Genomic DNA, 56748 nt, shown 5'->3' on the forward strand with positions numbered 1-56748 from the left:
CCATTGCTGCACGCCTGGATGAGACACGCGATATTTCCCGTTATCTCATAGGCCTGCTCGTGTTTCTTGGTCTGCTTGGTACATTTTGGGGTTTGCTGGAAACCATCGGTTCGATCGGCACAACCATCCAATCGCTTGACCCCCGCGTTGGTGACGCAAACAGTGTTCTGGATTCTTTGAAGGCGGGGCTAGAATCACCGCTTCGCGGCATGGGTACTGCTTTTTCGTCATCCCTGTTCGGACTTTCCGGATCACTGATCCTTGGCTTCCTCGACCTTCAGGCAGGGCGGGCCCAAAACCGTTTTTATACGGAGCTTGAAAACTGGCTCTCCAGCGTTACTGACCTTGGGTCTGATCTTCACGCAATTGACGCTGCCAACAGCGGTACATCTGATGAGTTACGCGTTCTATCCGAGCGTTTGCAGAATATTCAGGAGACAGGCGGTTCAAGCCAACGGACAACAGCAGCCTTGGCCAGCCTTGCCGAGGGCATCCAAGGACTTGTCAAGAATATGCGAGCAGAGCAGCAGATCATGCGTGACTGGGTGGAAAAGCAGGCTGACGAGCAAAAGGCCATTCGCAAGACGCTTGATAAGCTCGGCGATTCTATCGAACGCAACAAGGCAAACTGACCATGGGTCTGGGTCGCAAGCGCCGTCCTATCCGTCATGTCGATTATTGGCCAGGCTTCGTTGATGCGCTGTCGACGCTGCTCCTGTCGATCATGTTCCTTTTGTCGGTGTTTGTACTTGCCCAGTTTCTTCTCAGTCAGGAAATAACCGGCAAGGATGCCGTTCTCAACCGGCTCAACTCGCAGATCAATGAACTTACACAGCTCCTTTCCCTCGAGCAGGGCAATAAGCAGGACCTCGAAGATACCATCGCCAATCTGCAAGCTTCCTTGACCAATGCCCAAAGTGAGCAATCGCGTTTGCAATCATTGCTGTCTCAAGGCGCTGGCGCAGGTGCGGCGGCTGAAGGCAAGATAAGCGAGCTATCCACCGGCCTTGAAAACGAGAAGCAGATTAGTGCCCGGGCCTTGTCCCAGGTGGAATTGCTGAATCAGCAAATTTCTGCTTTGCGCAGGCAGATCGGCGCGCTTGAAGAAGCATTGAATGCCTCTGAGTCGCGGGACAAGGAATCCAATGCCAAGATCGCCGATCTCGGCAAGCGGTTGAACGTAGCCTTGGCACAACGTGTGCAGGAATTGAATCGCTATCGGTCTGACTTCTTCGGACGCCTGCGCGAAATTCTTTCAGACCGCGAGAATATCCGCATCGTTGGCGACCGTTTTGTCTTCCAGTCCGAAGTGCTGTTTCCGTCAGGTGCGGCGGTCTTGAATCCGGCTGGTTCTGAGGAAATGAAGAAGCTGGCGCTGGCGTTGATTGATCTGCAAAAAGAAATCCCGGACGATATCAATTGGGTTTTGCGCGTTGATGGTCACACGGACGATATCGCCTTATCCGGCACAGGCCAGTTCAAGGATAACTGGGAGCTTTCATCAGCGCGTGCAATTTCCGTTGTGAAATTCTTGATCGCAAATGGCGTTCCGGCAAACAGGCTCGTCGCCGCAGGCTTCGGCGAGTTTCAACCCCTGGAACCCGGCGAAACTCCCGAGGTTCGCGCAAGAAATCGCCGCATCGAGTTGAAACTGACCGAACGCTAAATTCCGTAAAGTGTAGCAATCAACGCAAGTAGTGCCGGGAAAGCCTGTACGTAGAGGATTTTCCGGCCGACTGTTGCAGCGCCAAACATCCCTGCCACCAGCACACAGCCGAGGAAGAACACTTTGATGGCGAAACCTCCTTCGCCCAGCCACAGGCCCCAAACCAGACCAGCAACCAGAAAACCGTTGTAAAGGCCCTGGTTCATAGCCAGTGTTTTAGAAGCGGTCGCGAACTCCTGCGTTAGCCGGAATGTTTTCAGGCCTTGGGGTTTGTCCCAAACAACCATTTCCAGATACATGAAATAGACGTGGAGCAGTGCAACCAGCCCCGTCAAAATATTTGCAATCATCCTGATTCCCCCACACGCAATCCAACCAGAACACCTTCAGGCAAAGATGGCAACTATTCAGCAGCGCCTCTGAAGGCATCGGCCCCCGCCTCAAACTGCAGTTTCGCGAGATGAGCGTAAATCCCATTTTTCTTGACAAGCACCTGGTGGGTACCCTCTTCGACAATCCGCCCATTCTCCATGACCAGAATGCGATCCGCTTTCAGAACTGTTGCAAGTCTATGGGCGATAACCAGAGTCGTTCGCCCTTCCATCAAATGATCGAGAGCTTTCTGCACCAGCATCTCGCTTTCGGCATCAAGGGCTGAAGTTGCCTCGTCGAGCAGCAATATTGGCGCATTCCGCAATATAGCGCGAGCAATCGCAACGCGTTGACGCTGCCCACCCGAAAGCGTTACGCCACGCTCGCCAACCTGCGTTTCGTAGCCTTGGTCTAGCGCACTGATGAAATCATGCGCCAATGCGGCCTTGGCTGCAGCTTCGATGTCGGCATTGCTGGCACCAGGACGACCAAACCCGATATTCTCGCTTACCGTTGCAGCAAAAATAGTGGTGTCCTGCGGGACTATTGCAATCCGTGCGCGCAGATCTGCCGGATCAACATTCCGGATATCGATGCCATCAACATTAATGCTGCCTGAGGCCGGATCATAATAGCGCAACAACAAAGAGAAGACAGTACTCTTCCCTGCGCCTGACGGGCCAACTATAGCGACTGTTTCACCGGGATTGACCGTAAAGTTCAGCCCTCGTAATGCCGGTGCATCAGGGCGGGCAGGATAATTGAATTGCACCTGATCAAAATCGACTGACCCGACAGGCGGCTGCGGTAGGGCTACAGGGTTTGCCGGGGCTGCAATAGCCGGTTCCTCGTTGAGAATTTCTGTCAGCCGCTCGGCAGCACCGGATGCTTGCGAGAGTTCGCCCCATACCTCGGAAAGCGCGCCCAATGCACCTGCTGCAAAAACCGAGTAAAGCAGGAACTGTCCCAATGTACCCGGCGTCATGACGCCGGAAAGCACATCGCGCGAACCGAACCAAAGCACGGCGACAACACTGGAAAAAATCATGAAAATCGCAAAGGCTGTAAGAAAAGCCCGGGCTTTCACAGATGCGCGTGCTGCCAGAAATGCATCTTCCACGGCACCGCCAAAGCGCGACGTCGCCAACTTCTCATTGGTAAAGGCCTGTAATGTGCGCACTGAAACGATGGACTCGCTTGCATAGGCAGTTGCATCGGCAAGCGTATCCTGCGCTCTACGAGAGCGCCTGCGTACGGATCGGCCAAAGGCGACCAATGGTATGATGATGACCGGAATTGCCGCAATCACCAGACTGGAAAGTTTCAGGCTTGTAATCACCATCATGAAGATAGCGCCGAGTGCCAGTATCAAATTCCTCAAGGCTATGGATGCCGTTGCCCCAACGGCAGATTTTATCTGTGTCGTATCGGCTGTGAGGCGCGAAACAATTTCACCGGATTGCGTGCCATCAAAGAATGCCGGCGAAAGCTTGGTCAGATGTGCAAATACGTCGCGGCGCAGATCGGATATAATCCGTTCACCCAGTGTAATGACAAAATAGTATCGTCCCGCCGACGCAACAGCCAGCAATGCAGCGAGCAGTACGAGCATTCCGAAGTAATTATCGATGAACGCTCCGTTCGCGCCGGTGAACCCATGGTCGATCATTCGCCTTACCGCCAGCGGCAAAGTCAATGTTGTTACCGCCGCCAATATCAGGGACACAAGCGCACCTGCCAGCATGCCTTTATAGCGGGACATATAGGGGAAGATACGGCTCAGCGGTTTCAGCGAGCGGCGCTTTCTCTCTGTCTCTAGGCGAGATTGAGCCGAATCGGCCATTAATCAATATCCTCACATCGCTTTCGCGACTTTGCAGCCAGACGGCCTTGTTATTGCTTGAAGGCTGATGTATAGGCTCGCCAACAGTTTTGGAAGCCCCAACCGTCTGCAGTCCCTGTGGCGTTTGGCTTCATCTTTAACAATCGGCTTCCGACCGGAACCACCACAACGATAGTGGCTCCAGTTTTACGCCCTCCAGTTTAGGACAATACCGATGAAAGCCAACATTCATCCTGACTACCACAACATCAAAGTCGTCATGACCGATGGTACCGAATATGTCACACGTTCCACATGGGGCAAGGAAGGCGATACGATGAACCTCGATATCGATCCATCCACACATCCAGCATGGACAGGCGGCAATGCGCAGCTTTCCGATCGCGGTGGCCGCGTTACCAAGTTCAAGACACGCTTCGGCAATCTCGGCATATAATTCTATTTGCCACTATGGCATTACGAAACGGCCCTGTTCTACAGGGCCGTTTTTGTTTGTGGATTATTGCGCGGAGTTGAACCATGAGAATTGCCCTACTCCACACCGCAGAGAGTAACGTTGTCGGGTTTGAACAAGCCGGACGAACTTTGGGATTATCTGAAGGAACGCTTGTCCACGAGGTCCGCGCCGACCTTCTCCTTGCAGCTCGGGAGGCAGGAGGACTGACAGCATCGATTGCCAAGGACACTGCCTTGGCCCTGCGCGCGTTAACAAGCCACGCTGACGTCGTCGTATTGACGTGTTCCACCCTCGGCCCGTCGATCGACGAAGTCGGTGCCAAGAGCGTTCCAATCTTGCGTGTTGATGCAGCACTGGCCGAACATGCGGTTCGTGGTGGCGGCTTGGTTGTTGCACTTTGCGCTTTAGATACCACAGTCGAGCCAACGACGCGGCTTTTCGCGCAAACTGCAGCCAAGATTGGTGCACAGGTGGACGTCCGCCTGATTCCGGATATCTGGGATCTGCTTCTGGCGGGAAATCATGCTGCCTATTATGACGCAATCGCCAAGGCAGCAGATGCTGCTTATGACAAGGGAGCGAGCGTTGTAGCTCTGGCACAAGCCTCAATGTCTCCAGCAGCTGATCTGGTCATGAGGGGTCCAAGGCCTTTGGATTCACCAAGCTCGGGGCTGGCAGCAGCCATCGCCATTGCCCGAGCCGCTGTTTGACAAGCTGCTGTTTCGCCAATAGCTTTTCCCTAGCATATCAGCATGCATAGGGAGGGACCATGCAATGACGGACGTGACTTCCGGAGCCGGAAAAGCAACTGGCGCAACGATTGAACCAAGTCTGCATAGGGTAATGGGGCCGTGGCTCCTCCTTCTTTTCATTGTAGGCGATATTCTCGGCACAGGTATTTATGCTCTGACAGGACAGGTCGCGAAACAGGTTGGCGGCGTTGTGTGGCTACCATTCCTGATTGCCTTCGTTGTGGCCGTTGTTACAGCATTCAGCTATCTGGAGCTGGTGACCAAATATCCGAAAGCCGCTGGCGCAGCACTCTATACACACAAGGCCTTCGGCATCCATTTCATTACATTCATCGTTGCCTTCACCGTCATGTGCTCCGGCATAACCTCGGCATCGACAGCCTCCCGTGCATTTGCCGCCAACCTTTCAGGTGCATTCCAGCTCAATCTTGAGTCGGGCATAGGTATCTCCCTTGTAGCACTCGCTTTCATGGCACTTGTTGCCATCGTCAATTTCCGCGGTGTCGGCGAAAGCGTGAAGGCAAATGTCGTGCTTACGGTCGTGGAACTGACAGGCCTGCTCATTATTATCTTCATCGGATTGTGGGCCATCAGTGCCGGTCAGGGTGACGTATCACGCATCACGCAATTTGCGACCTCTCCAGATTCCAGCATTTTCTGGTCGGTCATGGCTGCCACGACGCTGGCATTTTTTGCCATGGTGGGCTTTGAGGATTCCGTGAACATGGCGGAGGAATGCAAAAACCCTTCGAATATCTTTCCGAAGGTGCTTTTGGCAGGTCTGTTCATCACCGGCATCATCTATGTGCTGGTTTCGATTTCCGCCATAACGCTCGTCTCGCCCGCAGACCTTGGTGAAGGCGAAACACCTTTGCTCAAGGTGGTGCAGGCTGGTGCCCCCAATTTCCCGCTATGGATATTCGGCTTCATTACAATGTTTGCGGTCGCCAACAGCGCTTTGATCAACATGCTCATGGCGAGCCGTCTTGTTTATGGCATGAGCCGCGAGCATGTATTGCCGCCCATATTCGGCAAGGTGCACGCGTCGCGTCGTACACCCTATCTTGCTATCGCCTTCACCACCCTGCTGGCTTTCGGCCTGATCATGTTTGTGGGTGAAGTTCCTGCGCTCGGGGGAACAACCGCGCTTTTGTTGCTGTTTGTTTTCACAATCGTCAACATTGCTGTGCTGATCCTGCGCCGTGAAAAGGTCGATCATGACCATTTCCGCACACCGACATTCCTTCCCGTTATCGGTGCTATCTCCTGCGCATTCTTCGCTGGCCCCTGGACTGGCCGCGATCCTGTTCAGTACAAGATCGCGGGGATTTTGATCGCTGTCGGCGTTGCTCTTTGGGTGGTTACCATTCTGGTAAACCGGGCGACCGGCGTTACTGAAAAGTCTGACCTGAGCACTTTGGGTGGCGACGGCCCGGTCAACTAAACGCATTAAAAAACCCTGCCCCGTGTTTACGGCGCAGGGTTTTGCTTTGCTTGCCTGTAAGGTTCAGGCGGCGCTCAATTTGGCCAGAACTTCGTCACTGACTTCAAAGTTTGCATAGACGTTCTGAACATCATCATCATCGTCAAGAGTTGCGATCAAACGCAGGACCGATTGTGCCTTTTCTTCATCGACTGGCGCAGTTGTCGCCGGTTTCCAGATAGGCTTGATGGATTCCGCTTCACCCAAAGCTGCTTCCAAAGCCTTTGAAACATCACCAATGTCTTCGAAGGCGCAAATGATGACATGGCCCTCTTCATCGCTTGCAACATCTTCAGCGCCTGCTTCGATAGCCGCCTCCATAACCTTGTCGGCATTGCCGACTTCAGTCTTGTAGGTGATCTCGCCAACCCGGTTGAACATGAATCCAACAGAACCTGTTTCACCAAGCGCTCCGCCAGCCTTGGTAAAAGCAGCGCGTACATTTGAAGCCGTGCGGTTACGGTTGTCGGTCAGCGCCTCGACGATGACAGCAACACCGCCCGGGCCATAGCCCTCGTAGCGCACTTCTTCATAGTTCTCGGCATCGCCACCAGCGGCCTTCTTGATGGCACGCTCAATATTGTCTTTCGGCATTGACTGCGCACGGGCGTTTTGGACAGCCAGACGCAGGCGCGGGTTCATCAAAGGGTCAGGCAGACCCTGCTTGGCAGCGACCGTGATTTCGCGCCCGAGCTTGGAAAAGATTTTTGACCGCACGGCGTCCTGGCGCCCTTTGCGGTGCATGATGTTCTTGAATTGTGAATGGCCTGCCATGGCACCCCTGCATGCTTGTCTGCGGTTTTGGAATGGTGGCCCTTATAAGTAAAAACGGTCCCGCCGTCCAGCACCACCGGAATTCATTCCGCCACGCGTAATTTCACGCCGGAATAAGCATTTGCCGATACTGCTGTACAAAGTTCAAACCATTCGCAGCCGGAACATGCCGTGCGCGTTATTCCATCAACGAAAGCCTGGCGGAAACTTTCAAGTGTCGGATATCCTATCGTCACCCGGTCACCAATCTGCAGTTTCTGGCCCAGCAGTTGCCCCACATCATGCAGAGCCTGTGCGTCCCGCTCCATAACACTGTCATTATGACAATGCGGGGCATCCGTTTCCAGAAGGGGCTGGCAAATCTCGTCCGGCCCCTCCCCGATCATGATTTCTTCACCCCGTACCAGTCTTTCGATGATCCTGTCATAATTGTCGGTGAAGGCCTGACTGTAGCCTTTACCGACATAAGTCAGCATGCAAAGCAGATGGTGCGGGCGAAGCCTTATCGTCAAAGCAACCGAATGCCCGAACGACGGATACCTTCGATCGTTGCTGCTGCCAGTGCAGATTTGAGCACACCACCAAGAATGAATGGCGCAACGCCGGAAGTCCAAGCGACTTCAGCCCCGAAAAGACCAGCCAGCCACAATCCGCCGACAGCAAGGCAAAGTGCGTTGCCGAGAAGCATGACGATAGTCGAAATGAACGGGTTGCGGGTGAATCCGCGTTCAGCCAGAAAACCAACCACCGCAGCAACAACAGGAAAGGCAAACATATAGCCTGCTGTCGGCCCTGCAAAAGCTAGCTGGCCCGGCATTCCCTCCGCAAGCACCGGCAAGCCGATGAACGACTGGAGCAGCCATGCGACTACAGTAATCCCACCCAGACGCCAGCCATAAAGTGCACCAACCATCGTGACGGCAAAGGTTTGCATCGTTACCGGTACTGGAACCATAGGTACGGATATCCATGAACTCACTGCCAGGAACATTGTACCGATAAGAACTGCCAGGGCCTGAAAGCCAAGAGAACGATCAGCAAGCTTCAAAGGTACGAAGGCTTGGGCAGGATTAGTCTGTGTCATTTCACATTTCCCCGAAAAGGTTGAGTATAGTTAGCGCTTACGGCGGCGCGCAAACATGTTGAGCGCCTCGACCAAAGCAGAAAAGCCCATCGCCGCATAGATATATCCCTTCGGCACATGGAAGCCAAATCCGTCAGCAATCAGTGTCATACCGATCATGAGCAGGAATCCTAGTGCCAGCATGACGATTGTCGGATTGTTGGCAATGAACTTCGACAAAGGCTCGGCAGCGAAAAGCATAACAGTAACAGCGGCGAGAACTGCGATGACCATAATAGCGATCTCATCAGTCATGCCCACTGCCGTGATGATCGAGTCCACAGAGAACACCAGATCAAGCAGCAATATCTGACCGATCGCCGCGCCCATGGTGAGTGTGACTTTCCGGCCGATGACATCATCCTTGGCGTCTTCATGGTCTACCGTATGATGGATTTCCTTGGTTGCTTTCCACACCAGAAACAAACCACCGGCGATGAGAATTATGTCGCGCCATGAGAAACCATGTCCGAAAGCCTCAAAAACTGGCTCGGTGAGCTGGACGATAATGGAAATGGTGAAAAGCAATGCCAAACGCAGAACAAGAGCGGCACCAATACCGAGACGGCGAGCGCGCGCCTGCTGCTCTTTCGGCAATTTGTTGGTGAGGATGGAGATGAAGATCAGATTATCGATCCCGAGCACGACCTCCATTATAACCAGCGTTACAAGCGCTATGAGACCGGCTGGTTGATAGATGAAATCAAAATGAGAAAGAAAGGTTTCCATGGGGTCGTATGTCCCTTGTTAAATGACCGGATGGGCAAACTTCATGTGTGACCTAATGGTCGCATTTAACATTTGCATCCTGTTTCGATCAAGCTGGCAGCAAATGTTAAAACGCATAAGATCACTAGCAAGTATATGTTTCCAGTGGCGTTTTCGAATTTGACATTTCATCAGAGCCAGCGCCCTGGGTGAGTTTCAAATACCAAATTCACTCCACTAGGAGTGTACGGAACCAAACGCCATCTTATTTCCAGAATGCAGGAATTGTTTCTTCAAGCCGCGGACCGATACGCAATGGCGCAATCTTTTCGGCCAGTCCTGTTCTGTCAGAAATCTCCACACCAACGCCGCATATCGTAGCTTTGCCACTCGCAGCCTCAAACCGGCCTTTAGGCACTTTGGAGAGGAACCGGTTGAGGGGTTCTTCCTTGTCCATGCCGAGCGACGAGTCATAGTCTCCGCACATGCCCGCATCGGACATATAGGCAGTACCGCCGTTCAGTATCTGGGCATCCGCTGTTGGTACATGGGTGTGGGTTCCAACCACAAAGCTGGCGCGACCATCGACGAAATGGCCGAAGCACTGCTTTTCACTGGTCGCTTCCGCGTGAAAGTCAAAGACCACCGCATCCGCCTGTTCTCCCAAGGGACAGGCCTTGAGTATCTCTTCAGCAATAGTGAAAGGATCATGCAGATCAGGGTGCATGAAAACGCGGCCCATGATGTTTGAGACGAGCACTCGCGCGCCATTCTTGGCAAGGAATACACCGGAGCCTTTGCCCGCTGTGCCAAGTGGGAAATTGGCCGGACGCAAAAACCCCTGCTCTCTATCGGCGAAAATCAATGCTTCCCGCTGGTCCCAGACATGATTTCCCGTAGTAACAACATCCGCGCCGGCATTGATCGTATCGTGGAATATTTCCTCGGTAATTCCGAAGCCACCGGCGGCATTTTCACCATTGACGATGGTGAAGTCGAGTTTCAGGTCAGAAATCAAACCGGGCAGTTGTTCATAAACTGCTGTCCGGCCGGAACGACCCACCATGTCACCAAGAAAAAGTAATCTCACGCAAGCATCCTGAATTTCGTTAATTGGCTTTATCGATACTGCCAAAGCTGTGCAACCCGCTTTCCGTTAGGATCGCTTCGAGCGGCACATCATGCGGCTCGTCAGGCACAATTTCTACCTTTTGGCAGTCAAAGGCTGTGCCGATCAGCCTCGGGTTGATGTCAAGATTTTGCAATCTCGCTATAGCCCTGTCGTAATAGCCTGCTCCGTAACCAATGCGATGGCCACGTTCGTCGAACGCCGCCAATGGCACCAGCATGAACGTGGGATCGACAACCGGCGCATCTTCGTGCGGACCTGAAGTGCCGAACCCTGTCTCTATCATGGGCATATCCTGCAGCAGCTCCCGGAAAACAATCGTCTGTTTGTCGATGATGACGGGCAGGCACAACCTTGCCCCCCTATCGCGCAATGCAAAAAGGAGCGGGCGCAAATCCACCTCTGAGCGTATCGGCCAGAAACCGGAGATGATTTCTCCCGGCGCAAATGAAATCGCCGAGATACCATGGCCGGCAATCTGCAGGGAAGCATTGCTGCGATAATCCGCGGGCAAAGCATCGCGCCGCGCCAGCGCTTCAAGACGCAGGGCTTTTTTCAGTTCTTTTATGGGGGATTGGGTTTGCAAGGCAATAATTTCATGAGGCGCTGGCAAGAGCCAGCTCGGGATGAAACAGTGGCGTCCACACAACCGATGGAGAAGTCGATCCCGGGAACCTACAAAGTAGGTGGGTGCCGTGTGAAGAAGCCCACGGGCCTCTCCAGGGACAGCTCCCTAAGGGATTATTAAGGCCCCGGGGAATATGTCTCTCCTGTCGTGAGGCGCAGAGCGCCAATCCGAATATAGGACGCCCGCACCAATAGCGCCAGTGGACCAAACACGATTTTCCATTCCTGACACAACATTGTCTGCAGCCATGTTGTTGACTGCGTCCAGTCGCTGTAGTTTCGAGCCTTGAGGGGGAGACTCACTATATGACGATAACAATGTACCAGGCATCCGTTCCGGTTTTCCAGCGCCTGCTTACCAACTGCATAGCTATTCTCAAGAAAGCGGAAGCCCATGCTGTTTCAAGCGGCAGCGACACGAGGCTGATGACAGAGGCAAAACTGGCCTCCGACATGTTCCCTTTGAGAGTGCAGATACAGATTCTCGCTGACGGAGCGCGCGGATGCGTAGCGCGGCTTGCGGGGCATGATTTGCCAGCACCCGATGCGCGGCAATTTGCTGTGTTCAATCGAGGCTATCATCAGGATTTTGCTGAATCACACCAAACCTTTGCATCCCTGATCGCTTATCTTCGTGACGCCATCGATTATCTGGATGCGATAACCCCAGCCAATGTCGATGGGAGTGAAAACACTCCGATTGAGGTGACCTGGCGCGAAAATACCCGTTATTTTCATGGGCTGCCTTTTCTTCGGGATTATGCACTTCCCAATTTCTACTTCCATTTGACAATCAGCTACGCAATCCTGCGTATTGCAGGCGTTCCTTTGGGAAAACAGGATTTCGAGGGTTCTCCCGCTTACTCCACCGGGCCAGCGGCTCCACACCAGACATGGCAGCATTAATATAAGGAATGCGTAGATTATGAGTGTTCATGTTCGCCCTTTGCGAAAATCTGATGAAGCCGAATGGCGGCGTCTATGGACGGGATATCTGGATTTCTATGAGACGAAGGTGTCCGAGGAAGTTTACCAGACTACCTTCGCACGGCTGAATTCGGGTGATACCCATGAATATAGCGGTCTTATAGCTGAGGTTGATGGCAAGCCGGTTGGCCTAACCCATTATCTATTTCACCGGCACAACTGGAGCATCGAGGATGTTTGCTACCTGCAAGACCTCTATGCGGACCCGGAAGTGCGCGGCAAAGGCATTGGCCGGGCTTTGATCGAAGCTGTGCATATCGAAGCAAAGAAGGCAGGTGCTCATTCAGTTTATTGGCTCACCAACCAGAGTAATGACACGGCTCGCCAGCTCTATGACCGGATTGCCAAGGTAACGCCGTTCATCAAATATGTGAAAGCTGTCTAAACTGATCTTTTCCACTTAGCTTTATACCTGATCCCCAAGTGCTTTGCCCCTTGACGCGTTCATGTGACAGGCTTATTAGTCAAGTCATCTGATGACTTGAGGATTTAACTGTGCAACCCGCCACACGAAGCAATCTTGCCGATAACGCTGTCGCCAATATCCGCGCGGAAATTACGGCAAACCGCTGGCAGGTCGGTGAGCGGATCCCGAACGAGGCAACACTGGCCGATATGCTGGGCGTCAGTCGCGGCACAGTTCGCGAGGCAGTACGCGTTCTCGTCGCTCAAGGCTTTCTGGACACACGCCAAGGGTCCGGCACTTATGTTCAGTCAACTACGAGTTCTGAAGACAGCCTGCTTCGCATTCGCCGCACAGGTCTGCGCGATCAGGTGGAAACCCGTTGTGCGCTGGAGGTTGAAGGAGCACGGTTGGCCGCCACTCGCTTCACTCCGGAGATCATAATCAACCTGCGCGACATTCTTGCGGATCGCGGCGAATATAACCCGGCCACCCATGATCGCTATATCGAGCGGGATTTGAAGTTCCACAAAGCTATCGTTGCGGCTTCCGGCAATCGCGCGCTCATTGAAGTTTACGACTTCTTTTCGATTTCCACCGGTGAGATCATCAAGGCGACTGTTACGGGAGAATTGCCCGAACCTGACATGGCGGCTCACGCCGCAATCATCGATGCCATCGAATCCGGCAACGCTGAAAAAGCGGAAGCCACCACGCGCGCTTTCATGGCCCCCATTCTTCTTGAACTTGATCGGCTTCTTGCATCATGAACCAGCATATTCCCAGCCAGAGCACCGCCTCCATTGAACAATTGATAGATGCGGAAATCGACTCCACTCCGACACCGAGGGCTCCGGTTTTTTCAAGCCGTGCCGTTGAAATCATCACCGGCCTTAGTCTTGTGCTCATCGCTTTCAACCTGCGCCCGGTCTTTTCAAGCGCTTCCGCTCTCCTGCCGGAAATCATCGCACAGACAGGGCTTTCATCGCTCGGCGCTGGTGTTCTCACAACTCTTCCTGTCGTGTGTCTGGGCGTGTTTGCCCCGATAGCGCCAAAGCTTGCTCAGCGCATCGGTGCGGAGCGCACATTGCTTGGCGTTCTGCTGTTGCTCGCGCTGGGGACGGCGTTGCGCGGCTTCTCTTCCCTACCCCTGCTTTTCCTTGGAACAGCGCTTGCCGGTGCCTGCATAGCTGTTGGAAATGTGCTGCTCCCCGGGTTGGTAAAGCGTGATTTTGCCAGCCGCACTGGCATGATGACAGGGCTTTACACAATGGCCCTGTGTGCTGGCGCGGCCAGCGCCGCTGGCTTCACGACACCCCTTCAGCATGCATTCGGCGGATCATGGTCACTGGCGCTAGGCGCTTGGGCAGTTCCCGCTCTGATCGTTGCTCTGATCTGGTTTCCCCATGCCTTCTTCCGGAAGGTCAGAACCAAACATGCCGGGTTCCGCGTTGAAGGTCTCTGGCGCGATCGCCTCGCCTGGCAGGTAACGTTCTTTATGGGCTTGCAGTCGTCTTTGGCTTACTGCGTGTTCGGGTGGCTTTCCCCTATCTTACGCGATCGCGGGCTTGACGGTGTTACAGCTGGCGTTGTGGTGTCTGTTTCCGTGATGGCGCAGGTCGTGACCTGTCTGGGTGTGCCTTCTATCGCCGTACGTTGCAAAGACCAGCGGCTGGTAAGTGTCACGCTTGTCGCCTTTGCCATAATCGGCTTGCTGGGAATGCTTTTCGCACCATTGGCTGGCGTTTGGTATTGGGCAATCATTCAAGGCATAGGCCAAGGCGGATTGATTGCCTTGGCGATGACGATCATCGTCCTGCGCTCACCGGATTCGCATGTTGCATCCCACCTGTCCGGCATGGCGCAATGCATTGGATACATGCTTGCCGCTGTCGGTCCGCTGCTTGTTGGTCTCATCCATAATCTGACCGAAAGCTACAGCGCGACAGCGATACTTTTTGTCCTGCTCGGATTGGCAACGGCCTTTTTCGGCTGGGGCGCAGGACGTCCTTTACATGTTGGCGCGCGTACCGTGGATGTTTCCGCCAAACGCCCTCAGTAAAAAAATCGCTTGGAACAAAAGCTTCTTAACGGCATTCTTCCCAATGGCGTGTAGGGAGTTGAGCGTTGGCACCGAGAGCGAACTGGAAAGGCTATTTGAAAGTTGGCGAGCTGACGTGCCCGGTCGCACTCTACACCGCGGCTTCAACGTCTGATCGGATCGCTTTCCACACACTTAATCGCGTAACTGGCAATCGCGTCCACCGTCAGTTTATTGACAGCGACAACGGCAAGCCCGTCGAGCGCGAAGATCAGGTAAAGGGTTACGAAGTCGGCGATAACGACTACATTGTGCTTGAGCAGGAAGAAGTTGCTGCCGCTGTGCCGGATAGCGATAAGACGCTATCCATTGAAGCCTTCGTCGGCGTCGATGACCTTGATGACGTCTATTTCGACAAACCCTATTATCTCGCTCCGAGCGACAAGAACGGCGATGAAGCCTTTGCTCTTATCCGGGAAGGCCTGAAAGCAAATAAAGTAGCGGCGCTCGCTCAGACTGTAATTTTCCGCCGTGCCCGGACACTTCTCATTCGCGCTGAAGATCAGGGGCTGGTCGCGACCACACTTAATTTCGATTACGAAGTGAAATCCGCCAAAGAAGCTTTCAGCGATGTCCCGGAAATGAAAATCAAAGGCGAGATGCTCGATCTCGCCAAGCATATTATCGAGACGAAAAAAGGCTCTTTCGATCCGTCAAAATACGAGGATCGTTATGAGGCTGCCCTTGCGGAATTGGTCAAGGCCAAGCTTGAGGGTAAAAAGATCCCTGCCAGAAAGTCGGTCAAATCCGACAAGGTGGTCGACCTTATGGAAGCCTTGCGCGAAAGCGCCAAGGCTCTGGGTGGCAAGAAACCGGAAACTGGCAAAAAGACCAAAGCCAAAACCAAGGCGGAACCGGCACGACGGAAAGCGAGCTGATCCATGGTGGCGCTTGAAACCTACCGCAAGAAACGCGACTTCAAGACGACATCCGAACCCAAAGGCCGCAAGTCACGCAAAACCGGCAACAGTTTCGTCATACAGAAACATGACGCTACACGGTTGCACTATGATTTCCGGCTCGAAATGGACGGCGTTTTGAAAAGCTGGGCGGTGACACGTGGCCCGAGCCTCGTACCCACGGAAAAGCGGCTTGCAGTGCATGTCGAAGACCACCCGCTCGAATACGGCGATTTCGAAGGCACGATTCCCAAAGGTGAATATGGCGGTGGCACAGTCATCGTCTGGGATCGTGGCACATGGGAACCCGTATACGATCCGGAACGCGGCTATGCCAAAGGCCATATGGAGTTCGAACTGCATGGCGAAAAACTCGGTGGTCGCTGGCATTTGGTACGCATGCATGGAAAACCACGTGAGAAGCGGGAGAACTGGTTGCTCATCAAGGGCGATGATGATCTGGCGCGCACCTCCAAAGACCCCGACATCTTGAAAGAAATGCCGGATTCCGTGAAGACAGGGCGGAATCTTGCGGCGGTAGCCGGCGAGGACCCGGGATGGTCATCCAAGACCGGAAAGATTGATAAGAAAAAGGTCGCAAAAACCAAGCCAACCGCTAAAGCGGAAAAAACCGAGCTTGCTGAAATTGATGTCCCGGACCCTTCCAGCATCAAGGGCACAAAGAAAGCGGCGTTACCGGACTTTGTGGAACCAACTCTTGCGACACTGACCACCAAGCCACCCGAGGGTGATCGTTGGATTCACGAGATAAAGTATGATGGCTACCGCCTTCAGGCGCGTATTGAGGCCGGGCGTGTCAAGCTGCTTACCCGTACTGGGTTGGATTGGACAAAGAAATTTGGCAAAGAAATCGTCAGCGCCTTTCAAGATTTGCCAGTCGGCAAGGCGCTGATTGATGGCGAACTTGTAGTCGAAACATCTGCCGGAGCGTCAGACTTTTCTTCTTTGCAAAATGACCTGAGCGAGAACCGCACCGACCGCTTTATTTTCTACGTGTTCGACCTGCTTCATCTGGACGGATATGATTTGACTGCTCTTCCTCTCGTCGAACGCAAAGCTCTTCTTGAAAAGCTTGTCGGTGACACCGGCGATCCCATCCGCTACAGCGGTCACTTCGAAGAAAGCGGCGCGACGGTACTTAGTCACGCCTGCCGCCTTAGCCTTGAGGGTATCGTTTCCAAGCTGCGTGATGCTGCCTATCGTCCCGGCCGTGGCAAGAGCTGGATGAAGGCAAAATGCTCGTCCCGGCAGGAGTTCGTCATTGCCGGTTATGTGCCATCTTCTACCTCTCGCCGGGCCATCGGCTCGCTCGTTATGGGAGTGTATAACGGCAAAAACCTTGAGCATGTCGGCCGTGTCGGTACGGGCTACAGCACGGCCGTGGCAGAAGATCTGTTCAGGCGACTTGAGCGAATTCGAACATCCGAAAGCCCTTTTGCAGAACGTTTGAACGCAGATGCTGCAAGAAAGGTCCGTTATACAAAGCCGCAGCTTGTCGCCGAGGTGGAATTCCGTGCCTGGACCGGCGATGGTAATCTGCGACACGCCGCCTTTCGTGGTCTGCGTGAAGACAAGGTTCCTACTGACGTGGTCCGCGAAATCCCGAAATCCGTTTCTGCACCCAAATCCCAACCTGCGAGGTATACCGTGAAACTCACGCATCCGGATCGCATTTACTGGCCAGAGGAAGGTGTGACCAAGCAGGGCCTCGCCGACTATTATACCGAGGTGTGGGACTATATCGAGCCATTCATTACCAAGCGGCCATTGGCACTGCTTCGCGGTCCCGAAGGGATCAACGGACAGGCCTTCTTTCAGAAGCATGCGTGGAAAGGGCTGAATCCAAGCATCTCGCTGGTCAAAGATCCCAAGGACAAAGATGGCGAACCTTTGATCAGCATAAAGGATCTCGATGGACTAATTGGTCTTGTTCAATCAGCAGTGCTCGAAATTCACCCTTGGGGTTCTACAGTCACAGACTGGGAACGCCCTGACATGATTATCATGGATCTCGATCCGGGCGATGGCGTGGACTGGGAGACTGTTATCGAGGGTGCACACGAAACACGCGACCGCTTGCAGCGGGCGGGTCTTGCAGCCTTCGTCAAGACATCAGGCGGCAAAGGTTTGCATGTTGTCTCACCGATCAAACCGAAAGCCGCATGGCCTGATGTGAAAGCTTTTACCAAAGCTATTGCAGACAGCATGGCAGCAGACAGCCCTGACAAATATGTCTCGACAATCACCAAGTCCAAACGCAAAGGCAAAATACTGATCGATTATCTGCGCAATCAGCGCGGTATGACTGCCGTTGCGCCTTATTCCACAAGAGCAAGACCCGGCGCCGCTGTCTCAATGCCTTTGGATTGGGATGAGCTGACGCCCGGTATCGGGCCTGCTTATTTCACTGTGCTGAACGCCCCGACCCGAATGGCGTACATCAAACGCGACCCTTGGGAAGATTTCCGCAAAGAAGCAGCGCCCATAGTGCAGGCGAAGACGACCCGCGCCAAGAAGAGCTAACGCTTCTTCTTACCCTCACTGGCGATGCTCTTTCGCAACGCATCCATGATGTTGATGACATTGCTTGGTGTTTCTGCCTCGACCTTAGGCTTTGCCGGGCGCTTCTTGCCCTTTTTCTTGGCTGCGATGATTTCAAGCAGCCGATCCTGAACAGGATCGTCGACCATTTTCGAGTCCCAAGGCTTGGTTCGTTCATCTATAAGCGTTTTCACTAACGTCATCATTTTGCTGTCGGGTTTGTCATTCTTGACATCGCCAAAGTAATCGTCGCGATTGCGGACCTCGTCGCCGTACCGCAGGGTCCAGAGAATGATACCCTTTCCTCGCGGCTCCAGCATTACAGCGCGTTCCCTGCGGTACATGACGAGCCTTGAAATGCCGACACGTCCCGTTGCCTCCATAGCGTCCCGGATAACTGAAAAAGCCTCTTCGCCAACAGGATCGTCCGGAGTCAGATAGTGAGGTTTGTCGTACCATATCCAATCAATGCTATCGGCGGGTACAAACATTTCGATATCGATGGTGCGGGTGCTTTCCAGCCCAACCGCCTCAATCTCATCTTCTTCGAGCATGACGTATTCGTCTTCACCGCGCTCATACCCTTTGACCTCATCATCTTCGTCAACGGCTTTGCCGGTCACAGCATCCACATACCGGCTGACAACACGGTTTCCAGTCTTGCGGTTCAACGTATGAAACTTGACCTTTTCGTTGTCAGTTGTTGCTGGAGCCATCGCGACGGGACACGTCACCAGCGAGAGCTTGAGATAGCCTTTCCAGAATGAACGAGGTGCCATAGGCGCAAACCTTTCCCATACGATTCACGCAACGATTTTAGTCTGCATTTTGTTCCAGCGGTGCTTTTTCGAACTCGGCGGAACAGCATGCGTTTGGCGGCGTTCTAGTTCGCGATGAGGAACCATATATGCAACTTGACCACGCCCACTACGCTAAAAAACTTGGATTGAAGCTGGTCGACCCGGAAAGTTTTACATTAAAGCGTGAGACAACCAAGAAGGGTGTGCGCTATCTTCGCATCGATGGCCGACCAGCTGCAAAAAAGCATACTGACCGTATCGTAGCCCTTGTTATTCCTCCCGCGTGGACCAGCGTACTGTGCAGCGACGATGATTGCGGGCATATTCAGGCCGTCGGTTACGATGATCTCGGACGGCGTCAGTATATTTACCATCCCAATTGGGAAGCTGTTCGCAACAGCATGAAGACCCATCGGCTGCTGGCGTTCGGCAAAGCTTTACCGAGCATCCGCAAGCGCATCGCGCGGGATATTCAACGTCCGCCCACGTCAAGCAGACCACTCGCAGCACTTGCCGTGAAGCTCATCGACAAAAAAGCTTTTCGTGCCGGACATGAAAAATACGCAAAGGATGGCGGGCGAGGTATCGCTACTCTCAAGAGCAGTGATCTTAAGATCAATGGCAATGTTGCCAACTTCGTTTTCGCGGGAAAATCCAAGAAAAAGAATGAGATTTCGATCACGGATCGATCCGCCGTTACCCGCTTGAAAACACTCAAAAGACGCGGACGCCTGTTTCAGTACAAGGATAAGCGGCGCTGGCGCAGTCTCCATGCTCAGGAGCTCAACGATTACCTTCGCGAGGTTTCCGGCTCAAAGGTCAGCGCCAAGGATTTTCGAACGTTCCATGGATCGGCGCGTGCGCTTGCATTTCTGGCGGGTGTTGAGGCGGAAACGGACACGCAGAAGAAGCGCGCCGTGGCAGCAGCCATGCGTGATGTCAGCGAATTCCTGCGCAATACACCTGCTGTAACCCGTTCGAGCTATGTGCATCCACTCATTACAGACAGCTTCTTTGCCGGCGAACTTGATCGTTCCCTGCTTCGTGCGCCTTTCAGAAAAGGGCTTACGGGACCAGAAACCGGTCTTATGCGCCTGCTTGAGAAAGCCGCAATCTAAGCGGATAAATGAGCCGTGCCAGATTTTGTGTTGAAGCAAAAAATTTTGCAATGCGGTAAGTGCCGTGAAGGCAAGGTAAATTAAATGCGATTTGCAGCACTCAGGAAAATGCGCTTAGATTTTGCCAGATTGCCGAGCATTGGGACATCGTTCGTGTCCACCTCAATGTGCTCGCGCCCAACAATGGAGGCGTGTAATGGCATTGTTAGATAGAGATAGACGTATCTTTGCCACCAGTGACTGGGAGGTCATGCAACGTGCACACAACAAAGCGTCACTGATGCTTGATAGGTGCCCTAAAACGCACCCCCGGTGCAACGCCCTAGCCAGAACGGTAATGGCGCTTTTTGATAGTGGTGTTCACAACGCGGACGAGCTTGCGGCACTGGCTGCAAATCGGGAATTAGGCCATCTAGCGATACAAGGCTACTTTCATAAACCGTTCGCATTCAAGCCCTCGCTGCCAAAGAACGACTCCACAATCCGGCATTGAATTTTAGCTGTCCGTAAAATCAGACAAGAATGCGTTGATCATTGGCCAGAAGTATCTGCATGTCATCCGCAGAGACAGGGTAAGCAATGGTGTGCCCCTGAAGCGTATCGCAACCCAGGCGTCGCAAAAGTTTTGCATGTTCGGATGTCTCGACGCCTTCAGCAATCACGCCGATTCCCAATGCTTTTCCTATCTCCACAATCGACCTGACAAGAACACGCTGTTCTCGTGATGTCGTAATTGGTGTCACGAGCCGCCTGTCAATTTTCAACCGCTTGGGCTTGATCTTCAACAGACCGATAATCGAGGCATGACCGGATCCGAAGTCGTCCACTTCGATATCAATTCCCATTTGTTCCAGTGCAACAATATTACCAAGAACACCGTCTTCGATTTCATCCAGAAAGACCGTTTCCAGCAGTTCAAACGACAGAATATTGGGGGTTACGTGCAATGCCCGCAATTGCTCCGGCAGGGAGGGGTCAGACAATCGAGATGCAGACGTATTCACCGCAATTCGAGGGATTTTTAACCCGAGCTTCTCCCATACCTGCCTATCGCGCAATACGGCGCGGAGAATTGCCGCATCAAGTTCTGCCAGCAACCCTTGAGAGGATAATATGTTCAGAAAACTGATTGGCTGCAAAATGCCTCGCTCGGGATGCTGCCAGCGGGCGAGCGCCTCCATACCGACAATCCGTTTGCTGCGGGCGTCGACCTGCACCTGATAATACGCAATGAATTCATCCCTATCGAGGCCGGATTTCGCACGCTCCGCAACCTGCCTTTCTCGAGAAAAATCGGCCTTTAAATGAGGCGTAAAAAATTCAACACGATTGCGGCCCTGCTTTTTGGCGCGCGTAAGAGCCATCTCGGACTCTGCCAGCAGATTTGTAGCACTCTCATCATCTACCCAAGCCACGCCGATAGAAGCACTTATCTGCAAAAGACTCTCACCAAAGGTGACACCCTGTTTCATCAGCCGAACAATGTGCTGAGCCACCATTTCCAGTTCCGCAAGGGATCCGAAATCAGAAAGTAGAACAACGAACTCGTCCCCACCCATGCGCGCAACGAAACCATTTTCCGGAACAGCGGAAGCAATCATATGGGCAGCGGATTTCAAAACCACATCTCCGGCAGCATGCCCCGCCGTATCGTTGACCTGTTTGAAATAATCGAGATCAATATGGAGGATTGCCAGCCGCTCTTTGTTATTATCCGATAACTCCCTGAATTTTTTTTGAAAAAACCGCCTGTTCGGCAGCCCGGTCAGATAGTCATGATCGGCAGCATGCGCAATCTGCGCTGTGCTTGATTCCAGGGCAACCGCGCGTGCCTCCGCAATGGTTTTTTGATCCGACAGTTCCTGGCTTAAGAGAACATCCGCGGTGATATCCCATTCTGCTCCTATATAGGTTATGCCGGTAGTGTCCTCATATCGATGTGCTCTCGACCTGAAATAGCGAACATCGCCATTGGGGCGGATAATGCGATACTGCGAGGAGTAGTTTTCCTTGCCTGCGATCGCCTGCCTGAACTCATCTGCCGCTCTTTCCTTGTCGCAGGGATGTATCGCTCCAAGCCAGTGCGAAGGCGTTACCGCTCGTGATGTTTCACCCGTTGCATAGAGCCGATGCATCTGACCATCCCAGAGCATTTCATCGGTGTCTATATTGTGCTCCCAAACTCCAATCTGAGACGCATCAAGCGCCAGCTCAAGCCTGCGCACAATGCTTTGGAAGTCCCGCTCTGATCTTGCTGGAGCCATTGTATTTTCTGTTTTTTCTCTGCTGGTGCCTGTGCACCTCATCCTGATTAAACTCCCTTAAGAAAATATTGTTGCAAGCCCCTAAACGAAGTTATTTCATCTTCAAAACAATTATCTTATGCAAATAGACTGGCTCGGATCGGATTCTCTACTACAAGCAGTTGAATCGGTGTATTTGGCGCAATCATTGGGGGTGAATACATGCCAACGCTTTATTCGATCAAACCGGCCTTTCAGAATTTACTCCGCCCCTTGGTTGGAAAACTCGTCGCCATTGGCGCAACTGCGAATCAGGTTACTGTAACTGCGACTGTCATTTCGGTGGTCGCAGGGATTTTGATTGCGCTGTTCCCTGAAAACACAGCACTGTTCTGGCTGTTGCCGGTGGTGCTTTTTGTGCGCATGGCGCTGAATGCAATCGATGGAATGATGGCACGCGAATTTGCGCAGGCATCAAAGCTTGGCGCATATCTGAACGAGGTCGGAGATATCATTTCCGACGTGACGCTCATTCTCCCGTTTGCACTGGTTTCACCTTTCGGAACATCCGGGGTTGTTGCATTCGCCATAACAGCGATCGTCGCTGAATATACCGGCGTCCTCGGCGTCATGGCAGGCGGCGGGCGAGGCTATGATGGCCCCTTCGGCAAGAGCGACCGCGCTTTGGCGCTCGGGATCATTGCCGCACTGATCGGCAGCGGTCTTGTTTTACCCTCGTGGTTCGGCTGGATATTTCCTGTCATGGCGGCTTTATCTGTCTATACGGCGATCAATCGAATCCGGGCTGGCCTTCGCCGCGCCAATTCCTGAAATCATCTGCTGCTGGAGCAATCCCATGTCCGAGCTACCTCACCATCCTGCAACAGAAACAGTGCGTGAAAATACCTTCCGCACTCATGATGGAACGGAACTTTTTTATCGCGAATGGCCTGCAAAATCCGGCAAGCCAAAAGGCGCCGTCATTCTCCTGCACCGCGGACACGAGCATGGTGGCCGTGTTGCTCACCTGGTGGAAGAGCTTGGCCTGAGCGATTTTTCATTTTACGCATGGGATGCCCGCGGCCATGGCCGCTCCCCCGGAGAGCGTGGCTACTCTCCATCCTTTGCGGCCTCTGTTCGCGATCTCGACAGTTTCGTAAAACATATCCGCGACACAGGCGGTTTTGCAGTCGAAGATATCGCCGTTATCGCCCAGTCAGTGGGTGCCGTGCTTGCTGCCGCTTGGGTACATGATTATGCACCACCGATCCGTGCGCTCGTGCTTGCTTCGCCGGCGTTCAGCGTAAAACTCTACGTGCCTTTGGCACGTGAGGGTATCTGGCTATGGCAAAAGCTCAAAGGAAAGTTCTTCGTAAACTCCTACGTCAAAGCCAGGTTTCTTACCCATGATCCGGCACGCATAGCTTCCTTCGATAGCGATCCTCTCATCACACGTGCCATTGCCTCGAACATCCTGCTTGATCTTTATACAACTGCCGAACGGGTGGTTGACGATGCGCGCGCGATCACCGTGCCTACGCAAGTTCTTATCTCGGGCAGCGATTGGGTCGTGCGTCATGGTCCGCAGCATCGGTTTTATGAGAATCTGGCTCACCCCCTGAAGGAGCGCCATATTCTGAAGGGTTTTTATCACGACACTTTGGGCGAGAAGGACCGCGCAATTGCCGTTGCACATGCCCGGCGGTTCATTCTTGAACGCTTTGATACAAAAGCGGGTTCACTTGACGTTACGAAAGCCCATCAGACAGGCTTTACCCGCGACGAGCAGGATAAGCTCTCGTCTCCACATGACCTCTTGTCGTTGAAGGGACTCTATTGGGCCATCTATCGTGCGTCCATCCGCTTCAGCGCTCTTTTCTCGAAAGGGTTGAAAACAGGCATTGATACAGGCTTCGATTCTGGCTCAACCCTCGATTACGTCTATGAAAATGAACCCCGCGGTATGGGCCCGGGTGGCAAACTCATCGACAAGCAATTCCTGCAGGCCATTGGCTGGCGTGGTATTCGCCAGCGCAAAGTCCATCTGGAAGAATTTATCGCTTTTGCTTTAGCCAAACTGCAGGACGCAGGTCGAACCACAAATATGCTCGACATTGCTGCCGGTCACGGTCGCTATGTGCTCGACGCGATTGCAAAGTCCGATGTGAAACCCGCGAGTGTACGCCTACAGGACTATTCACCCATCAATGTCGATGCAGGACGTAAGTCGATTGCCGAGCGCAAGCTCGAAGCAACCGTCAGTTTCCATCAGGCCGACGCATTTGATGGTGAAAAGCTTGCGGCAATCCAACCTGCCCCGGATCTCGCAATCGTCTCCGGGCTTTATGAACTCTTCCCGGATAATGGCCTTATTGAACGCTCCTTAAGTGGACTCGCCAAATCCATGCAAACAGGAAGCCTGCTCATCTACACCAATCAGCCTTGGCATCCGCAGCTTGAAATGATTGCACGGGCGCTCACCTCCCATCGCGGTGGGGAGGCTTGGGTCATGCGCCGCCGCACGCAAGCCGAGATGGATCAATTGGTCGCCGCAGCTGGTTTCCGCAAGATTGATCAGCTTGTCGATGAATGGGGCATATTTACAGTTTCCATCGCTGAGCGCACATGAAGGAAAAAGTAATCGAACCAATCGGAGAATGGCGGTTTGATCAGCGTGTCGCCAAACGGGCTCTGACCTGGCTGATCTGTCTGGCGCCACTCTTTTATATCAGTTACGGCACAGCCAACTGGCTGGCGTCGCAGCGCGCCAATGTTGCCAACATCACCTTTGCCTGGGAACACGCGATTCCCTTTATTGCATGGACGATCTTTCCATACTGGTCGATCAATCTTTTCTATGGCCTTTCATTGTTTTACAACAATTCAACCATCGAAGTTGACCGTTTGGCAAAGCGCTATCTCACAGCCCAGATCGTTGCGGTTGCCTGCTTCGTCGCATTTCCGCTGACAGCAATATTTCAGAAGCCACCCACCAGCGGCGCAGCTGGTTTCCTCTTCGATATGCTTGGCGGCTTTGACAAGCCTTTCAATCAGGCACCATCATTGCATATCGCCCTTTTGACGATTATCTGGTCGCACTGGCGCGCTCGCCTGCCTGGAATCCTCCGCTTGGTTTGGCATATCTGGTGCGCGCTCATCGGCATCTCAGTCCTTACGACCTATCAGCATCATTTTATCGATATCCCTACAGGCCTGCTTCTGGGGCTCTTCGCTCTCTGGCTGTTTCCAGCGCATGCTCCCTCATCCTTGGCAGGGTCCCGGTTCACCAGCGACCTGAAAGCCCGGCGCATCGGCATCTGCTATGCAGCTGGCGGCCTGATTTTTCTGCTCGCGGCTATAATCGGAACAGCTACATCTGCAGTGTTCCTTTTCTGCCTGTGGCCAGCGCTTGCGCTGACAATCGTATCGTTGGGCTATTTTGCTGCAGGATCAGCCATCTTCCAGAAAAACACTGATGGTACGATTTCCTTTGCCAGCAGATGGTTGCTCGCACCTTATCGCCTGGGAGCGGTCATCAACAGCCGCATCTGGACGCACAAGCTTCCTGCTTCGGTTGCAATAGGAAAGAATGTGCATCTTGGCCGCTTGCCGCGAGCAACTGAACAGACCGGATTTGCAACGATCATCGATCTTACCGCTGAATTGGCAAAGCCGCTTGGCTTTGACACCAATTGGCAGGCATACCCGCTCCTCGACCTCGTTACGCCGCAGCACACAGAACTGCACAAGGCAGCCGAGGCGATAGAACAGGCAAGGCAAAAGGGCGCTGTCCTCGTGTGCTGCGCACTTGGCTTCCAGCGTAGTGCCGCTGCCGTCGCGGTTTGGCTCATGCACTATGGCGATGTGAAAAACCCTGCTGATGCTATCGCGAAGATAAAGGCAAAAGGCAGGCGTATTCATCTGACCGAGGAGATGATCACGTCCGTTGATAAGACGAAGCAGCATGAATGAACGCGCAAGTGCATTCGCCTCGCGCCTCCAGCTTCAAGGCATCAGCCTGGGAATAATCACTGTTTTCCTGATGATACTTCTGCTGCTGGTCCACGAGAGCTGGTGGGGCAGCATTCTTGCAGTGGCAAGTGGCTTCCTTGTACTGCTCCTCGCCGCCTATATGCTTTTTGATGCCGCCCTTTTCAGACTGATAGCCTCACACGCAGATGAAACTGAGGGATGCCGCGCGGTCGACACCTTGCTGGCGCAGTTGCATTTGCGCAAACTTCCGCAAACCACCCGCATGCTGGATGCACGAATGCGCGGAACAAATCAGCTCCTCGCGAAGCTGCATCTTGCTTTTGGTGTTTTTCTTGTTCTATTCGCTGCAGTTACAACCTATGGGTTGTGGGGGCCTCAATGAACGTAAAAGCATTAATGAGACGAACCTGCGCCATGCTGCTGGCTGGACTGGCACGCGGCGTAACCGGTGTGCGTCCGATATGGCAAGGCAGCTCCCCTTCGGATCGTCAGCGCATTTATTTTGCCAATCACTGCAGCCATGGCGATTTTATCCTGCTTTCTTCCAGCCTGCCGCCACGAGAACGCGAGCGAACCCGCGCTGTTGCCGGTGCCGACTATTGGAAGCGCAACAAGTTACGGCACATTCTCGCGAAAGACCTGCTGAACACAGTTCTGGTTGACCGCAACTGGATCGAGCGCTCCGACGATCCCATGGTTATCATGCTTGATGCCCTTGCGGACGGAAGCTCGCTGATTGTTTTTCCCGAAGGCACGCGCAACATGACCGAGGAACCGCTGCTGCGCTTTCGCTCCGGTCTCTATAATCTGGCCGTGGCGCGACCGGATGTTGAACTCATCCCCTGCTGGATCGAAAACATGTCCCGTGTTTTGCCCAAAGGGGCATTTTTGCCGGTGCCGCTGCTATGCCGTGTCGTTTTTGGCACTCCCGTCGTGCTTGAGCCGGATGAAGACCGCAAAGACTTCCTCAGCAGGGCTCGCCAATCACTGCTCGATCTTTCACCGGAACAGCAGAAGGTGCTCAATCATGGCTGAAACAGTCTGGCTGTTCCTTGGACTTCTTGGTGTGCTCACACTGGCGAGCGCAATTGCGACGATGCTTACCTGGAAAAGCAGGCGCACAACAGATGTATTGCCCTCAACACTGGTAAATCTCAACTCACGCATCAAGGCGTGGTGGATCATGATCGGCGGCATTTCAGTCGCTTTTCTCTTTGGCAAGCAGGGTGTCATTCTGCTTTTTGCCTTCGTCTCCTTCGCCTCGTTACGCGAATACGTAACGCTTACCCATACACGTCGCGGCGATCACCGCATTCTTATCGGCATGTTTCTGATCATCATCCCCATACAATATTATCTGCTATGGATTGAATGGTACGGCCTCTACTCAATTTTTGTGCCCGTCTACTGCTTTCTGGCCATGCCTGCACTGACCGCAATTTCCGGCGATACGGAACGCTTTCTTGAGCGGGTCAGCGAACAGCAATGGGGTATCATGCTGTCCGTATACTGCATCAGCCATGTGCCTGCTCTGCTGACCTTGCCTATACCTGGCTTCGAAGGCAAAGGACTGCTTCTCATCGCCTTCCTGATTGCGACTGTGCAAGGCAGCGATGTGCTGCAATATGTCTTCGGCAAGCTTTTCGGCAAACGCAAGGTTGCACCCAAAATCTCCCCCTCCAAGACTTGGGAAGGGCTGATCGGCGGCATCATCAGCGCATCCTTGCTGGGCGCATCGCTGGTCTGGCTCACACCATTTACTGTAGTTGAGGCGGGCCTGATGGCGGGGCTTGCCTGCGTCATGGGCTTTTTTGGCGGCCTTGTCGCATCGGCTATCAAGCGCGACCGTGGCGTCAAGGATTGGGGCCATATGATTGAAGGCCATGGCGGCATGCTCGACCGGGCAGACAGCCTGATTTTTGCTGCACCGGTCTTCTTCCACATAGTCCGCTATTTCTGGACGATCTAAAGCAAATCCGCCTTGGCGAGATCACGCAGCAAGTGGCTCGCGCCATAGGTCCAGGCTGCACATTCGGTCGAAAGCCTCACGCGGTTTGATAAAGTACCCAAGGTCGGCGTGGAGATGGACACCACGTCATCCATCTTGTGGGTGAAACCCTTGCCCGGACCATCGCGGTCCTTCACCGGTGCAAACATGGTACCCAGATAAAGCACCAAACCATCCGGATACTGGTGGTGCCGCCCAATCGTAGCTTCAACCAGCGATTCCGGCGTACGCGAAATCTTGGCCATATTTGACGCCCCGTCGAGGATGAAACCATCCGTGCCCTCGACGCGCATGCTCAGCTCAGCATTCTTCACAGTGTCTATCGTAAAGTCTCCGTCAAACAGGCGGATGAATGGCCCGACAGAACCCGAGGCATTGTTGTCCTTGGCCTTACCGAGAAGCAGCGCCGAACGTCCTTCCACGTCGCGCAGATTAACGTCATTGCCAAGCGTGGCACCAATAATTTTCCCGGCGCTCGATACGACAAGCACGATTTCCGGTTCGGGATTGTTCCAGCTTGAGACTGGATGCAGACCGACGTCTGAACCATAGCCGACTGTCGACATTGGCTGGCCCTTGGTAAAGATTTCCGCATCCGGCCCAATACCGACTTCAAGATACTGGCTCCACACCCCACGGGCGATCAGTGCCTCTTTTACCTTCATCGCGGCAGGTGAGCCGGGGACAATTTGCGAAAGATCAGCGCCAATCAGATTAAGCACGTCGGAACGCAGGGAATCGGCTTTTGCTTTGTCGCCTTTGGCCTGTTCTTCAATGACACGCTCAAGCAGAGAGGCCACGAATGTCACCCCGGAAGCCTTTACCGCTTGCAGGTCAATCGGCGACAACAGCGATGGCGTCGCCGCATCACTTTTGGCGGTCCAGCTGTTTGCTACAATTGCATCAATATTGCCAATCTTCACACCTTCAGCTTGGGCAACATAACTTGCCGGATCTTCCAGTTCGGCAATATCGCGAACTGTTGGTGCTGCCTTGCTGGTAATATCGAAGACTTGTCCTTCACGAACAGTGATGACACGCGGATAGTCATAACCCGGCAATTTGGCCCTGCCCAACAGAACACCTTTTTCCGGGATAATTGTATAAGACATGGTTCGGCTTCCTTCAGACTTGCAACAGGACTTCGTGAGCGGGGATCAGACCGGAATTGGCTGCCAGCATTTATGCGGCACCACGCTTCGTCAATCAAGACCGAAGCACAAACAGCAACCAAGGCATTGCTGCTGACACCGGCATGTCAGCAGCCGCTGCGTTTTCTCCTCACGTTGATTGCATGGCGGCGCAAAGCCAGTTCTAACTGTTTCAGTGACGCGTTATAAGGTGAATGAGAATGATCTCGCCGTACAAACTCGGACTGGTATTTGTTACGGCCTCCGCAATTGCATGGAGCCTTGCCGGTCTGTTCACCCGCGTTATTCCGCTGGACAGTTGGACCATATTATCCTGGCGCGGCATATTCGGAGCCATCGGCCTTGGCATTGTGATCTTGTTCACCGAGCGCCAACGGTCATGGGCAAGCATATTTCGGCTGAGCATGTCCGGATGGTTCTTCGTGGCCGTGTCGGGCATCTGCATGGTGTTCTTCATAACTGCGCTCAAGGAAACAACCGTTGCGCATGTTGCCGTCATCTACGCGACTATCCCGTTCTGTGCTGCAACGCTGGGCTGGCTTGTCATGGGTGAAAAACCTGAAATTCGGGCTGTGCTGGCCAGCGTCACTGCGCTCGCGGGCGTATCCATCATGGTTGGATTGGGTAGCGAAGGCTCGCTTTTCGGCGACCTTCTTGCCTTTGGCATGACCCTCGGCATGGCGGTTCTGATGATCATCGCCCGTCGCCACCCCGATATCTCTGTTATGCCCGCTGCGTGCCTGTCCGCTCTGTTCAGCTCGATAATATGCTGGCCTCTGGGCGATCCTCTTGCTGTATCCAGCCATGACCTGTTTTTGATAGCGCTCTTTGGGCTAATGGTGTCCGCCGTTGGCGTGGCGTTCTTCGCCCTCGGTGCAAAGCTTCTTCCCCCCATTGAAACGGCACTCATTGGCTCGCTGGATGCACCGCTTGCGCCTCTCTGGATATGGATCGTATTCGGAGAAATCCCCGGCAGCAGCACGCTGGTCGGTGGCATCGTCGTGTTTGGCGCGGTTGTGCTGCACGTTATCTATGGCACCTCAAAACCTGCACCACAGCCGGGTTGAACGAGAAGTCTCGTCCTGAACGGTTGACGATTGGCTCGTCTCCGGTCATTCCTGACAAACGTCTTTCTTTGCGCCGGCCTGATGGCGCCTTACCGTACTGGCAGACAATAAATGGCCGTGACCAACATTTCCTTCGCCCGTTCCACTCTCATGATGCTAACCGTCGGAGTGCTCATCCTTCTCGGCATTGTTGCTTCCACCATATGGCTGGTCGCAGAAAGCCGTGAACGTTTTGACGATGTGGTTGTTGCACGCGCCATACGCAGCGGCTCGGCCGATCTGTTGTCAACAATGCAGGACGCTGAAACAGGCCAGCGCGGCTATCTGCTTTCCCAAGAGGAAAGCTTCCTCACCCCCTACAAGACAGCATTGGCAACGCTGACTGCCAGAAGAGAGGCTTTGGGGAAAAGCGTTGAAAACAGCCCGCAGTTTTCATCCCGCTTGCCAGAACTGGACGAGCTTATTGCTCAAAAAGTCGGTGAACTGAACCGCACACTGGAACTCGCTGAAGAAGGCAACGTGGCGGCGGCTGTAGAAGTTGTGCGTGCAGGAGCGGGGCAGCGTTCCATGGATGGTATCCGAAAACTTCTGAGCGCTTTCATGGTCGAATCGGAACTCGACCTGCAACGGGGCATTGACGAGCAGTCCAGTGCTACAGCAGCTTTGCAACGCGCAACCATTATCGGTGCCGTTGCGATTGTTGCGGTCCTTGGCGGAGCCATCTTCATCATCTTCCAGCACGTACGAGACCTGTCGACGACACGTAATGAAGTCGAACTGCTTAATACCGGTCTTGAAGCGCGTGTGAACGAGCGCACAGAAGACCTTATACGTGCCAATCAGGAAATTCAGCGTTTCGCCTATATTGTAACGCACGATCTGCGTGCGCCTCTGGTGAACATCATGGGATTTACCAGCGAGCTTGAAACCTCCCTCAAGGCAATTCAACCTTATATTCTGACTGACGGCGAGCCATTGACTGAAGAAGACGTAAAACTGGCCCGCGAAGCAGCCGGTGAGGACCTGCCCGAAGCAATCTCGTTTATTCGCTCATCCACAAAGAAGATGGACGGGCTGATCAACGCTATCCTGAAAATTTCGCGCGACGGCCGCCGCGAATTGAAACCAGAGCCAATCGATCTGAAAGCTTTGCTGGAAGTCAGCGCCGCCAGCATCAACCATCAGGTGGCGGAACTTAATGGAACCGTGGAAATCTCGGATAAAATGCCAAAAATCACCACGGACAGGCTGTCGCTGGAGCAAATCTTCGGCAATCTTTTCGATAATGCAGTCAAATATGCAAGCAAAGACCGTCCCCTGAAGCTTTCCGTTCGTGCCTTTCAGAACGGTTACAGGTTCATCGGCGTTGAGGTTTCCGATAATGGCCGGGGCATATCCGAAGATGATCTGGAGCGCGTATTTGAGTTGTTCCGCCGCTCCGGTCAGCAGGATAAGCCCGGAGAAGGCATCGGCCTTGCCCATGTGCGCTCTCTGGTGAGAAATCTGGGCGGAGATATCACTGTAAAATCGGCAATTGGAAAAGGCAGTACCTTTGTGCTACGGCTTCCTTCGGATTTGACTAAAGTAGTAGGAGCTTAGAGTCGTGCAAGGTACGGGCAAAGAAGTAACCATCGTTATGATCGAAGATGACGAGGGTCATGCACGTCTCATTGAGAAGAATGTGCGGCGGGCCGGTGTCAATAATCCGATCATGCCGTTCACCGATGGAACCTCGGCTCTGGACTTTATCCTCGGCAAGGAGCGCACGGGCGAAGGCAACAAGAACAATTATCTTTTGATCCTGCTCGATCTCAATCTGCCTGACATGTCGGGTATTGATATCCTTGAGAAGATCAAGACAAATCCCCATACAAAACGGCTGCCCGTTGTCATTTTGACGACGACCGACGACGAAGGCGAGATTCAGCGGTGCTATGATCTCGGGGCGAATGTCTATATTACCAAACCTGTTGAATATGACAGCTTTGCCAATGCAATCCGGCAGCTCGGTCTTTTCTTCTCCGTCATGCAAATTCCTTGAACGATCCGAGAGACATGCAAGCCCGAATTCTCTATGTCGATGACGACGCCGCGTTTGTTCGCCTGGCGCAAAAGGCGCTTGGGCGCTCGGGCTACGAGGTTGTCCATGCCGACAATATTGCCGCCGGGCTGGAACTTCTCGGCAAGGGCGATATAGACGCCATCGTACTTGACCATTACCTACAGAACACGACAGGCGCAGAGTTTCTGAAAGTGCTGCGTGAGAACAGCATAACTGTTCCCGTTGTCTACGTTACCGGATCGAGCGAAGCAAAGATCGCAATTGATGCATTGAAGGCAGGCGCTGCCGACTATGTCATCAAGACTGTTGGTGAAGAGTTTATGCCGCTGCTTGAAAGCGCCGTGGCACAGGCCATTGCAACAGCAGAACTGCGGCGCGACCGTGAACGTGCAGATATGGAAATTCTGCGCGGCAAGGAGCGGGCAGAGGTGCTGCTTACAGAGGTCAATCATCGTGTTGGCAACAGCCTTGCCCTTGTCGCCGCTTTGATAAGGCTACAGATTTCAAGCATCGACAACGAAGAGGTCAAACACGCTTTGACCGAGGCGCAAGCACGCATCACCGCCATTGGAGGTATGCATCGCAGTCTCTATAGTTCCGATGATGTGCGTCAGGTCGAGATGGACAAGTATCTTGCCAGCCTTACTTCGGAACTTCGCAGTTCACTGGAACATGCCGATCACAAGCTGACGATCTCGCTTGATGTAGAGGATATCCGCCTATCTTCCGATCAGGCTGTATCTGTGGGAATGGTGGTGACGGAACTTGTCACGAATGCCTATAAATATGCTTATCCTGACACCCATAATGGTGAGATCAGAATCTCTTTTCTTCGCGCTGGCGAAGACAAGGCGGTGCTGGCAGTCGAAGATGATGGCGTCGGCTGGCAGCAGACTGATCAGCCGAAGGGCACCGGACTTGGCACCCGTATCGTCAAGGCCATGGCCGCAAGTCTCGGGACGGGCATCGACTATACAGCGCGGGATAAGGGAACCCGGGCGGAGCTGGTCGTCAATACCACGCGCTGATTGACGGCGCTCAGGCATTCCTCATTGCATCGTACGAATCCATGGGTTAACTCTGTAGCCCGCAAAACACCCGCTGATATCCGCAAAGGAACCGCGGGAGCGAATGACGCAGGAATTCGAGGATCTGCGTAACTGTATGGGAGGGGTCTGAATGTCACCGTTGCTGACTGTCACGGGTTGGATCGACGAACTCAGTCGTCGAATAGGCATTGTCGCGATTTACTTCGTGCTTTTCGCTTCATTGGTCTGCGCCTTCAACGCATTGTTGCGCTATAGCCTTGGCGGCCTAATCTGGCTGGAACAGAATGTCGGCGGTGCCGGTCTGTTCAGCGGCATTCTTGGCGTCTATGGCCGCAACTCCAATTCTCTTTCCGAAGCACAATGGTATCTCTTCGCTGGAATGGTCATGCTTGGTGGCGCATGGACACTCAAGCTGAATGAACACGTCCGGGTTGATCTCGTCTACGGTTCGGTCAGTGAAAGAACCAGAACATGGATTGATCTGCTTGGCGGAATTTTCTTTCTCCTGCCGATCTGCGCCCTGATGATCTATTTCACATGGCCGTGGTTCGTTCTGTCGTGGGTAACCAACGAGGCCTCGTCAAATTCGGGCGGCCTGCCGCTTTGGCCGGTCAAGCTCAGCCTGCCGGTCGGCTTTGCGCTTGTCGGGCTTCAGGGTATTTCCGAAATCATCAAATGTTATCTCGCCCTGACATCCAATTACGTGCGTGAATTCGCCTACGAGAAGCCTGTTCAATGATGACATTTTTCGCTGACAATCTTGCCCCGTTGATGTTTTTCGGGCTGATCATCTTTATGGTGATCGGCTATCCGGCCGCCTTCTCGCTTGCAGCTGTTGGGCTGTTCTTCGGATTCATTGCCATTGAAATGGGAGCCATCGGTCCAGACTTTCTGGGCAATCTCACCTATCAGATGTTCTCGGTGCTCTCGAACGAATTGCTCCTCGCCATTCCGTTCTTCACTTTCATGGGCGTTATTCTTGAGCGATGCGGCCTTGCTGAAGACCTGCTCGACGGTTTCGGACAATTATTCGGCGGTGTACGCGGTGGCTTGTCTTATGCAGTAATCCTCGTCGGCGCGATCCTTGGCGCTATCACCGGCACGGTTGCCGCATCGGTTATCGCCATGGGCCTCATATCGCTGCCGGTCATGGCAAAATACGGCTATAACATCCGCCACGCCACGGGCGTTATCGCTGCCTCAGGAACAATAACACAGCTTATTCCCCCATCGCTGGTTCTGATTGTTCTTGCCGACCAGCTCGGCAAATCCCCCGGCGATATGTATATCGGTGCAACCGGCGCGAGTATCGTCCAGGTGCTGCTGTTTGCCGGCTGGGTATTCATCCTCAGCATCATCAAGCCGCATTATGTGCCAGCGCTTCCACCGGAAGCGCGTACATTGCGCGGCTGGCCGCTTTTCATCCGTTGCGCACGCGGCATGATCCCTTCGCTCGCTCTTATCTTCATCGTTCTCGGCACCATCTTCATGGGCCTAGCTACGCCCACGGAAGCCGGCGCGATGGGCGTGGTAGGCGCTATGCTCATGGCATGGCTGAACAGCCGCCTGACATGGCAACTCGTCTATGAAGCCATGACGATGACCATGCGGCTGACCGCCATGGTTGTTTTCATCCTTCTCGGCGCGCGCGTTTTCAGTCTCGTATTCCAGGGGGTCGGTGGTAGTCACTGGATTGAGGGCATGCTGACATCATTGCCCGGCGGCGTTGTCGGCTTCCTGATCTTCGTCAATATCTTCATCTTCGTGATCGCGTTCTTTCTCGACTTCTTCGAGATCGCCTTCATTATCATTCCGTTGCTCGCGCCCGCTGCAAGTGCCTTGGGCATTGATCTGATCTGGTTCGGCGTCATGATCTGCGCCAATATGCAGACAAGCTTCATGCACCCGCCCTTCGGCTTTGCGTTGTTCTACCTGCGAGGTATCGCGCCCAAATCGATCAAAACAAGCGATATCTATATGGGCGCCATTCCATGGCTGGTCCTGCAGTTGATACTGGTTGGTCTGCTGATCGCTTTCCCGGGCATGGTCACCTATTTCCTTGACCCGGCAGTGGCTGTCGACATGGAGAACTTCAAGATCGAACTGCCCAACGCTCCGGCAAATGATCTTGGCAATGCACCGTCATTTGATCTTGGACAGCCACCATCCTTTAAATGACCGTGAAAAACCGGCGAGTATCCAAACTCGCCGGTTTCAAACTTCCACAAATTTCCGGCTGAGAAATCTCGATCCCTGCTCCCCAAAACGCCATGGCGTTTCGACGGCTTTTGTCAGACCGATACGCGGCCCGATACTGATCTCCGCTTTGCCTGTACCGGCCTCCAGTACAAACGGTTTTGCCAGAAGCGGCAGACCATCATGCGACTTGTTCACGCCGAGTGCCTGCGCAAGCTTTCCGGGTCCAGAGCAGAGCAATCGCAGATTATCTGTCGAACGGCGCTCCTCCATAATCTCAATTCCCTGAAGCGGTTCAAGTGCCCTGATCAAGGCGGCAGACCCCGTCAGGCACACCATATTCAGGCACCAATGAATGCCGTAGGAGCGATAGACATAGGCATGCGCGGCAGGCCCGAACATCGTCTTGTTGGACGCAGTTGGCCCTCTGAACGCATGCGAGGCCGGGTCATCCTGCGTATAGGCTTCTGTCTCTACAATCCGCCCTCCAACGCCATCGACAAATAACAGCATACCAATAAGGTCCCGAGAAACATCTACGGCATTGCGCTGAAAGAATTCGAGCGTAACCATCGCACCCCTTTGATAAAATTGCAGTTTTTAAAGCGATCTTTGCCGGCTTCTGGAACTATTTCTAATGAAAAAGCTTTAGCAAATACAAGGTCTGCAGTCTGAAAGATCTTGCACACATGCAACGCCTGGCAAATCAGGTAATTACAGGAGGTTTCCATGGGCCGCGGTATTCTTTTATGGCTACTCGGAGTTCCGATTCCAATCATCATTCTCCTCTTTCTGTTCATGCGATAGGAGAACATCATGTCCCTCACAGATTTGAACGTGGGCGCTGACCCGACCACGGAATCCAGCTCGTCCGCAGTAAGTTGGGGGCCAATCATTGCAGGCTCCGTCGCCGCCACTGCAATAACGCTTTTGCTAACACTGTTCGGTTCAGGTTTCGGCCTGACAATGGTTTCGCCATTTGCGTCCGAAGGGGTGTCCGCAACGACGTTTGCTGTCTCGACAGCCGTGGGCCTCATCATCGTACAGTGGATTTCGGCAGCTTTTGGCGGATACCTCACAGGCAGACTTCGCACCAAGTGGTCCGGAGTACACACCAATGAAGTGTATTTCCGCGACACCGCTCACGGGTTCATTTCGTGGGCTATCGCGACACTCTTTCTTGTTGCCGTACTTGGCTCAGCTATTTCATCGACAATTGGTGCTGGCGTTCAGGCTGCATCCAGCGTTGCGTCTGGCGCAGCCAGCGCGGCTTCTACGGCCGCAGGTGCTGCTGCCAATAGCGACTCGGCTAATTATTTTGTCGATAGTCTCCTGCGTCCAGGCAGTCCTGCTGCCGCCAACGCCGAGCAGGGGGGACAAGCCGCATCGGAGGTCTCCCGCATTCTTCTGAACGCGGCAGCCACAGGCGAAATGCCTGCTGATGACCGTGCCTATCTCGACCAAATCGTTGCCTCACGCACCGGTTTGAACGAAGCGGATGCAAAGGCACGTGTAGATGGTGTTCTCACCAAGATAGACGACGCCAAGAAATCTGCTCAGGAAGCTGCAGAGACCGCCCGCAAGGTCGGCGCGACAACCGTGTTCATGACGGCCCTATCGCTTTTGATTGGTGCGTTCATCTCCAGTGTTGCCGCTGCCATCGGTGGCCGTCAGAGAGATGAAGACGAAGACGGTTATCTGAAAACAAACCCGGCGCCCTACAAATAACAAGCCAGGTAATAAATCAGCCCGCCATGGCATTCGTCAGGGTGGGCTTTTCTTTATCAAAAAATTCTCAAACTATTGTAGGAGCCGTCATTTCTGCTTCGTCCTTGAGGCAGTTACACACTCAATGGGACGAACAACATGGAAAACATCGCACATAATACCAACATTTCCGGCAAGGCACTCTGGACCGGGCGTATCCTCAGCGGGATCTTTATTCTGTTCATGATCTTTGATGGCGGCATAAAGTTGGTGCCGCTGGATATCGTTCTCCAGACCAGTGCGGAAATGGGTTTGCCGGCGACCGTTGGTTTCGCACGTGGCCTTGGCATTCTGGCTTTACTATGCACAGCCCTCTACGCCTATCCGCGCACTTCGATACTGGGTGCAATCCTGCTTACCGGTTACATGGGCGGCGCAATCCTCACACAATTGCGCATAGGAAATCCGCTCTTCAGCCACCTTTTGTTTGGCGTATATCTTGGCCTGATCATGTGGGGCGGGCTTTACCTGCGTGACCGCCGCCTGCGCGCCCTCATTCCATTCAATTAGGAACAGCGCAAACCTTTGACCGCGTCAGAAAACGCACTTCCCGGCCATTATCCAGCGAGAACATACCGCCCCGGCCGGGAACCACATCAATGATCAGCTCTGTATGTTTCCAGACATCATATTGCGACGCGCTGATGTAAACCGGCGCTCCACCGATCTCACCAAGCTTCACATCATTATCGCCGACGATAAAGTCGCCCTGTGGGTAGCACATGGGCGACGAGCCATCGCAACAACCACCAGACTGGTGAAACAGGATCGGTCCATACTCTGATTGGAGTGTTGCAATAAGTTCAAGGGCAGCGGGCGTTGCGCTCACCTTGTCTTCGATCATCTGTTCCATACATCCTCCAAAACGTCTTTTCGGCCTACCAACCCTAGGATAAAACCGTTTGGGAATTCAGCCTGACGAGGCAGATGGTGCGGTTTTTGAGGACCGGCGCGCAGTGGACTTTTGGGTCCATGAGCACCGGAAGCTGTAAAAAGCCGCATCAGGTGCCCGTCAGGATGTATTCACATCGGTTTTAGAAGAAGCCGAGTTTCTTTGGGTTGTAGCTTACCAGCATATTCTTGGTTTGCTGATAGTGATCGAGCATCTTCAGGTGGTTTTCACGCCCGATACCGGATTGCTTGTATCCACCAAAGGCCGCGTGGGCCGGATAGGCATGGTAACAATTGGTCCAGACGCGACCTGCCTGAATGGCGCGGCCAAAGCGATAGGATCTGTTGCCATCGCGGCTCCAGATACCCGCACCGAGGCCGTAGAGCGTATCATTTGCGATGGACAGGGCATCGTCATCATCCTTGAAGGTCGTGACCGAAACAACCGGACCGAAGATTTCCTCCTGGAAAATCCGCATGCGGTTATGGCCTTTGAACACAGTCGGATGAACGTAGTAGCCGCCAGCCAGATCACCTGCCAAAACATTGCGATCGCCGCCGATAAGCACTTCGGCCCCTTCCTGCTTGCCGATATCCATATAGGACAGGATTTTTTCGAGCTGCTCACTTGAAGCCTGCGCACCGATCATGGTTGCCGGATCAAGCGGATCGCCCTGAACGATGGCTTCCACGCGCTTCAACGCACGTTCCATGAACTGGTCATAGATTGACTCATGAACGAGTGCACGGCTGGGGCAGGTACAGACTTCGCCCTGATTGAGCGCAAACATCACGAAGCCTTCAATGGCTTTGTCAAAGAAATCATCATCCTCGGCAACAACGTCCTTGAAGAAGATGTTTGGCGATTTGCCCCCCAGTTCCAGCGTAACCGGAATAAGGTTTTGACTGGCATATTGCATGATCAGGCGACCGGTTGTGGTTTCGCCGGTAAAGGCGATCTTGGCAATGCGCGGACTTGAGGCCAGTGGCTTGCCTGCTTCCAAACCAAAGCCATTGACGATGTTGAGGACGCCTGGCGGCAATATGTCGGCGATCAACTCTGCCAGTACCAGAATGGATGCCGGTGTCTGCTCAGCTGGCTTGAGGACAACGCAGTTACCGGCGGCAAGCGCTGGAGCAAGTTTCCACACAGCCATCAGGATCGGGAAATTCCATGGGATGATCTGCCCGACGACGCCAAGAGGTTCATGGAAATGATAGGCGACAGTATCGTGATCGATTTCGGATATGCCGCCTTCCTGAGCGCGGATAGCACCAGCAAAATAGCGGAAGTGATCGATTGCAAGCGGCAAATCGGCTGCCGTGGTTTCGCGAATGGGCTTGCCGTTATCCCAGGTTTCAGCCTGAGCCAGAACGGACAGATTATCTTCCATGACCTGCGCGATCCTGTTCAGGATCACGCTGCGTTCTGCAGCGCTTGTGCGGCCCCATGCATCCTTTGCAGCATGGGCAGCATCAAGTGCTGCCTCGACATCACTCGCATCGGAACGGGCGATCTCGCATAATACCTGGCCATTTACCGGTGATGTATTCTCGAAGTAGCGGCCTGCATTCGGCTCGACAAATTTGCCGCCGATGAAATTGCCATAGCGTTTTTTGAAGTTGGGTTTGACGGTTCGGTTGAATTCTACCTTGTTCATCGAAATTCCTCCCTGACGCGGGCGTCACGACGTCAGCCGAACGCACCTGCACGATTTGCATACCGCCTCCTCGCGGCATGCAGTCAGGATTGCGCTTTGTACGGAACGTGTCATCCCCGGCTTGAAAAACGTGAAGCGGATTTGTCGCAATATTGAGACAGGGCGCGTCGTAAAATCAGTTCAGGCCAAGCCGCTTGAGCTTACGATGCAGTGTGGCGCGGCTCATGCCCATCATGTTCGCAGCGATGGAGATATTTCCATCGGCCTTGCGCAGAACCCGCTGGATTACACTCCGCTCTGCCGCTGCAAAACCTCTTTCCGCATCAGTATCCTGCCCCAGCAGGTTTGCTGCCGGTAGCGGATTACTCAAACTTTCATCGGTCAACCCGAGGAGAGCGCGGGCCGAGCGTGAGGCACCAACAACGAGGTCGTCCTCATCGACAGCAATCAGCGCATTCAATGCTCGTTCATTGCCGAGATCGTTACTCTGCGCCATGACAATGCGCGCTTTTGGGAAGGCCAGACGGAAGTTTTCCGCCTCGACCCGCCGGGCGGCATCCACAACCGCCATGGCAATCAGCTTGACGAAACCTTCGGTCAGATCCGAACGCGCCGATGAGACGTCGATTGCAGCCATCAGACGCCCGCGATGATCAAAAATCGGTGCGACAGTGCAGGAGAGCGCTGTGTTGCGACTACGGAAGTGCTGGTCACGATGAATTGTCAACGCACGCTGCTCGGCCAGAGCTGTACCGATACCATTAGTGCCTTCGCATTCTTCGCTCCAGACAGCACCAGTCCAAAGACCAGCCTTGCAGAACGTTGCGTCGTCACCCTCATAGCCCCGACGGTCAACCGGGACGCCATTTTTGTCCGCCAGTAAAACACAACAACCAGCACCACCCACCGCCGAATAAAGCCGGTCGAGTGTCGTTTCGGCAGTTTCAACAAGCGACCCCAATCGCTCGCGTGCTTCGCGCAGTTCTTGCTCCGTGAGTATGTTGGGCGGCGTGCCTTCATCAGGCTTCAGGCCGTAAAGACGCATTGAACGCCCCCAGGATGCAACCAGCGCAGACTGCGCAGCGGCATCACCCGTTACTGCAGATTGAATATGCTCGGCATGTAAGCCGTCATGCTGCGTTCCCATGGTCTCCTCCCGAAGTCCACGCACAGGGTGACGTCAGTTCTGGCCTGCGTCAAGTCACCTATTGTAGTCAGTGGCCGGGCGTATCATCGTCGGTCTCGATAGCCGCGCTGTCGCGATCAAAGATTGTCTGCCAACTTTTGATCCGTTCCACACGGTCATGATTACTCTGCACAGCGGCAAATGCCAATTGCTGCCGCAGGCCAACGCGCAAAGCGGCTCGTTCCGCCCGGCTTGAGGGTTTTTCAAAGCTTTCGCTTGGCAGTTCTTCATTCAAAGCTGCAATCAGCCGTTTTTTGAGCGATACAGACTCCTCCGGCCCGTAGTGGAAGAACATACGTTCGAACTGTGCGTAGAGGGCCCAATCGAACTTCGTGTCTTCGCCAAGAGGGCCGATCACCGGATTGCCCGGATGCAAAAAACCACATGGCATAAGGTGGTCCGGGATCGGCGTATTTGCCGAATGAGTGCGCCCGGTTTTGAGAAGCTTCGGCAGCACATGCGTATGTGGCCCGGCAGGGGAAACACCCCCTGTGTCTGGCCCACCAATCTTCTGATAGACCTCGACACGCCCGATATTTGTCAGCGCTACCCGGTGTGGGTGGGTCTGGAAGATCGTATGCATGACGGGATTGTCAGACTCGAATAGTGACCGTCCGGCATTTGCCCGTAACTCAGCCAAAAGCTTTGGATCGGTCGTGCGAATGCAGAAGTCGCATTGGGGCAGCGAAAGCCCCATATCAAAAAGAATGCCCATGCGATCAATGCCCCGGATGGCATTGTCATCGGGGCCAAGTTCTGTCAGCACGGGGCGGGCAGCGCGCCGTGCCTGTCGTTCCGGCAGGCAAAGCGCAACCGCCTGGGTCCACCTGTGCGGGCGCGGGCTCGGTACCTCATAAGCCACCGGCACGATATTGCCGATCACTTTCGGATCAAGCTCAATAGCGCCGCGACGGGTTGCGCGTGTCATGTTGCGGGCATCGGAAATGATGGGCTGTTCGCCCTTATCCTGATGAAATTCGGCAATGGCCCCAAATGTGCCCATGCTCCAGCTGGATTGCCAAACACCCATATGCTTGGTCAAAAGCGCGCGCAAATCATCCATTGTTTTCTCCTGTCATCGCCACAGGCTGGACAATCAGCCCCTCTCCTGTGGTTTCGAGATAGACTTCGACACCGAAGGCCCGGCGCAGGTTATCTCTCGTCAGAACTTTGTCTGGTGTGCCATCGGCAACGATCCGGCCCCCATGAACAAGGACAAGCCTTGTGCACCAGCGAGCAGCCAGAGCAAGGTCATGCATGGAGGCGATCACCGATGATCCGTCTTTTACAAGCCCGGCGAACGACTGCATCAGCCCGATCTGATGAGCCGGATCGAGACCGGCCGTCGGCTCGTCTGCAAGAAGCAGAGGTGCCTGCTGCGCCATGGCGCGTGCGATCAGCACCCGCGCCTTCTCACCGCCGGAAAGCTCCAACGCAGAACGATGGCGGAAGGCTGTGACATCCATGCGCTTCATCGCCTCTTCGGCAATCAGGGCGTCCCTCGCATCGGCTGCCGCAAATGCGCTTTTATGCGGCATGCGTCCGAGCATGACCAAACGCTCCACAGAGATCGCCCAGCCAATCTCGCGCTCCTGCGGCAGGTAGGCCGCCAGTTTTGCACGTTGTATGGCAGTCAATTCTGCAGATGGTTTTCCGCCGAGGTTGATTTCGCCGCTTGAGGCGACAAGTCCGAGGATGCTTTTGAGCAATGTCGATTTTCCGGCACCATTCGGCCCGATCAGACCAACAAATTCGCCTCCAGCCACATCAAGGCCAATGCTGTCCAGAACCTTTTTCGGTCCAAGCGAAACATGCAGATTCAAAACACGGAGCAGATTCATATCCCGGCCCTCCGTGTCCGGAACACCAGCCATAGAAAGAACGGAGCGCCCACAATTGCTGTCAACACGCCAAGCTTGAGATCACGGCCCGGCGCAATAACCCGCACAAGTATATCCGCTGCAAGAATCATCGACGCGCCACCCAATGCGCTGACTGGAAGCAGCTTTGATGGCTGCGATCCGACAAGCGGCCGTAACAAATGCGGAACAATCAGCCCGACAAAGCCGATGGCCCCAGACACTGCTGTTGATGCCCCTACTGAGGCTGCTGTTCCCAGAATGGCAAACCATTGCACGCGCTTTATGCTGACACCCATGCTTGCGGCAGCGTCTGATCCCAAAGTCAGCGCATCGAGCGAGCGTCCGAGACTGAAGAGAAACACCCAACCGATGAGAATGAATGGTGCTGCAAGCTGTACATGCAGCATTGAGCGATCCGTGAGCGAACCCAGCATCCAGTAAACAATTTCCATGGCGGCGAATGGATTGGGTGACAGATTGAGCGCAAGCGATGTCATTGCACCGGCAAGGCTCGACACCGCGACACCCGCAAGAATGATTGTCAAAACGCTCGCACCTTTGCCTGCCAATACCTGCACGATGAACACCGCAACGACCGCACCCGCCAATGCCATCAGCGGCAGCGCCAGAGGGAACATCAATGACAAGCCGGTATAGATCGCAATGACAGCGCCGAGAGATGCCGACGCACTGACACCAAGCAAGGCGGGCTCAGCCAGTGGATTGCGCAGATAGCCTTGCAACACTGCTCCGGAAAGCCCGAGGGAAGCCCCGATCATCAGCCCCAGCAATGCGCGCGGCAGGCGAATCTCGCGCATGACAAGAACAATTGCATCACCCTGCCCTGTCAGAAGTGCCTTCAGGCTATCAGTAACAGCGAGCGAAGCCGGGCCAGTCAGCAAAGACAGCGTGAACAGCACCAGCGTCAGCAATGCGAGGCATGACAGCAAAAGCCAGTAACGCTCTTTCATCGCTGTTCCGCCAGAAGTTGCACGGCATCAACCGTAAATGGCCCGCCACAAATCCAGTACTTGTCGGGAATATCGACGGGATGCCTGCCGTTCAGCGTGGTGCGAAACGCCGGATGCACCTGCGCTTCATAAGCAAGGGCAGGGGTAGGATAGGCATCATGCGCGGCAATGAGATCAGGCTTTGCCATAACAAGCTGTTCCAATGGCAGTTTCTGCGTGCCTTCCATGCCCAGTGTCTCGCCAAGATTGTTGAGACCTGCATGCCTGACAACATCGTCCGCCAATGTACCTTTGCCGGACGTAAGCTGATTGGCATAATAGAGAGCTATTGTCGGCGCTTTTCCGGACTTCTTCCTGGAGTTTTTCTGAATGCGGTCAAGCCGTTCATCCATCATGCGAACCATCTCGGTTGCCTTGATTTCTTGACCCAACAGCTTGCCCATTCGTACGATGTTCGCCCGTATATCCTCGAATGATGATTCCGGCGCAAATTCCTCTACACGAAAGCCAAGACGCTTCAGCATGTCCACAGTCGCCCGTGTCGTATAGCTACCGGCAATAATCAAATCCGGCTGCATCAGGAAAATCTCTTCTGCCAGCCCGTGATTGACAACATAAGGCTTGGCCTCATCTGCCAGCACGGAAGCCTCCTTTTCACCGGCGAGATAAGAAACAGAATAGAGCTGCCCCTCACCCGCCAGTAAAATGGCAAGCTGATCGGTGCAAAGATTCAGCGACACGACCTTTGTTGGCGACACTGCATGGGCTGGCTGTAATCCAAGCAAACACATCGCGGCCAACAGGGAACACCAACACATCAATTTGCCGAATGGCATCATCTAGAAGCTTCCCTTGAGACCCACGAATGCCGTGCGGCCCGGTGTATTGAAACCGAACACCTCTTCGTAGTTCTCATCGAAAAGATTTTCGATCCTTGCATAGGCTTCCACCTTGTCATTGAACTTGTAGCTTCCGCCAATATTGACCAGCGTATATTCGTCCAAGGCCACGCGCGATGCCACGGGCGGTGTAAAAGCTGTATCCTGCATCTTTCCATTGAACGTGACTTCCCCGAACACCCGGGCACGGTCCTCATAAAATGTGTAGGCCGCATTCAATGAACCGGAATGCTTTGGGCGGCGCACTTCTTCGAGGCCGTCCGGATCGGTTGCATCCGTATAGGTATAGGTAGCCGTGGTTGTGAAGCCGTTCATCAGATTGATGGTCGCCGCCACTTCCACGCCCTGCCTGCGGCTTGTACCCTCCTGATTGACCGGCGTATAACGGAAGTCCGGCGTGGCAATACTGACGATTTCATCGGTCAGGTTCTGGTGGAAATAGGTCACGTCCAGCACAAGCCGTTCATCGAAGAAACTCTGCTCGATACCAATATCCCAGCCAATACTTTTTTCCGGTGTCAGATCGGGGTTACCGAGATATGTGGACGGAATAAACCCGAATTGCTCGTAGAAGGTCGGGTTGGTTATGCCTGTTCCAACCGAGCTGTGCAGACGGGTTCCCCATCCCGGAATTTTCCAGGCTGCTCCGACACTATAGGTCGAGGCATCTTTGAACTGATCATTGCCGTCATGTCGCACAGCTGCGTTCAAATAAAGCTGGTCGTAAAACTCACCCCTATATTCACCGACAAATGAATGGGTCGTTCGGTCATGCTTGTCGAATTGCGACGGGTCAAACCAGGGGCTCGAAAGGTCGGCCTTCGATGCCTTTTGCTGGAAGGTCTCACGCTCGCCCTCATAGCCGGCAGTAAGCGTATGCTTTGCCTCCGCAAAGGAAGGAGTCTCGAAAGTATAGCTTGCCTGATAGGAACCGGAAAAACGATTGCCATCATTGCCGGAAGTATATTTGCCGTCCTCGAAGTTTTCGCGCTTCGTATCGCCATCCTTGATGCGCGCCTTCTGGACGAGAGCCCCATCAAGCGATGTCCAGGTGATTCCTAGAGATCCCAACAACTCTTTGGTCGTGGTCTGATCGCCGGTGTCGATAAGCAGTCCCTGTAACGGCGTGCCGTAACCACCATCCCTGTCGAGATCGCTTTTGCGGTTAACGTAACGGAATGTTCCGTCAAGAATGATGTCCGGCGTCAGGTCCACCTTGAATTTTCCGTTGATCGTGCCGTTACGATCACCATCCTTTTCGGAACCGAAATCCGATAGATTAAAGCCATCATTCTGGCGCCATGCGCCCGACAGCGAGAAATCGTAGTTGTCTTTGCCGCCCTGCAGGAGCACGCTGCCCAGCCATGTCCCGTCAGTACCCGCCTCAGTGCGCCCGCTGACCTTGAACCCATCGCGATTGCCGCCCTTGGTGATGATATTGACAACACCCGCCAAGGCATTCGATCCCCAGAATGCACTCTGCGGTCCGCGGAGGATTTCAATGTGATCAATGTCAGCCACCTGCAGACTGCCGAAATCGAATTCACCATTGCCGGTTTCACTCGCTTCGATACCGTCAATCATCACGAGCAGATGATTGCCTTCTGCTCCACGGACGCGGACCTGCGTCTGACCACCATAAGAGCCTACGCGTGAAACAGCGAAGCCCGGAACCTGGCGCAGCGCGTCCGCTACGTAACGCGTCTGGCTTTGCTCAAGCTGCTCGCCGGTTATTACGGTATAGGCACGGCCTGATTTTTCAGCCTCAATTTTCGATTGCCCTAGATCAATATAGACCGGATCCAGCTGGATCGAACCATCCGCCGTGACTGTCTCCTGCGCATTTGCGGCGCTGCCAAGAATAAGAAATGCGGCCCCCACAAGACCTGCCTGCTTCAACATGTTCGCCCCCTACGGCTTGCCAACGTGTTACGCGCTGGCGATTGCGACTGAACCGCAAGCGGGGAAAGATTGTGTAAGGACAAACCGTCAGCCAACAATCGCTCCTGCAAGCGGCAACACTTTTTCAAATGTCACCGCGTTCATAGCGACCGCGCCGGAACACGCCCCGTGTTCAAGCTTGGTGACCGGATCTGGCAGGTCTCCTGACTTCCGGATCATTGCAGGTTCTTCCGCCTTCCCAATCGCGCCGGTGCGCTTTCAGTGGCATGTGGAAGACCGCTTCCCGGTTACAGTTGCGGGGGCAGCCACGGATTAGGCCCCGAAATGGGTCATCCTCACCGTGTTCCCTTTTAATCCGCATATAATTGCGGAACCAGTTCCACATTCTGGATAGCAACTGTGTGGTAATGGGTCAATCAGCCAGCCTGCTCATCTTGGCATAGCCACAAAGCTCTGGTGTCACCAAATCGCATGAATGACAACCCGAGGCGCTTGTCAGCCAATGACTATTTCATGACGGACAGCGCCGAAAGGCTGAATAATGCTGCAGCCGAGAGATAACTGAATATTGAGCCATTTCTACCGCTCTTATTGAGGAGGAATTTTTTGAGTAATGACGCACTCAAGACAACGGCAATGTCGAAAATCAATGCCAGAAATACGAAAGTCATGGCGAACAACAATATTTGAGGGAGTGCTTCAGCCTCTTTACTTACAAACATGGGAAGAAAAGCGGCAAAGAATAATGTGGTTTTGGGGTTCAGGAACGAAACGATCAATCCTTGTTTCAAAATATGCAGATTACTTTCTTTAATCGCATCTTGCGAAGCATTCTCCTTCAAGGAAAACAGCGTTTTTACGCCAAGATAAGCCAGGTACATGGCGCCAAGTATTTTCACGACCTCAAACGAGGCGGGATAACTTTTGAACAAAAGGGCCAGCCCGCATGCAGACCCAATCGCATTGCCAAAATTGCCACCTGCGACGCCAAATGCGGACGCCAATCCGTTATCCTTGCCTCCCGATACAGTTCTCGAGATGACATACAAGAGACCCGGGCCAGGAATGACAATGATCGCCAGACAAGCCACAATATAAAGAGCCAAATTTTCAAGAAAACCGTTCATGGCGTTTACCGAGTTGAAATCTTAGACTGACTATTCTTTAAATAATGAATGACTGCTCGTGCAGCGCGCTTTCACGCATCTTCTTGAAGTTTTGCGTCACATTTATTTTCTTCAACCACCTGTCGGATCCATCATAATTTGGTGTGAATGCACGACGACCGTGAACAGCACGATGATTATCGATAATCAACATGTCGCCTGAACCAATCACAAAGTCTTTCTGAGTATCGTCAATCTCTTTTACCAGACGGTTGTATACCGGTACTGACGGATCTGTTTCAGCAACGATTTTTGTAAAAGCGGGATCCAAGCGAAGGTAAGGGGTTTCAATACTGCCAAAAAGAATACTTTCAAATGGGGGATTGTTTACCAGTTCCTTCATGCGGGCATATGCTGTTTGCCCAACTTTGGTAGTCGTATTCTTTAAATGTTCCGCATGATCAGGGTCAGGGATAAACTGGAAGTTCTTCCTGAATAACAACTCGCGCTCTTCTGGTAGTATGGTGCCTGGAAGCTCTCCTAATGTAGTAGGTGTCTTCTGTGGGTTTCTCATTCCTAGCAAAATTATATAGTCAGGCCTGTTCGAGCTGAAAGCGTCCTCAGTATGCCACACAAGCGCTTCTCTACTCCCTGCGCCAAGCTGTGAGAATTCCGCAGATTTCATGGGCACAATATTTTGGACCAGCCGACCGCTTTGTTGTGTTGAGAAAGCATAGGGCACGCCCAGCGCGCTAGCCACAATAGCCAGGTAAACTTCTTCTCTTGTAATTTGATCGCCGGGATTTCTTTTGGTTGTAGATGGCGTTGGGCCAATTGCGCTGTCGCTAATCGCAAAACCGCTTAATTGAAGCCATGGCGTTATATCTTCCCTCAGCAAGCTGGTAAAAATTTCGCGAATGGGAAGAGGAAGTTTCGGTGCAGAGTAAGCGGCGAGTTTATGTAGATCAGCTTCGCTTTGAGCAGAGGTAAGAACCGACTGAATAAGGTCCTCAATTTCCTCCGCGTCGCTACATGTAAGGGTGTATATATTTTTCATTTTACCCCGCTCTTATACTGATGCCATGCCAGGTATTGTCCGGTTCGGACCACGATCATGGGGTTGAACAAAATCCAAGACTGTTGTTGAACCGGAAACAAACCTTAGGAGACGCTCAAAACCTATGCCAAAACCGGCGGTTTGAATTTTTCTAGCGCGTTTCCATTCCGCATGACCCATTGTCAGGCTCGCTTTAGCCTCACCCAGATTGTCCAGCGACTGCTGTATGATTGCTTCACCGGTCTTTGGACGAATGCCCCCGGTAGAAAGTTCGCCATAACCGAACGGCAGCATCAGATCATAAGTATCGTAATTGCCCTGATCGTTTTCGTGATAGACCGCGTCGCGTACGCCCTTCGGATAGTTGTAAATCCAGAATGGCCGGTCAAACTGCAGGCTTAGCGACTGATCTTCGTCAAAGGTGAGGTCACTTAGACGCTCTGGTGATGCCTCGACCAGTTGAAGCGCCTCCTGGAATGTAATCCGAGGATAGTTGCCCAAAGCAATCGCTTCGAGGTGTTTTTTGGAAATACTTGTGAGTTTTGAAGGACCGTTTTCGACACTTAGAAGGATATTACTGATACGAACAAGCAGTGCCTGAGCCGTATCAAATACATCTTCCATGGATTCTGTCTTCCATTCGATCTCCATCTGAAAAAATGTATTCAAGTGCTTGCGGGAAGCTGCCTCCCCCTCTTGAAGCAAGCGAACACAGGGCGCCAAACAATAGACTCGATCCAGAAATTCTGTGGCTTGCTGCTTCTCGAAATTATGACTTACCGGCAGGTAATAAGCTTCCTTGCCTGTCACCTGTACCTGACGCTCTGGCTCTCGTCCATCAAGCTCGATATATTCAGGTCGAATGCGATTACCCAGAACACCAAAGGAGTGAAATGCACCGGGCTCAAGTTCACTTGAAAGAATTGCAGGAACAATCTCATTGAAGCCAAATTCGTCCAAGGCCGTCCGAGCGGCGGAAAGCGTTCGCGATGTCCACTGATAGGTTTCAGTTGCGGAAAAGGTTCGTCTTTGTACAATCATTAAAAATACGCTCTCATTTAAAATTATATCTAATTTGATGGCGGACAAAAAAAGAATGCAGCAACCTATACGTAAAACGGACACTTAGTTAAGCGTCTACAAGTTGTAGTCGCGCTGTAAAACGAGCCAGAATCTTTTTCATAAAAGGCGGGACGGAACGGCTAATGCTGCGCAAAAGTATGATGCGGTGCCGATGCGGGCGACCTATTCTTCCACATCCTCAAACGTCTTTTTCAGCAGATACGTATCCATGATCCAACCCTTTTGTGCACGGGCGACATTGCGCAGCCGCTCAATATCATCGACCACCTCGCGCAGCTTGCCGGACATGAGGATTTCGTCTTCCGTGCCGATATAAGCGCCCCAATAGATATCGACATCCTCGTGGATATTCTTGAAAGCCCCCTCGCCATCGAGCATGACCACGACGCTTTCTGAATTATTCGGAAAGCCCTCGGCGAGTTTTCTCCCAGTGGTAATTGTAATCGACTCGCCTATGCGATTGAGCACCACCTTATGCTTCGCCGTCAGCGCCTGAATGCTGGTGATGCCCGGAATGACATCATATTCCAGCTCAAAACTGCCCTTGGCGTTCAACCTGTCGAGAATCCGGATCGTGCTGTCATAAAGTGATGGATCACCCCAGACGAGGAAAGCACCGCATTCATCATCGCCTAGTTCCTCCATCAACAAATGCTCATAAGTCGCCTCCACCTTGTCATGCCAATCGGTGACACTTGCGCGATATGTTGAGGAAGGCTTTTCACGAACAGGCGTTGCAAAATCCACCATGCGATAATCGGGATCGGTAATGAACCGCTCGCAAATCTCCCGGCGTATACGCGACAGCTGCTCTTTCTCCGCACCCTTGTCTGGAATGAAAAACACATCCACCTGATTGAGTGCGCTTACAGCCTGTATCGTCACGTAGTCGGGGTTGCCTGCACCAATCCCGATAATAAGTACTTTGCGCTTCACTGTGGCACACGCGAAGCCGGCGCAGCGGCCAGTGCCTGTTTCTCTTCAATCAATGCACAAAATAAATCATGCAGGCGTTTTGCACCCGCATGTTGCCCCGCATAAGCCTCAAGCTTGATGATTTCGCTGCTTGCTGCCGCCACGATATCGACGCCGCACGGGCGGGACATCAACCATGCAAGGAAAACATCTTCCGGTGCATTGAAGGCGTTTACCGCAGGCGGATTGTATTGTTGGCGTGTAGTTGCGCCGAGAGACATGCTTAACCCCGATTACTGGGGCAAGGGTCGAGCGCGTAGATTGCAGACGGTCAGCTTGCGCCAAACCACTGCAAGCGACACACCGGGACACCCCGCCCGTGGACGTTCATCATGTTTCGGCAGGTCTCCTGGCTCACAGGTCAGTGCCGCTATCTGGCCTTCCCGAGGACTGCGCCTCAGTGACCTTCTCCTGAATATCTCAGGTGACAGCAACTCGCTGTTTACAGTTGCGGGGGCAGCGCCGGCATTGGTGAATGTCACTTCACCGGCTTCCCTCTTAGCTCCCGGCCTTTCGGTCGGGAGAACCGGAACACTCTTATAAGAGCCCAGCATGCCCCTAAACGTCAACAGGCAAGCTTTGAATTGCGTGGAAATCGCCCATCAACAGCGGGAAAAAACAAAAATGGCGCAGACGAATGCCTGCGCCATTCTCATTTATTCCAATGCAATCAAGCGGCCAGAACTTCTTCCGCATCTTCCGGAACTTCGGAAATTGTCCGCAGGATTTGCGAAGCGATCTGGTAGGGATCGCCCTGTGAGTTCGGACGACGATCTTCCAGATAGCCGCGATAGCCATTGTTTACGAAGCTATGCGGAACACGGATCGATGCACCGCGATCAGCAATACCGTAGCTGAACTGATGGATCGACTGTGTTTCATGCTTGCCTGTCAGGCGCATGTGATTGTCCGGGCCGTATACAGCGATATGGGCAGCGCAGTTTTCCTCGAAAGCAGCCATGACTTTTTCGAAGTAATCCTTGCCGCCGACTTCACGCATATAGGTGGTGGAGAAGTTTGCGTGCATGCCCGAGCCATTCCAGTCGGTATCGCCAAGCGGCTTGCAATGATACTCGATATCGATGCCGTATTTTTCTGTCAGACGCTGCAGCAGGTAGCGTGCGATCCACACTTCGTCGGCTGCCTTCTTGGAGCCCTTGCCGAAAACCTGGAATTCCCACTGGCCTTTTGCCACTTCGGCATTGATGCCTTCATGGTTGATGCCGGCATTCAGGCAGATATCGAGATGCTCTTCGACGATCTGACGGGCGATATCGCCAACATTGCTGTAGCCGACGCCGGTATAATAAGGACCCTGCGGAGCGGGGAAACCTGTTTCCGGGAAGCCGAGAGGACGGCCATTCTTGTAGAAGAAATATTCCTGCTCGAAACCGAACCAGGCACCATCATCATCGAGAACAGTTGCGCGGGTATTGGAAGGATGCGGTGTCTTGCCGTCCGGCATCATGACTTCGCACATGACGAGAACGCCATTTTTGCGCTCGCTGTCCGGATAGAGCGAAACGGGCTTCAGCACGCAATCGGAGCTTTTGCCTTCGGCCTGCTGCGTAGAACTTCCGTCAAAACCCCAGAATGGCAATTGTTCCAGCGTCGGAAATGTATCGAATTCCTTGATCAGCGTCTTGCCGCGAAGATTCGGCGAAGGTGTATACCCATCGAGCCAGATGTATTCGAGTTTATATTTTGCCATTCCGTTTCTCTCATATTGTTTGTGCAAACCCGGGTGCGAAACGTGATCCAAACGACGTTGCTTCGCGTTAAAAATAACAAAGCAAACAGCGTGCCAATTCAGGAAGATCGTTGAAATTTATTTTGCAAACCTGTTAGCCGGGGTATTTATTCGTGCTTTGCGCAGACCAACAATCCAGTTGCCATGCACATTTCTCGCAAAGCGCTCGTTTGGGTAGCTTCACTACCTGATGCAATTTTAGGCAAGTGCGAAATTTCTGGGCAGCCAAAAGCACAAATATCTGCCGGAGATTGTGGAACCAATAGCTCCGTTTCGGGGTTCTGTGATCTGGAATGAACCTAATGGAGAGTGTTATGGAAAGTGCCGGAATCGGGTGGATCGCAGCTATCATCATTGGTGGCATAGCGGGCTGGCTTGCAGAGATGTTCATGAAGAGCAACATGGGCGTCATCATGAACATTATCCTGGGGATCGTCGGCGCCATCATCGCCAATGCGATCCTGTCGCTTGTCGGCGTGGTGCTCACCGGCTGGCTTGGTTATCTTATCGCGGGTTTCATCGGCGCGTGTATTCTTATCGCCGTTGCGCGCATGTTCAGACGAACCGCATAGGGCTGGCTAGCCTACCGCAGCCAATATAGCTTCGCTGCGTATCTCTTCGGTCAATTGAAGCCGCATCTCGGCAAATTCGGGTGCGGCTTTCACCGTGTAGTGGCGCGGATGCGCCAGAGGAACCGGCGTTATTGATTTGATACGCCCGGGCCGGGCTGACATCGTCACCACGCGCGATGCCAGAAAGATTGCCTCTTCAATATCATGGGTGACGAAGATCACCGTTTTCTGCTCGCGTTCCCATATACTGAGCAAAAGTTCCTGCATTAATCCGCGTGTCTGATTATCCAGCGCACCAAAAGGTTCGTCCAACAGCAATATTTTGGGGTCATTTGCCAATGCCCGGGCAATAGCCGTGCGCTGCTGCATGCCGCCAGAGAGCTGCTTGGGCCAGTGGTTTTCAAACCCCTTCAACCCTACCTTATCGATGTAGGACGCAACGATATCCGCCTTTTCCTTTGCCCCGACACCGCGCTCTGTCAGGCCGAAACCTATATTCTGCTCGATCGTAAGCCACGGAAACAAGGTATAGGACTGGAACACCACGCCGCGATCTGCACCCGGTCCTTTGACCTCTTTGCCATCAAGAGTGACCGTCCCTGTCGTCGGGCGGTCGAGCCCTGCAACAATACGCAGCAGTGTGGATTTTCCGCACCCGGATGGCCCGAGGATGGAAACGAAATCATTGTGTGGGACAGTCAAATCCGTGGGCTGCAATGCCTGTACAGGCTGACCGCCACGGACACCCGGAAACACCCGGCTGACGCCTTTGATAACAAGCGTGCTCATGCGAGCCTCCAGGCGAAAAGGCGGCGGTTGACCGACTTGAACAGGAAGTCGGAAATCAGGCCGATAATGCCAATAACGATAATGCCGAAAATGATCTGACCTGTTGCAAGCAGCGCCTGACTGTTAATGATCATATAGCCGATACCGGACGATGCGCCGATCATTTCCGCTACGATCACATAGGTCCATGCCCAGCCCAGAACCAGACGTAGTGTCTCCGCAACATCAGGCGCATTGGCGGGAATGAGCACGCGCCTGACGACGCCGCGATCGTTGGCACCAAGCGTATAAGCGGCCTCAACCAGATCCCGCCTCGTATTTGCCACCGCAACAGCCACCATGAGAACGATCTGGAAAACTGCGCCGATAAAAATCACCAGCAGTTTCTGCAACTCACCAATACCCGCCCAAAGAATGAGCAGGGGAATAAAGGCCGAAGCAGGCAGATAGCGCGCAAAGGAAACAAACGGTTCAAGCAGCGCCTCAATAGGCTTGTAGGCCCCCATGGCAATGCCAAGGGGCACGGCGATCACCGCAGCGATGATAAAGCCGCCGACAACGCGCCATATGGTCATGCCGATATCATAGAGGAAATTCTGTTCCAACAGTAAGATCCAGCCATCGTTCACCATCGTCAATGGATCAGCGAGAAAGGTGCTCGACACGAAGCCGCCAAATGTCGCGATAGACCAGCCGCCGACAAAAAGAATGAAAAACAGGATACCGAGAAGTATCCGCGCTTGCGCCCCGATGGGCTGTAATGGCTTGAACATGAAGTCCCCTTGGCGATACGGCGAGCGGCAGAAACCGCGCGCCGTACAAGCCTGATTATTGTATGAAGCTGGTGTCTACAATCGTTGAAAGGTCAGGCTTCTTCTTGATAATGCCGATTTCAAGCAGCAACTCTGCTGCCTCTTCGGAAAAGGTCATGAACTCCTTGTCGAAGAAGGTTTTGTTGGCAGCCTGATCCTGCCACTTCAGATATTGCGCGGATTCGCCAAACTTTTCCCCGGATTGCTTCACATCCGCGCCCATGATTTCAAAGGATTTGTCCTTGTCGGCAGCAATCAGTGCAAGCGCGTCGAAATAGCTTTTCGCCAGCGCTTTTGCTGCGTCAGGGTTCTTCTCAAGGAAAGCATTGGTGCAGCCAAAAGTATCCATCACAACGGGATAATCCAGCGTTGTGGCGATGATCTTGCCCTTGTCCGGCGCAGCACGAACAGTGGAAAGATACGGTTCATAGGTCATGGCCGCATCGTTCTGGCCAGCCACAAAAGCCTGTGCAGCCGGTCCCGGCTCCATATTGACGACCTTCACATCCTTGATCGAGAGACCGTTCTTCTTCAGCATCCACGCCAGTACGAAATAGGGCGATGTTCCCGGCGCTGAAGCCGCGACAGACTTGCCCTTCAGGTCGGCAATTTTTGCGACATCGCCGCGCACGACCATGCCATCCGCACCATAGGATTTGTCCATCTGGAAAATCTGCTTGGTGGCAACGCCGTTGGCGTTCCACGATATCCAAGTCTCGACGGTCGTTGCGGCGCACTGAACATCGCCAGAAGCAAGCGCCAAGTGACGGCTGGCCTGCGGAATTTTGGTCAATGTCACATCAAGACCGTTCTTTTCAAAAATTCCTGCTTGCTTTGCCAATGTCAGCGGCGCGAAACCCGTCCAGCCGGAAAGCCCGACAGAAACAGCGGTCTCAGCAAGCGCGGGGACCGAAGACATTGCAACAGCCATGAACGCAACTGCGATACGGTTTTTGAATTTCATGATGACAGAACCCCTGTGTTTATTTTTTTGGCAGGTCAAATAGCAGGCCATATGATAGGCAGCCAAGATTTCTTTTGTCTACACATAACCGATGAATTTATTCGTGACACGTGGTTCGGCAAGTTCATCATGAGTGAAGCTGCAGGGAAACGACCTATCGTGCGGTTCTCCCTATATTCCTTATCCCAGCCGGGGCGCGTAACTTGCAGGATCAACATTTTCCGGTCTGCCAGCCAGATCAAGCGTGCTTACCTTTGCCGGCGTCTTGGCAATCACCTTGCCGCCCTTGATTACCGCAAGACGGGTTGCTTTCAGGCGAATGGCCTCGATTGTATCCGCCGCCTGCAGCAACACCATGTCCGCCTTGCAACCCACATCAAGCCCATAACCTTCAAGGTTCAGAATTTTCGCCGGTTCTGTTGTCACCGCCGCGAAACATTGGCGCATGGCGTCGCGGCTTGTCATCTGCGCCACATGCAATCCCATACTCGCAACATCAAGCATGTCGCCCTGTCCCAGCGAGTACCAAGGGTCCATCACGCAATCATGGCCGAAAGCTACCGTGACACCATGCGCCAGCAGTTCGGGCACGCGCGTCATACCCCGGCGTTTTGGATAGGTGTCGTGGCGCCCCTGTATGCCAATATTGATCAGCGGATTGGCGATCGCCGCTACGCCTGCCTCGGCAATCAATGGCAAAAGCTTGCTGACGTAATAATTATCCATCGAATGCATGGACGTGAGATGCGATCCGGTCGAACGTCCGCCTAGTCCGAGCCTCTGAGTCTCATAGGCCAAGGTTTCGATATGGCGCGACAACGGATCATCAGTCTCGTCGCAATGCAGGTCGATCATCAAGCCGCGTTCAGCGGCGATTTCGCAAAGTGCTCGGACACTTGCTGCACCATCTGCCATCGTGCGCTCAAAA

58 protein-coding genes, 1 other RNA gene and 2 riboswitches (2 of these 61 only partly in view) are annotated in these 56748 nt (G+C 53.4%); of the genes, 27 read left to right on the forward strand and 32 right to left on the reverse strand.

Annotated features, from left to right (window positions below; genetic code table 11):
* Positions 1 to 632: the 3' portion of a MotA/TolQ/ExbB proton channel family protein gene (locus tag PMI41_RS20660; protein ID WP_008128115.1), read on the forward strand. It extends 391 nt beyond the left edge of the window; only the last 632 of its 1023 coding nucleotides appear in the window; its start codon lies beyond the left edge, outside the window; its stop codon occupies positions 630 to 632.
* 2 nt (positions 633 to 634) lie between these two features.
* A complete protein-coding gene (locus PMI41_RS20665; protein WP_008128116.1) occupies positions 635 to 1666 on the forward strand; it encodes a peptidoglycan -binding protein in 1032 nt (343 codons plus the stop codon).
* Here the strand turns inward: PMI41_RS20665 and PMI41_RS20670 are convergent.
* Both PMI41_RS20670 and PMI41_RS20675 read right to left on the reverse strand, forming a co-directional pair.
* Positions 1663 to 2016: a DUF1304 domain-containing protein gene (locus tag PMI41_RS20670; protein WP_008128117.1), complete on the reverse strand. Its 354-nt coding sequence runs from the start codon at positions 2014 to 2016 to the stop codon at positions 1663 to 1665. The two genes, PMI41_RS20665 and PMI41_RS20670, sit on opposite strands and share 4 nt — an antisense overlap.
* Positions 2017 to 2069: 53 nt before the next feature.
* Entirely contained in the window at positions 2070 to 3881 is a 1812-nt protein-coding gene (locus PMI41_RS20675; RefSeq protein ID WP_008128118.1) for an ABC transporter transmembrane domain-containing protein, read from the reverse strand.
* 214 nt (positions 3882 to 4095) lie between these two features.
* Here PMI41_RS20675 and rpmE point away from each other — a divergent pair, with 214 nt between their 5' ends.
* The 3 genes from rpmE to PMI41_RS20690 all read left to right on the forward strand — a co-directional run bounded on the left by rpmE (position 4096) and on the right by PMI41_RS20690 (position 6534).
* Positions 4096 to 4317 carry a 50S ribosomal protein L31 gene (rpmE, locus tag PMI41_RS20680; protein ID WP_008128119.1) on the forward strand — a complete coding sequence of 74 codons (222 nt, stop codon included), beginning with the start codon at positions 4096 to 4098 and terminating at the stop codon, positions 4315 to 4317.
* Positions 4318 to 4400: 83 nt separating this feature from the next.
* Entirely contained in the window at positions 4401 to 5048 is a 648-nt protein-coding gene (locus PMI41_RS20685) for an aspartate/glutamate racemase family protein (RefSeq protein WP_008128121.1), read from the forward strand.
* Between the two features lie 64 nt (positions 5049 to 5112).
* The gene (locus tag PMI41_RS20690; protein WP_008128122.1) at positions 5113 to 6534 is read left to right on the forward strand and encodes an APC family permease; all 1422 of its coding nucleotides are present in this window, start codon (positions 5113 to 5115) and stop codon (positions 6532 to 6534) included.
* Positions 6535 to 6597: 63 nt separating this feature from the next.
* On the opposite strand, the gene PMI41_RS20695 is transcribed toward PMI41_RS20690, so the two are convergent.
* From PMI41_RS20695 to ssrS, 7 genes are all read right to left on the reverse strand, one after another.
* Positions 6598 to 7347 carry a YebC/PmpR family DNA-binding transcriptional regulator gene (locus PMI41_RS20695; protein WP_008128123.1) on the reverse strand — a complete coding sequence of 250 codons (750 nt, stop codon included), beginning with the start codon at positions 7345 to 7347 and terminating at the stop codon, positions 6598 to 6600.
* Between the two features lie 83 nt (positions 7348 to 7430).
* On the reverse strand, positions 7431 to 7859 hold the full coding sequence (locus PMI41_RS20700; RefSeq protein WP_040856118.1) for a DUF1284 domain-containing protein: 429 nt from the start codon (positions 7857 to 7859) through the stop codon (positions 7431 to 7433).
* The gene (locus PMI41_RS20705; RefSeq protein WP_008128126.1) at positions 7856 to 8431 is read right to left on the reverse strand and encodes a biotin transporter BioY; all 576 of its coding nucleotides are present in this window, start codon (positions 8429 to 8431) and stop codon (positions 7856 to 7858) included. Before PMI41_RS20705 ends, PMI41_RS20700 begins: the two co-directional genes overlap by 4 nt.
* A gap of 30 nt (positions 8432 to 8461) precedes the next feature.
* Entirely contained in the window at positions 8462 to 9199 is a 738-nt protein-coding gene (locus PMI41_RS20710) for a TerC family protein (RefSeq protein ID WP_008128127.1), read from the reverse strand.
* Positions 9200 to 9443: 244 nt separating this feature from the next.
* Entirely contained in the window at positions 9444 to 10268 is an 825-nt protein-coding gene (locus PMI41_RS20715; RefSeq protein WP_008128133.1) for a TIGR00282 family metallophosphoesterase, read from the reverse strand.
* Positions 10269 to 10287: 19 nt separating this feature from the next.
* A complete protein-coding gene (locus PMI41_RS20720) occupies positions 10288 to 10893 on the reverse strand; it encodes a 5-formyltetrahydrofolate cyclo-ligase (RefSeq protein WP_040856121.1) in 606 nt (201 codons plus the stop codon).
* A gap of 49 nt (positions 10894 to 10942) precedes the next feature.
* Positions 10943 to 11099, reverse strand: a non-coding RNA gene (gene ssrS / locus PMI41_RS24815) — 6S RNA.
* A 141-nt stretch (positions 11100 to 11240) separates the two neighbouring features.
* Between ssrS and PMI41_RS20725 the strand changes: the two genes are divergently transcribed.
* From PMI41_RS20725 to ligD, 6 genes are all read left to right on the forward strand, one after another.
* On the forward strand, positions 11241 to 11840 hold the full coding sequence (locus PMI41_RS20725) for a DUF1993 domain-containing protein (RefSeq protein WP_008128136.1): 600 nt from the start codon (positions 11241 to 11243) through the stop codon (positions 11838 to 11840).
* 16 nt (positions 11841 to 11856) lie between these two features.
* Complete coding sequence (locus PMI41_RS20730) at positions 11857 to 12306, forward strand: GNAT family N-acetyltransferase (RefSeq protein WP_202949305.1); 450 nt, start codon at positions 11857 to 11859, stop codon at positions 12304 to 12306.
* 110 nt (positions 12307 to 12416) lie between these two features.
* Entirely contained in the window at positions 12417 to 13094 is a 678-nt protein-coding gene (locus tag PMI41_RS20735) for an FCD domain-containing protein (RefSeq protein WP_008128138.1), read from the forward strand.
* On the forward strand, positions 13091 to 14386 hold the full coding sequence (locus tag PMI41_RS20740) for an MFS transporter (RefSeq protein WP_008128139.1): 1296 nt from the start codon (positions 13091 to 13093) through the stop codon (positions 14384 to 14386). The genes PMI41_RS20735 and PMI41_RS20740 overlap by 4 nt, the downstream gene beginning before the upstream one ends.
* Positions 14387 to 14451: 65 nt before the next feature.
* Positions 14452 to 15303: a Ku protein gene (locus tag PMI41_RS20745; protein WP_008128140.1), complete on the forward strand. Its 852-nt coding sequence runs from the start codon at positions 14452 to 14454 to the stop codon at positions 15301 to 15303.
* Positions 15304 to 15306: 3 nt separating this feature from the next.
* Positions 15307 to 17868: a DNA ligase D gene (ligD, locus tag PMI41_RS20750; protein ID WP_008128141.1), complete on the forward strand. Its 2562-nt coding sequence runs from the start codon at positions 15307 to 15309 to the stop codon at positions 17866 to 17868.
* Here ligD and PMI41_RS20755 read toward each other — a convergent pair.
* Positions 17865 to 18665 carry a Ku protein gene (locus PMI41_RS20755; protein WP_008128142.1) on the reverse strand — a complete coding sequence of 267 codons (801 nt, stop codon included), beginning with the start codon at positions 18663 to 18665 and terminating at the stop codon, positions 17865 to 17867. The genes ligD and PMI41_RS20755 overlap by 4 nt on opposite strands.
* Positions 18666 to 18793: 128 nt before the next feature.
* On the opposite strand from PMI41_RS20755, the gene PMI41_RS20760 reads away from it, so the two are divergent.
* Entirely contained in the window at positions 18794 to 19804 is a 1011-nt protein-coding gene (locus tag PMI41_RS20760) for a DNA topoisomerase IB (protein ID WP_008128143.1), read from the forward strand.
* Positions 19805 to 20316: 512 nt separating this feature from the next.
* Here PMI41_RS20760 and PMI41_RS20770 read toward each other — a convergent pair.
* On the reverse strand, positions 20317 to 22068 hold the full coding sequence (locus PMI41_RS20770) for an EAL domain-containing protein (RefSeq protein ID WP_157179453.1): 1752 nt from the start codon (positions 22066 to 22068) through the stop codon (positions 20317 to 20319).
* Positions 22069 to 22269: 201 nt separating this feature from the next.
* On the opposite strand from PMI41_RS20770, the gene PMI41_RS20775 reads away from it, so the two are divergent.
* From PMI41_RS20775 to PMI41_RS20800, 6 genes are read left to right on the forward strand one after another with little or no spacing between them, the layout of a single operon-like run.
* Entirely contained in the window at positions 22270 to 22878 is a 609-nt protein-coding gene (locus PMI41_RS20775; RefSeq protein WP_008128147.1) for a CDP-alcohol phosphatidyltransferase family protein, read from the forward strand.
* A gap of 25 nt (positions 22879 to 22903) precedes the next feature.
* Positions 22904 to 24676 carry a bifunctional alpha/beta hydrolase/class I SAM-dependent methyltransferase gene (locus PMI41_RS20780; protein ID WP_008128148.1) on the forward strand — a complete coding sequence of 591 codons (1773 nt, stop codon included), beginning with the start codon at positions 22904 to 22906 and terminating at the stop codon, positions 24674 to 24676.
* Positions 24673 to 26019 (forward strand): phosphatase PAP2/dual specificity phosphatase family protein, encoded by a 1347-nt coding sequence (locus PMI41_RS20785; protein WP_008128149.1) that lies wholly within the window; start codon positions 24673 to 24675, stop codon positions 26017 to 26019. Before PMI41_RS20780 ends, PMI41_RS20785 begins: the two co-directional genes overlap by 4 nt.
* Positions 26012 to 26422: a hypothetical protein gene (locus PMI41_RS20790; protein ID WP_008128150.1), complete on the forward strand. Its 411-nt coding sequence runs from the start codon at positions 26012 to 26014 to the stop codon at positions 26420 to 26422. The genes PMI41_RS20785 and PMI41_RS20790 overlap by 8 nt, the downstream gene beginning before the upstream one ends.
* Positions 26419 to 27075 (forward strand): lysophospholipid acyltransferase family protein, encoded by a 657-nt coding sequence (locus PMI41_RS20795; protein ID WP_008128151.1) that lies wholly within the window; start codon positions 26419 to 26421, stop codon positions 27073 to 27075. Before PMI41_RS20790 ends, PMI41_RS20795 begins: the two co-directional genes overlap by 4 nt.
* Positions 27068 to 28009 carry a phosphatidate cytidylyltransferase gene (locus PMI41_RS20800; protein ID WP_008128153.1) on the forward strand — a complete coding sequence of 314 codons (942 nt, stop codon included), beginning with the start codon at positions 27068 to 27070 and terminating at the stop codon, positions 28007 to 28009. The genes PMI41_RS20795 and PMI41_RS20800 overlap by 8 nt, the downstream gene beginning before the upstream one ends.
* Here PMI41_RS20800 and PMI41_RS20805 read toward each other — a convergent pair.
* On the reverse strand, positions 28006 to 29160 hold the full coding sequence (locus PMI41_RS20805; RefSeq protein ID WP_008128154.1) for a fumarylacetoacetate hydrolase family protein: 1155 nt from the start codon (positions 29158 to 29160) through the stop codon (positions 28006 to 28008). The two genes, PMI41_RS20800 and PMI41_RS20805, sit on opposite strands and share 4 nt — an antisense overlap.
* A gap of 239 nt (positions 29161 to 29399) precedes the next feature.
* Between PMI41_RS20805 and PMI41_RS20810 the strand changes: the two genes are divergently transcribed.
* From PMI41_RS20810 to PMI41_RS20835, 6 genes are all read left to right on the forward strand, one after another.
* The gene (locus PMI41_RS20810) at positions 29400 to 30266 is read left to right on the forward strand and encodes a DMT family transporter (RefSeq protein WP_008128155.1); all 867 of its coding nucleotides are present in this window, start codon (positions 29400 to 29402) and stop codon (positions 30264 to 30266) included.
* A 111-nt stretch (positions 30267 to 30377) separates the two neighbouring features.
* Positions 30378 to 31865: a CHASE3 domain-containing protein gene (locus PMI41_RS20815; protein WP_008128160.1), complete on the forward strand. Its 1488-nt coding sequence runs from the start codon at positions 30378 to 30380 to the stop codon at positions 31863 to 31865.
* A gap of 4 nt (positions 31866 to 31869) precedes the next feature.
* Positions 31870 to 32307, forward strand: coding sequence for a response regulator (locus PMI41_RS20820; RefSeq protein ID WP_008128162.1), 438 nt, complete (start codon positions 31870 to 31872; stop codon positions 32305 to 32307).
* On the forward strand, positions 32304 to 33356 hold the full coding sequence (locus PMI41_RS20825) for a histidine kinase dimerization/phosphoacceptor domain -containing protein (protein WP_348225808.1): 1053 nt from the start codon (positions 32304 to 32306) through the stop codon (positions 33354 to 33356). Before PMI41_RS20820 ends, PMI41_RS20825 begins: the two co-directional genes overlap by 4 nt.
* A gap of 151 nt (positions 33357 to 33507) precedes the next feature.
* A complete protein-coding gene (locus tag PMI41_RS20830; protein WP_008128165.1) occupies positions 33508 to 34116 on the forward strand; it encodes a TRAP transporter small permease subunit in 609 nt (202 codons plus the stop codon).
* Positions 34113 to 35555 carry a TRAP transporter large permease subunit gene (locus PMI41_RS20835; RefSeq protein ID WP_008128166.1) on the forward strand — a complete coding sequence of 481 codons (1443 nt, stop codon included), beginning with the start codon at positions 34113 to 34115 and terminating at the stop codon, positions 35553 to 35555. The genes PMI41_RS20830 and PMI41_RS20835 overlap by 4 nt, the downstream gene beginning before the upstream one ends.
* A 36-nt stretch (positions 35556 to 35591) precedes the next feature.
* Here the strand turns inward: PMI41_RS20835 and PMI41_RS20840 are convergent, their stop codons facing one another.
* Positions 35592 to 36146, reverse strand: coding sequence for a DNA-3-methyladenine glycosylase (locus tag PMI41_RS20840; RefSeq protein ID WP_008128168.1), 555 nt, complete (start codon positions 36144 to 36146; stop codon positions 35592 to 35594).
* A gap of 243 nt (positions 36147 to 36389) precedes the next feature.
* Here PMI41_RS20840 and PMI41_RS20845 point away from each other — a divergent pair, with 243 nt between their 5' ends.
* A complete protein-coding gene (locus PMI41_RS20845) occupies positions 36390 to 37301 on the forward strand; it encodes a hypothetical protein (RefSeq protein WP_008128170.1) in 912 nt (303 codons plus the stop codon).
* 138 nt (positions 37302 to 37439) lie between these two features.
* The gene (locus PMI41_RS20850; protein ID WP_008128171.1) at positions 37440 to 37850 is read left to right on the forward strand and encodes a DoxX family protein; all 411 of its coding nucleotides are present in this window, start codon (positions 37440 to 37442) and stop codon (positions 37848 to 37850) included.
* Here PMI41_RS20850 and PMI41_RS20855 read toward each other — a convergent pair.
* From PMI41_RS20855 to PMI41_RS20920, 15 genes are all read right to left on the reverse strand, one after another.
* Complete coding sequence (locus PMI41_RS20855) at positions 37843 to 38193, reverse strand: DUF779 domain-containing protein (RefSeq protein WP_008128173.1); 351 nt, start codon at positions 38191 to 38193, stop codon at positions 37843 to 37845. The genes PMI41_RS20850 and PMI41_RS20855 overlap by 8 nt on opposite strands.
* 181 nt (positions 38194 to 38374) lie before the next feature.
* On the reverse strand, positions 38375 to 39892 hold the full coding sequence (gene adh / locus PMI41_RS20860; RefSeq protein ID WP_008128175.1) for an aldehyde dehydrogenase: 1518 nt from the start codon (positions 39890 to 39892) through the stop codon (positions 38375 to 38377).
* A gap of 175 nt (positions 39893 to 40067) precedes the next feature.
* A complete protein-coding gene (locus PMI41_RS20865) occupies positions 40068 to 41039 on the reverse strand; it encodes a GAF domain-containing protein (protein WP_008128176.1) in 972 nt (323 codons plus the stop codon).
* A gap of 67 nt (positions 41040 to 41106) precedes the next feature.
* Complete coding sequence (locus PMI41_RS20870; RefSeq protein WP_008128177.1) at positions 41107 to 42141, reverse strand: hypothetical protein; 1035 nt, start codon at positions 42139 to 42141, stop codon at positions 41107 to 41109.
* Positions 42134 to 42919 (reverse strand): ABC transporter ATP-binding protein, encoded by a 786-nt coding sequence (locus PMI41_RS20875; protein ID WP_008128179.1) that lies wholly within the window; start codon positions 42917 to 42919, stop codon positions 42134 to 42136. Before PMI41_RS20875 ends, PMI41_RS20870 begins: the two co-directional genes overlap by 8 nt.
* A complete protein-coding gene (locus PMI41_RS20880) occupies positions 42916 to 43911 on the reverse strand; it encodes an iron ABC transporter permease (RefSeq protein ID WP_008128180.1) in 996 nt (331 codons plus the stop codon). The genes PMI41_RS20875 and PMI41_RS20880 overlap by 4 nt, the downstream gene beginning before the upstream one ends.
* Entirely contained in the window at positions 43908 to 44702 is a 795-nt protein-coding gene (locus PMI41_RS20885; RefSeq protein ID WP_244423986.1) for an ABC transporter substrate-binding protein, read from the reverse strand. Before PMI41_RS20885 ends, PMI41_RS20880 begins: the two co-directional genes overlap by 4 nt.
* A gap of 48 nt (positions 44703 to 44750) precedes the next feature.
* Positions 44751 to 46712, reverse strand: a complete 1962-nt coding sequence (locus PMI41_RS20890; protein ID WP_008128183.1) for a TonB-dependent receptor — start codon at positions 46710 to 46712, stop codon at positions 44751 to 44753.
* A gap of 87 nt (positions 46713 to 46799) precedes the next feature.
* Positions 46800 to 46931 carry a hypothetical protein gene (locus PMI41_RS25580; RefSeq protein WP_008128185.1) on the reverse strand — a complete coding sequence of 44 codons (132 nt, stop codon included), beginning with the start codon at positions 46929 to 46931 and terminating at the stop codon, positions 46800 to 46802.
* Positions 46888 to 47105: riboswitch (cobalamin riboswitch) on the reverse strand. (Overlaps the previous gene by 44 nt.)
* 113 nt (positions 47106 to 47218) lie before the next feature.
* Entirely contained in the window at positions 47219 to 47839 is a 621-nt protein-coding gene (locus PMI41_RS20895; RefSeq protein ID WP_008128187.1) for a LysE family translocator, read from the reverse strand.
* A 37-nt stretch (positions 47840 to 47876) separates the two neighbouring features.
* On the reverse strand, positions 47877 to 48875 hold the full coding sequence (locus PMI41_RS20900; RefSeq protein WP_008128188.1) for a TauD/TfdA family dioxygenase: 999 nt from the start codon (positions 48873 to 48875) through the stop codon (positions 47877 to 47879).
* A 12-nt stretch (positions 48876 to 48887) separates the two neighbouring features.
* The gene (locus PMI41_RS20905) at positions 48888 to 49916 is read right to left on the reverse strand and encodes an amino acid--tRNA ligase-related protein (RefSeq protein ID WP_008128189.1); all 1029 of its coding nucleotides are present in this window, start codon (positions 49914 to 49916) and stop codon (positions 48888 to 48890) included.
* 204 nt (positions 49917 to 50120) lie between these two features.
* Positions 50121 to 50894: a precorrin-6A synthase (deacetylating) gene (cobF, locus tag PMI41_RS20910; RefSeq protein ID WP_008128190.1), complete on the reverse strand. Its 774-nt coding sequence runs from the start codon at positions 50892 to 50894 to the stop codon at positions 50121 to 50123.
* Positions 50891 to 51154: a hypothetical protein gene (locus PMI41_RS20915; RefSeq protein WP_008128191.1), complete on the reverse strand. Its 264-nt coding sequence runs from the start codon at positions 51152 to 51154 to the stop codon at positions 50891 to 50893. The genes cobF and PMI41_RS20915 overlap by 4 nt, the downstream gene beginning before the upstream one ends.
* A gap of 100 nt (positions 51155 to 51254) precedes the next feature.
* A riboswitch (cobalamin riboswitch) is annotated at positions 51255 to 51479 on the reverse strand.
* Between the two features lie 124 nt (positions 51480 to 51603).
* Complete coding sequence (locus PMI41_RS20920; RefSeq protein WP_008128192.1) at positions 51604 to 52644, reverse strand: glutamine synthetase beta-grasp domain-containing protein; 1041 nt, start codon at positions 52642 to 52644, stop codon at positions 51604 to 51606.
* Positions 52645 to 52997: 353 nt separating this feature from the next.
* Between PMI41_RS20920 and PMI41_RS20925 the strand changes: the two genes are divergently transcribed.
* On the forward strand, positions 52998 to 53255 hold the full coding sequence (locus PMI41_RS20925; protein WP_008128193.1) for a GlsB/YeaQ/YmgE family stress response membrane protein: 258 nt from the start codon (positions 52998 to 53000) through the stop codon (positions 53253 to 53255).
* Positions 53256 to 53261: 6 nt separating this feature from the next.
* Here the strand turns inward: PMI41_RS20925 and PMI41_RS20930 are convergent, their stop codons facing one another.
* The 4 genes from PMI41_RS20930 to PMI41_RS20945 all read right to left on the reverse strand — a co-directional run.
* Positions 53262 to 54044 carry an ABC transporter ATP-binding protein gene (locus tag PMI41_RS20930; protein WP_008128194.1) on the reverse strand — a complete coding sequence of 261 codons (783 nt, stop codon included), beginning with the start codon at positions 54042 to 54044 and terminating at the stop codon, positions 53262 to 53264.
* Positions 54041 to 54817 carry an ABC transporter permease gene (locus PMI41_RS20935; RefSeq protein ID WP_008128196.1) on the reverse strand — a complete coding sequence of 259 codons (777 nt, stop codon included), beginning with the start codon at positions 54815 to 54817 and terminating at the stop codon, positions 54041 to 54043. The genes PMI41_RS20930 and PMI41_RS20935 overlap by 4 nt, the downstream gene beginning before the upstream one ends.
* Before the next feature lie 55 nt (positions 54818 to 54872).
* Complete coding sequence (locus tag PMI41_RS20940; protein WP_244423987.1) at positions 54873 to 55787, reverse strand: ABC transporter substrate-binding protein; 915 nt, start codon at positions 55785 to 55787, stop codon at positions 54873 to 54875.
* 213 nt (positions 55788 to 56000) lie between these two features.
* On the reverse strand, positions 56001 to 56748 hold the 3' portion of the coding sequence (locus PMI41_RS20945) for an amidohydrolase family protein (protein ID WP_008128198.1). 542 nt of this gene lie beyond the right edge of the window; only the last 748 of its 1290 coding nucleotides appear in the window; its start codon lies off the right edge, out of view — the gene reads right to left on this strand; it ends in the stop codon at positions 56001 to 56003.

It is taken from the genome of Phyllobacterium sp. YR531 (genome assembly GCF_000282595.1).
Lineage (GTDB): Bacteria > Pseudomonadota > Alphaproteobacteria > Rhizobiales > Rhizobiaceae > Phyllobacterium.

Coding starts and splice junctions, on each gene's coding strand:
- PMI41_RS20695 (WP_008128123.1), bottom strand. CDS start 7,347: ATGGCAGGCCATTCACAATTCAAGAACATCATGCACCGCAAAGGGCGC.
- PMI41_RS20705 (WP_008128126.1), bottom strand. CDS start 8,431: ATGACACAGACTAATCCTGCCCAAGCCTTCGTACCTTTGAAGCTTGCT.
- PMI41_RS20885 (WP_244423986.1), bottom strand. CDS start 44,702: ATGTGTTTGCTTGGATTACAGCCAGCCCATGCAGTGTCGCCAACAAAG.
- PMI41_RS20890 (WP_008128183.1), bottom strand. CDS start 46,712: ATGTTGAAGCAGGCAGGTCTTGTGGGGGCCGCATTTCTTATTCTTGGC.
- PMI41_RS20775 (WP_008128147.1), top strand. CDS start 22,270: ATGCCAACGCTTTATTCGATCAAACCGGCCTTTCAGAATTTACTCCGC.
- PMI41_RS20930 (WP_008128194.1), bottom strand. CDS start 54,044: ATGAGCACGCTTGTTATCAAAGGCGTCAGCCGGGTGTTTCCGGGTGTC.
- PMI41_RS20790 (WP_008128150.1), top strand. CDS start 26,012: ATGAATGAACGCGCAAGTGCATTCGCCTCGCGCCTCCAGCTTCAAGGC.
- PMI41_RS20900 (WP_008128188.1), bottom strand. CDS start 48,875: ATGAAAAATATATACACCCTTACATGTAGCGACGCGGAGGAAATTGAG.
- PMI41_RS20780 (WP_008128148.1), top strand. CDS start 22,904: ATGTCCGAGCTACCTCACCATCCTGCAACAGAAACAGTGCGTGAAAAT.
- PMI41_RS20915 (WP_008128191.1), bottom strand. CDS start 51,154: ATGTCTCTCGGCGCAACTACACGCCAACAATACAATCCGCCTGCGGTA.
- PMI41_RS20690 (WP_008128122.1), top strand. CDS start 5,113: ATGACGGACGTGACTTCCGGAGCCGGAAAAGCAACTGGCGCAACGATT.
- PMI41_RS25580 (WP_008128185.1), bottom strand. CDS start 46,931: ATGATCCGGAAGTCAGGAGACCTGCCAGATCCGGTCACCAAGCTTGAA.
- PMI41_RS20810 (WP_008128155.1), top strand. CDS start 29,400: ATGATCTCGCCGTACAAACTCGGACTGGTATTTGTTACGGCCTCCGCA.
- PMI41_RS20755 (WP_008128142.1), bottom strand. CDS start 18,665: ATGGCACCTCGTTCATTCTGGAAAGGCTATCTCAAGCTCTCGCTGGTG.
- PMI41_RS20710 (WP_008128127.1), bottom strand. CDS start 9,199: ATGGAAACCTTTCTTTCTCATTTTGATTTCATCTATCAACCAGCCGGT.
- ligD (WP_008128141.1), top strand. CDS start 15,307: ATGGTGGCGCTTGAAACCTACCGCAAGAAACGCGACTTCAAGACGACA.
- PMI41_RS20870 (WP_008128177.1), bottom strand. CDS start 42,141: ATGGATGATTTGCGCGCGCTTTTGACCAAGCATATGGGTGTTTGGCAA.
- PMI41_RS20865 (WP_008128176.1), bottom strand. CDS start 41,039: ATGGGAACGCAGCATGACGGCTTACATGCCGAGCATATTCAATCTGCA.
- PMI41_RS20805 (WP_008128154.1), bottom strand. CDS start 29,160: ATGTCTTATACAATTATCCCGGAAAAAGGTGTTCTGTTGGGCAGGGCC.
- PMI41_RS20760 (WP_008128143.1), top strand. CDS start 18,794: ATGCAACTTGACCACGCCCACTACGCTAAAAAACTTGGATTGAAGCTG.
- PMI41_RS20935 (WP_008128196.1), bottom strand. CDS start 54,817: ATGTTCAAGCCATTACAGCCCATCGGGGCGCAAGCGCGGATACTTCTC.
- PMI41_RS20855 (WP_008128173.1), bottom strand. CDS start 38,193: ATGGAACAGATGATCGAAGACAAGGTGAGCGCAACGCCCGCTGCCCTT.
- PMI41_RS20795 (WP_008128151.1), top strand. CDS start 26,419: ATGAACGTAAAAGCATTAATGAGACGAACCTGCGCCATGCTGCTGGCT.
- PMI41_RS20880 (WP_008128180.1), bottom strand. CDS start 43,911: ATGAAAGAGCGTTACTGGCTTTTGCTGTCATGCCTCGCATTGCTGACG.
- PMI41_RS20770 (WP_157179453.1), bottom strand. CDS start 22,068: ATGGCTCCAGCAAGATCAGAGCGGGACTTCCAAAGCATTGTGCGCAGG.
- PMI41_RS20845 (WP_008128170.1), top strand. CDS start 36,390: ATGTCCCTCACAGATTTGAACGTGGGCGCTGACCCGACCACGGAATCC.
- PMI41_RS20785 (WP_008128149.1), top strand. CDS start 24,673: ATGAAGGAAAAAGTAATCGAACCAATCGGAGAATGGCGGTTTGATCAG.
- PMI41_RS20835 (WP_008128166.1), top strand. CDS start 34,113: ATGATGACATTTTTCGCTGACAATCTTGCCCCGTTGATGTTTTTCGGG.
- PMI41_RS20800 (WP_008128153.1), top strand. CDS start 27,068: ATGGCTGAAACAGTCTGGCTGTTCCTTGGACTTCTTGGTGTGCTCACA.
- PMI41_RS20850 (WP_008128171.1), top strand. CDS start 37,440: ATGGAAAACATCGCACATAATACCAACATTTCCGGCAAGGCACTCTGG.
- PMI41_RS20920 (WP_008128192.1), bottom strand. CDS start 52,644: ATGGCAAAATATAAACTCGAATACATCTGGCTCGATGGGTATACACCT.
- PMI41_RS20670 (WP_008128117.1), bottom strand. CDS start 2,016: ATGATTGCAAATATTTTGACGGGGCTGGTTGCACTGCTCCACGTCTAT.
- rpmE (WP_008128119.1), top strand. CDS start 4,096: ATGAAAGCCAACATTCATCCTGACTACCACAACATCAAAGTCGTCATG.
- PMI41_RS20875 (WP_008128179.1), bottom strand. CDS start 42,919: ATGAATCTGCTCCGTGTTTTGAATCTGCATGTTTCGCTTGGACCGAAA.
- PMI41_RS20830 (WP_008128165.1), top strand. CDS start 33,508: ATGTCACCGTTGCTGACTGTCACGGGTTGGATCGACGAACTCAGTCGT.
- PMI41_RS20840 (WP_008128168.1), bottom strand. CDS start 36,146: ATGGTTACGCTCGAATTCTTTCAGCGCAATGCCGTAGATGTTTCTCGG.
- PMI41_RS20665 (WP_008128116.1), top strand. CDS start 635: ATGGGTCTGGGTCGCAAGCGCCGTCCTATCCGTCATGTCGATTATTGG.
- PMI41_RS20925 (WP_008128193.1), top strand. CDS start 52,998: ATGGAAAGTGCCGGAATCGGGTGGATCGCAGCTATCATCATTGGTGGC.
- PMI41_RS20895 (WP_008128187.1), bottom strand. CDS start 47,839: ATGAACGGTTTTCTTGAAAATTTGGCTCTTTATATTGTGGCTTGTCTG.
- PMI41_RS20940 (WP_244423987.1), bottom strand. CDS start 55,787: ATGGCTGTTGCAATGTCTTCGGTCCCCGCGCTTGCTGAGACCGCTGTT.
- PMI41_RS20725 (WP_008128136.1), top strand. CDS start 11,241: ATGACGATAACAATGTACCAGGCATCCGTTCCGGTTTTCCAGCGCCTG.
- PMI41_RS20675 (WP_008128118.1), bottom strand. CDS start 3,881: ATGGCCGATTCGGCTCAATCTCGCCTAGAGACAGAGAGAAAGCGCCGC.
- PMI41_RS20685 (WP_008128121.1), top strand. CDS start 4,401: ATGAGAATTGCCCTACTCCACACCGCAGAGAGTAACGTTGTCGGGTTT.
- PMI41_RS20905 (WP_008128189.1), bottom strand. CDS start 49,916: ATGATTGTACAAAGACGAACCTTTTCCGCAACTGAAACCTATCAGTGG.
- PMI41_RS20740 (WP_008128139.1), top strand. CDS start 13,091: ATGAACCAGCATATTCCCAGCCAGAGCACCGCCTCCATTGAACAATTG.
- PMI41_RS20815 (WP_008128160.1), top strand. CDS start 30,378: ATGGCCGTGACCAACATTTCCTTCGCCCGTTCCACTCTCATGATGCTA.
- adh (WP_008128175.1), bottom strand. CDS start 39,892: ATGAACAAGGTAGAATTCAACCGAACCGTCAAACCCAACTTCAAAAAA.